The organism is Rhizobium sp. WSM1274, from assembly GCF_025200775.1.
In the GTDB taxonomy this organism is placed as follows: Bacteria; Pseudomonadota; Alphaproteobacteria; order Rhizobiales; family Rhizobiaceae; genus Rhizobium; species Rhizobium leguminosarum_I.
Map to the genome: position 1 here is coordinate 1 of NZ_CP104142.1, position 57,671 is coordinate 57,671.

Sequence of the window (57,671 nt, forward strand, 5' to 3'; positions counted from 1 at the left end):
GTGAGCAAGCCGCTTCGTTCTACTCGATTGGCATCGCAGAAAACCGTGGATGAGACCATTGGTGAGCATGCGTCGCTGCTCAGTTCACAGCTCCAATCGATCAGCGAGGCGATTTTCCCGCCGACTGCAAGCAAGACACTGCGGCGTTTTACCTCCGGTGAAGCAGCCAAGCTCATCGGCATATCCGATTCCACGTTGCGCAAGATGAGCCTCGCCGGCGATGGTCCGCAACCGGAGTTGACCACAAACGGCCGGCGCCTTTACTCCCTGGCTCAGCTCAATGAGCTCCGCGCAAGGCTCGCCTCGACGTCACGTGGACGCGACGCTTACGATTTTCTCCCCCGCCGTGGACCCGACGATCATCTCCAAGTCATCGCGGTCACGAACTTCAAGGGCGGATCGGGCAAGACCACGACGTCCGTCCACCTCGCACAATATCTGGCGCTTCAGGGCTACCGTGTGCTTGCGCTCGACCTTGACCCGCAAGCCAGCCTGTCCGCCCTTCTCGGCATATTGCCCGAAACCCACGTCGGCAGCAATGAAACACTTTATGCGGCAATCCGCTATGACGAAGAGCGGCGTCCGTTGAGCGACGTTGTCCGCCAAACCTACTTCGACGGGCTCGACCTCGTGCCAGGCAACCTGGAGCTCATGGAGTTCGAGCATACGACGCCAAGAGCGCTGACGAATGGCGCGAAAGGCGCCGACGAGATTTTCTTCTTGCGCATTGCACGCGCACTCGATGATGTCGCCGACAATTATGATGTGATCGTCTTCGATTGCCCGCCACAGCTTGGCTATCTGACGCTCAGCGGACTTTGCGCTGCGACCTCGATGGTCGTGACCGTGCACCCTCAGATGCTCGACATCGCGTCGATGAGCCAGTTCCTGCTGATGACCCACGATCTTCTTGGAGTCGTCCGGGATGCCGGAGGCGAGCTTCGCTACGACTTCATCAAGTACCTTTTGACGCGGTTCGAACCTCAGGATGCGCCGCAGACGAAGGTCGCGGCTCTTTTGCGAAACCTCTTCGACGACAGCGTGCTGACGAACCCGATGGTGAAGTCGGCGGCTGTTTCCGACGCGGGTCTGACAAAACAGACGCTCTATGAAATCGGCCGCGAGAACCTGACGCGCTCGACCTACGATCGCGCCATGGAGTCGCTCGACGCTGTCAATTGCGAGATCGAGAACCTGATCCGCGCCGGCTGGGGACGGAGTAAGCGATGATCTGCGGAGCAGACCAGATCCACTTCGGGCCGACAGGTTGCCTAAAGTTGGGAGCTCCCAACTTTCAATCGAGGCGCAAAAGTCGCGCTGGACGCGGGGCAATTCTCACTCGTCTGGGACAGTCGTTCGAAGTGTTGTCAGGAAGAAGTTGGGAGCTCCCAACTTTCACAAAAAGGCCCCTGCCCTCTTCAGGCAACGGAATCGATCGCGAGCGTCGGTATCATCCCCGCCTATTCCAGCGGAGGAATTACACCTCCGCGTCGCCGCGAGCTTGCAGCTTTGCTGCGCTAACCGGTGCGCCCAATGCATCCGGCCGGCATCTGGTCAGCGCAGCTGTAGACTTGGGAGATGGCAAATGAGCAGGAAAGACACCGTCAACTCGCTCTTTATGCGAAAAACCGAACCGCCAGCCGCCGGCGCCTCCGCCAGCAAGAGCCCCGAGCGCGTTCGCTCCGGCGCGATATCGGCGATGGGCACATCCCTCCAGGAAATGAGCGAAGGCGCACGTGCGGCCGCGCGGCTTCAAGAACAGCTCTCTGCGGGGCATGCGGTCATCGAAATTGATCCTGCCATGGTCTCTGACTCCTCCGTCGGAGACCGGATTTCCATCGAGGTCGATCCTGGGTTCGAAGAACTGGTATCCAGCATTGGGCAACACGGGCAGCAGGTGCCGATCCTGGTTCGGCCGGTGACCGGCCGTACAGACTGGTATCAGATCGCATACGGCCGCAGGCGGTTGCGGGCGGCATCAAGGCTGGGCGTGAAGGTGAGGGCGATCGTCCGGAACCTGAGTGACGACGAGCTGGTCATCGCGCAGGGCAAGGAGAACCTCGATCGACAGGACCTGTCATTTATCGAGAAGGCGCTCTTTGCCTTGCGCTTGGAAGAGGCTGGCTACAAGCGGGAAACGATCCTTTCGGCGCTTTCGACCGACAAGGCCGATCTCAGCCGCTACATCTCGATCGCTCGCACTTTGCCACAGTCAATCGTTCAAGCGATCGGACCTGCCCCGAAGGCCGGTCGTTCGAGATGGATGGCACTTGCGGAGACCATGTCGGCCTCAGGCAAGAAGATCGAAGCCTTGATCGCCGAGCCGGCGTTTCTGCAACTTCCATCGGATGAGCGCTTCGCAAAGGCGTTGGCGGTAGCAGCGACACCAAAGAAGAAGGCGAGCGGCGGCGAGCATTGGCGAAATGCAAAAGGGCAGAAGGCAGCGCGCATCGAGCGGATCGGCAAAACGACGCGCATCAGCTTTGATGAGCGAGTGGTTCCCGAGTTCGCAGCTTTTTTGACCGACAAGCTGGAAGCACTGCACGCGGAGTTCGAAGAACTTCGCCGAGACAGGTAACGGCGTCCGATGGGCGGACGTCGTAATGACAGAAACTGAGAAGGAAGAAGAAATCAGGTAAAGAAAAAGGCCCCCGAATGTCCATCCGGAAGCCCATTTCTCTCGTTTAGCACCCAGAGAATCGCACTTCCCGGAATCACTGTCAAGAGTTGTTGGACGCCAATTCGGCGGGACGATGAGCTTTGCCTTTTTGAAAGGTGAAATGACATGCAGTCAGGAAGTGTAACGACGCCCGTCGGGCGGCGGCCGATGACTCTTGCCTTGGTGAAGAGGCAGCTCGAGACCGCAGAAATCAAGTCTGGAAAGACGGCCGACAAATGGAGAATCTTTCGCGACGCGTGCGCGGCGCGCGCAACCCTCGGGGTCCAGGACCGGGCTCTGGCAGTGCTAGATGCGCTGCTGACATTCTATCCGCATGCAGAGTTGTCGGAGCAACGCGGGCTGGTCGTGTTCCCGTCAAATGCACAATTGTCGATCCGTGCCCATGGCATCACGGGCACGACCCTTCGCCGGCACCTCGCTGCGCTCGTCGATGCCGGGCTCATCGTGCGCAAGGACAGCCCCAATGGAAAGCGGTATGCCCACAAGGGCAGCGCCGGAGACATCGAGCAAGCTTTCGGTTTCAGCCTGGCGCCGATGCTTGCCCGCGCGGAAGAACTCGCGCAGATGGCACAAGAGGTCGCAGCCGAGCGTAGGCGGTTTCTTCTGACGAAGGAGGCGCTCTCGATCTGCCGGCGGGATGTCCGCAAGCTGATCTCCGCCGCCGTAGAGGAGGGCGCAGCTGGAGACTGGGCGGCAATCGAGAACCATTTCCTGAGCGTGGTGGCTCAGATCCCGCGTTCACCGACGAGAGCAAACCTGGAGCATGTTCTCACAGAGATGGAGATGCTGCGAGACGAGATCGTCAGCGTGCTGGAAACGCAGATGAAATCTGAAAAAACAGACACCAATGATGTCGGTTTTGAACGCCACATACAGAATTCAAATACCGATTCCAACAATGAACTTGAACCATGCTCTGAACAAGAGCAGGGGGCGAAAACGAGCCAAGCCGGTCGACCGTCGAGGGAGCCGATAAAGGCGTTTCCCTTGGGCATGGTGCTGCAAGCGTGCCCGGATATCGTAGACTACGGGCCGGGAGGCGGTGTCACTGGTTGGCGGGACCTGATGTCGGCGGCGGTCGTCGTTCGATCGACGCTCGGCGTCAGCCCATCGGCCTATCAGGATGCCTGCGAAGTCATGGGCCCTGAAAATGCCGCGGTCGCTATGGCCTGCATCCTCGAAAGGGCAGGGCATATCAATTCGGCCGGCGGCTATTTGCGGGACCTGACGGCAAAAGCGCGACAAGGGGAGTTTTCTCTGGGCCCGATGTTGATGGCGTTGATGCGCCTTAATGGCGGTGTCGGGAGGAAAACGGCGTCATGAGCACGATCGTGGAGGGAAGAGGCGCGGTCGGCAGACGCAGCCAAATTCCTGGCCTCTGCACGCTCGCAACGGGCAGCGGAAGCGTGACGGTGCCCGTGGGATTGCTTCGGCTTGATATTCAGAAGGATCTATCTTTCTTGTCGTCAAATGTGATCACCCGATCAAGGTGCGGCAGAATGAAATGATCAAGGTTAGTCGCTATGGCGACGGGTACCGTGACGTGGTTTAATGCAACAAAGGGTTGGCTTCATCCGATCCGACGACGGCGGTGACGGTATCTTGGTTCACAACCGCGGTGGAGCGGCCTAGGATGCACGGTCTGATGGATGGCCAGAAGATCCTTGCGAACGGGCAAAGGACCGCAGCACCTGCGCTGCCCGGTGAGTGGGCAGCCCGTCTTAAGGCCGAAAGGAGATGAAGATGACTAGGAGCAAGTCATATGCCGAAAGATAAAGACGCTGTTCAATTTCGATCCGCCGGCGACCGATCAGGAAATCCATGATGCCGCATTGCAGTTCGTACGAAAGGTGAGTGGAACGACCAAACCCTCGAAACGCAATGAGACAGCGTTCGAACACGCAATCGTTTCGATCGCGGCATGCGCGCGCGAACTGCTCAATTCGCTCGAGACTTCACATCCGCCGCACAGCCGCGAGGAAGAAGCTGCAAAAGCATGCGCGAAAAACCTGATCAGGTTCGCATGATTCCGTAGGGCGTCACTGAAACGGTTCTGGCTTAGCGAAAGTGAGAAGAGACTCCCCAAAACGCTATGAATGGCGGAAGCTATGAGGGATATCACTTCTGGTTAACGAGGCGTTTACCATATATTCAAAGAGTTATGATCTGCGGAAGACCATTACCTGGTGTCACCGCTTTGGCCGCTTTAGACGGGGTGTAGCGCTGAGGCGTCTCAAGGAGACGTGACCCCTCGACCGTCGGCAAGATTGGCTCGAGCACAGGCATCTTGCTTTCCGCGCTTACCGTCAATTCGGTGATACCGCGTTCTTGCGGCTTTACCGGCCGACAGATCGGCGAGGAGAAACTGAGCGCCCGCTTCAGGAAAGGGTGCCCACCGCGGTTCGAAGCTAATCTCTCGGAGCCATCCGACATGGACTATCCGTGTAAGAACGCGACAAGCGATATCGGCATCTGAACTGCGAAAAAATCGATTGCCGCTCTAATAATCATCACCCACACGGTTATCAGGAAAATTAATGCTGCAATCCTGATTTCTACTGGTTGCATTATTTGCTCCCCCCAGCATATGCGCCCCCCCCGAGACAAAACCTCATTATCCCTCGTGCAAATTCGCTGTGCGCAAGGGATGATGTGCGACCGTAGAGAGTGTGGGCGTCTGCAGCTCCGAAGTTTTGGCTCTCTCAAAACCGATATCGCTTTGACCGATCAAGTCGCCCGGCAAAGCCCTGTTGCTGCGTTCGAGATAATGCCCATCAAGGAAGGAGCGGTAGGCGTCCGCGATACCGTCCTTCAGACCTATCTTAGGCGACCAGCCGAGAGTGCGAAGCTTGTCGACGCTCAAGAGTTTACGTGGCGTGCCATCTGGCTTGGTAAGGTCGCGCGTGATCTTGCCTTCGAAACCTACGACCCTGGAGACGAGGTATCCCAAATCCAGGATGGTAATGTCTTCGCCTGAACCTACGTTCACATGACTTTCGGCGGAATAGGTCTTCATGAGATGGAGGCAGGCGTCGGCGCAGTCGTCAACATGCAGGAATTCGCGCCGCGGCGTGCCAGTTCCCCAGATGCATATCTCTTGCTGCTGGTTGATCTTGGCCTCATGCGCCTTGCGTATGAGCGCCGGCATGACATGGCTCGACCCGAGGTCAAAATTGTCCCCTGGACCATAAAGATTGGTAGGCATGGCCGAGATGAAATCTCTACCGTGCTGTTTGCGATAGGCATGGCAGAGCTTTAATCCGGCAATTTTGGCAATCGCATACCATTCATTCGTGGGTTCAAGCGATCCAGTCAGAAGTGAGTCCTCGACGATCGGCTGATCGGCCAATTTCGGATAGATGCAGGACGAGCCCAGAAACATCAGTTTTTCGACGTGAGCTCTATCGGCTGCGTGGATGACGTTCGCTTGCAGAATCAAGTTGTCGTAAAGGAAGTCGGCCGGATAGGTAGCGTTCGCGAGAATACCGCCGACCCTCGCAGCAGCTAGGAAGACAGCGTCGGGACGATTCTTACTCATCCAGGCCTCAACCTGGTCCTGCCGTCTGAGATCAACCTCGGCGCGAGTGGCCGTCAAAATCTCGCAGCCCTCGGAAGCGAGACGCCGCACAATCGCAGAGCCCACCATGCCGCGGTGGCCCGCGACATAGACCCTTTTTCCGGCAAGGCTGTAGATCACCTCAGGCATGGGCAAAACCTTTGGTTACACCGACCGACGGAACATTTCGTGCCATGACTTTCAGATCCTCGCGAACCATCTCCGTAACCAGCTGATCAAGACTGGTCTCATGTTTCCAGCCAAGCTTCGTGTGCGCCTTCGCCGGATCGCCAATCAGGAGATCAACTTCAGTCGGACGGAAGTAAGCTGGATCGATTTCCACCACACACTGACCGGATATCTTATCGTATCCCTTTTCCTCAACCCCGTTCCCGCGCCAATCAATCGGCATGCCCACCTTGGCGAAGGCCTTGTCAACAAAGGAACGAACCGAGTGCGTTTCGCCGGTCGCAAGCACATAGTCCTCCGGTTGGTCCTGTTGCAGCATCAGCCACATGCCGCGGACATATTCTCGTGCATGTCCCCAGTCGCGCTTGGCATCCAAATTGCCGAGATAGAGCCTTTCCTGCAGCCCAAGATGGATCGCAGCCGCCGCTCGGGTGATTTTGCGCGTAACGAATGTTTCGCCGCGGATCGGGCTTTCATGATTGAACAAAATGCCGTTCGAGGCGTGCATGCCATATGCCTCGCGATAATTGACCACTATCCAGTAGGCATAGAGCTTGGCCACCGCGTAGGGTGATCGAGGGTAGAACGGCGTCGTCTCGCTCTGCGGGACTTCCTGGACTTTGCCGTAGAGTTCTGAGGTGGACGCTTGATAGAAGCGGGTCTTCTTGGTCAGCCCCAGCAGGCGAATTGCTTCAAGCAGCCGAAGGGTGCCGGTTCCATCTGCGTTGGCTGTATATTCCGGCGTTTCGAAAGAGACTTGAACGTGGCTCTGTGCGGCGAGATTGTAGATCTCGTCCGGCTGCGTTTCTTGAACGACACGGATGAGATTCGTCGAATCTGTCATGTCCCCGAAATGCAAAATAAAGCGAGGATTCTCGACATGGGGATCCTCGTATAGATGTTCGATGCGGCTGGTGTTGAAGGATGATGAGCGTCGCTTGAGGCCGTGAACAATATAGCCTTTCTCCAGGAGCAATTCGGCCAAATACGCACCGTCCTGACCAGTTATACCCGTAATTAGCGCGACTTTTCGGTTCTTTGTCATTCCCGCATCCATGATTGCCCTCTAACTCGAATACCAATGCAGAAGCATATTTTCATGTTTAGTGCGTATATTTGCGTAAATGTGAGCTATTATGGTTTATTTAGGAAGTATTTATGATTTTAACTTATAGTATTTCATCAGGGATTTCGAAAACAGCTCCGAGTCACTGAAATTATACAACGCATGCCTTTCCGGATTTACATTGTTGATCGCGACAACAACCTCCGAATTTCGCGAGCTTTTCATTTGCTGCAGGCTGAACTCGACCGCGCGGCGGCTCGTCTTTCCCCACCTGACAACTGCCAGTGTTCTTTCCGCCAGGGCAGTCAAATGTACGGTATCCGTCGAGGCGAGCACCGGCGCGCTGTCGAAGATGACAATCTGGCCGCCCGCGCTCGCCATCTCGATGATTTCTGCCAGGCCGTTCGAACGGGTGCGCCGCTGGAGACTGAATTTTCCAGATGGAATGAAGTCGATACCGCTTGGATGGCGGTAGACGATGTCGCGGAGATCGGCGTGACCATTCAGGAATTCGTTCAGTCCGTATATTAACCCCGACCTGAAAAACGAATTGAGTCTTCCCCGCCGAAGATCGCCATCGACCAGCAGCACCGGAATTGCGGCGGCGGCAAGTTCGATAGCCAGCGATCTCGCGACAAGCGACTTGCCTTCCCCGCTGTGGGCCGAGGTAACGACGATACTGTTCGGTAATTTGCCGCCATTGGACTGTTTGAGTGAAAGCACCACGGTACGGATTGCTTCGTCAAACATCGGGACCGGCATATGTTCGAACATCGTTTTCGAATTTTCCCACCGCGCTAGACGCGGGATAAGTCCAGCCGGGATCGTGCGCGCCATTGCAGCCATTTGGTCGAAACTCCGGACCGTCCGGTCCGACATTTCGATCACGAAAGCAGCCGTTACGGCTCCCGAGATTGCAGCCAGGAGCGCACCCACCAGATAGAAAAGCCGTCCACGTCCCTGTGACGCGATCGGTACTGAAGCCGGCGATAAAACTTCCAATTCCGCCCCCGGCAGCATGGCCTTCGCGGCAAGGTCACGGCGCTGATCCTCAAGTTTGTCGAGTGCCGTTTGTTCCAAGTCGGCGATATGTTGCAGTCGCGTCAATTCCGTCTGCACCATGGCATCGCGTGTGCGTTTTTCGTGAGCTTCAGCCAAGATGGATTGTATTGACTGAGCTTCGTGATCAAGTGCGGCGAGCTTGGCGCGCATCGTTTGGAGATATTGCTTGGTCGCAAGGTTGAGATCGGCACGGGATTCCTTGATCTTCCCACGTAAGTCCACCACGGCCTCGGCATTGCCGTCATATGTCTGAAGAAGGCGGCCGAGATCTTGCTCCTGTGCACGAAGATCGCGTTGCTTTGTGGCAATGTTGTCGGGGACGGCAATATTCTCCGCAGCGACCGAAGCGTTATCCGTTGCTTCCAACGTGGATATCGTCGCCTTGACTTCAAGCCGACTTTCTTCGATTTTCCCTTCACGGCCAGTGACTTCTATGATTGACTTGATCCGTTCATCCTGAGCATCCTCTTTCGAGACGACGTCCATCGATTCTTGGTAGTTGCGAGCAGCGTCACGGGCAATATCCGCGCGAGCCTGCTGTTCGGTGATGCGCTGTCGGATCCATTTTTGCGCTGAATCCAGACGGCCACCGAGATTGTCCTTCCGTTCATCGAGGTAAATGCTGATGATCCGGTTCGGGACCGCGGCCGCGAGTTCAGGATCATTCGACGTGAAGCTGATCTGGATCACGTCACTCTTGTCTTCGTGCCAGACGCCGAGCGCCCTAAAATATTCCGGGATGATGGCGTCGATGTTGTCGCGTACAGGCGAGGTGGGTTTTTCCGTGTCGAACAGGCCGCGCAATATTGCCCGGATCCTGTCAATGAACGAGATCTCGCGCAGCGCTGGATTGAATTCCGGCCGCAGGTTGAACCGCAGTTCGTGGACGACCCGCTCTGCGATGCTTCTGGATAGAAGCCGCTCAGTCTCCGATTTCGCGTCAAGTAGATCACTGTGGCTATCGTCGGCACCAAGTGATGTTGCGAGAGGCTGGTGGATAATTAATCGGGCCCAGGCCTGATAGGCGGGCTTCAACCCAGAGATAATAATCACCGTGGGCGCCATCAGAAGCGCGGTTATCGCGATGATCATGATCGCTCTTCGCCGGATGAGACGGAAGGCGGCTGCCAGATCGAAGTTGTCCGCCTTGGTCTCCACCTGAAAGCGAGGATCGTAGCGCATCTGTGAGATCGGAAGGTTGCGGTCCGGCGGAACAGTGGAAATCGTCATCGTGCGCCAACCATTGCTTGAGGTTTCGCGGAAACGGCTTCGTAAAGTTTCTCGAGCGACCGCATATAGGCCGTCATGCTGAAGTGGTTTAGATAATGTGCGCGCCCCTGGACCGAAAGGCGGATGCAGATCTCTGGATCGGACACCAGCTTCGCCAGGGCTGCAGCCAAGGCATCCTGATCTCCGACTGGGACGAAGAGCCCGGTTTCGCCATCGGTAATGACTTCGTCATGCGCCCCGACACGCGTGGTGACGACGGCGAGGCCGTGGGACAGCCCTTCGAGCACGGCCATTGCCAGACCTTCGGCGTGCGAAGGCAAGACCAGGATATCTGCACGCGCACACAGGGCTCGCGCCTCACCGGCGTCAAGCCAGCCGGGCATCTCTACCAGATTTGAAAGCGCCATGGCGTCAGCCTGACGGCGATAATCCTCGACAGGTCCGTCGCCTGCCAGTACGGCCCGCCACCGGAGTTCTTTCATGACTGGGTGGCTCAGGGCCAACAGAAGCTCCGTGACCCCCTTGCGTTCGCTCAACCGGCCAAGGAATACAATCAACGGGGCCTGACCGACACGAATATTGTGCGCCCCAGGATCGGGGACGCAATTATGGGCAACGACCGTGCGGCGCTCGTCTACGCCCAAAAGTGTCGTCAGCGTCATGCAATCACGCCGGCCGAGCGCCACAACGCGATCGGCATTCTGAAACATCCGACGTATGAGCCGTTGTTGGCGCGGCGAGCGTTTCGCAAAGTCGCCGGCGTAGTCGTAGTCGTGCAGGTGCAATATGTGGCAGCACCCGAACAAACGGGCAGCCTCGCTCAGGATCAGTTTTCGGTAGGTGCTGCCGCGGCCAGCGATATGGAAATGGTGAATGCGGGCTGGCGCGACAAACCGGTCCTTTGCCATCGTCAGGATGGCGCCGAGCAGGCGTGCGGGTGACGTCACCTTAGACCATCGAGCACCTCTGGTATCGGTGACGAAGTGTTTCGTGCCGGTCTCTTTCGCTGTCTCTGTTATATAGCCGACCAGCCTGCCAATGCCGCCGCCGTTCTCGCAGCCGCCCGGAACATAGTGGCGGACGCTAGCCGCGCTCCGTGCTGCCATTCGACTTCTGTCCGTGAGGGCCTCCGTCAGCATGACCCGACCACCTCCCGATAAACGGCCGCGGCCTGGGCGCCGACCCGTTCAGGCGAATTGGGTCCTTTGGCCCATTCGAGCGCATTGGCACCGAAATTGTTTCTAAGCTCGCCGCTGTCTGCCAATGTCCTGATTGCTGCCGCGAGCTCGTTGGCATCTCCGGGAGGGACCACCATTCCCAACCCGTTGGGCTGAACGGTGCCCCGCAACTCGCCGACATCCGTAACGATGACCGGTTTGCCAAATGCGGCGGCAAGGTTGAGCACACCGCTTTGGGATGCTTCCGTATAAGGAAGCACGACGATGTCGGTGTCCAGGAAAAGCTGGGCGACCTCTGCATCCTCGATAAAACGATTGCGAATGTCGTAGCGGCCGGCATCCCCCATGAGCGGCTGGAAGATCAGCGGATCGTCGCCACGGCCTGCGACCGTGATGCGCAGGTTGGGAAGTACGTCCTTGAGCATCGCCTCGGCCCGGACCAGATGTTCGAGGCCCTTATAGGCAAAAATCCGTCCGAAGAGCAGGACGCGTATAGTTCCATCCGCTTCGCGCGGCGTCATCTTCTGTCGCCGGGCGAGCTCCGCATAGCGAAGGATGGAGGGATGCGACAGGACATGGACACAGTCCGCCGATTTTGCATATCGATTAAGGACCAGCCGCTTCAGTCCCTCGCCATGGACGACAAGATGTCCGGATTGCTTCACCATCAATTCGGGGGCCCAGCCGGGCAGCGTACGCGTATCGGAATCGCCGGGATGGATTTCCACGTCATGAATGGTCGTCACAAGCGGGATCGGGCGCCAGAACGGCACGGCGAGGTTCAGCCAAAGTGTAGAATTGCTGAGGAGATGAATGAGGTTCGGCCGTTCCCGCCGGATCAGACGCGTAAGCTGGTACAGAAACCAGGGATTGGAGAGAGAACGGTGTCTCGGCCAGTCCAGAAGGTGCAGATCGACAGCCGGATCGATGGAAGAGGCAAGATGTGCATAGCGCCGGCGCGGTACGGCAAGCACAACGTTCAGGTGTTGGGCAACGCCGCTGGCAAATGAGATGGTATAGTCTTCCAGTTCGGAAACCAGTAGCAGCGCCTTCATTTCGCCGCCTCCGACAAGCCGACGTCCAGACCGAGCCGTGACAGGCCGCGCGCCGAGCGCAAACTATCGCGCGTCCGCCTGAGCAGGTTCGGTTCGCCGGCAAAGAAGAGACCTTCGAGGGCAAGCTTGAACCGGGTGCGTGCATCAGCTCCCTGCAGCTTTGCCGACGCGATGCGATAGGGATAGTGATCCGTCAGATGTAGTCTTGCCGGTAGCTTATGGGCTGAGAGAAACAGGTTCGTTGCTTCGACGGTATGCTGCCAGTGCGTCATCCGCCTCCTTAGCGTGGTCGCATCCTCGGTCGCGCGATACCAGTTGTTATTGTGGATGCGGTAGAATCCAAGCGCATCCGGCATGGCAATGACGTCCCCCAGAAACGGATAGATCCCCACGAGCCAGGCGTCGGCTGATATGCGGAATTGTTCGGGAATGCTGCCCGCAGCATTCCACGCGCTACGTCGTACCGCGATGGCTGACGTCATCGGAAAAGGCCACCAACCCGCCGATCTGGTGAGTAGCGGCGACAAAGCGCCCGAACACAGGCTTCGAGGGATCGGCTTGGAAGTCGGCGTGCCATCGACAAGCGTTGGCTGCAGTCGGTGATAGACGAGCGATGCTTGAGGGTTTGCGCGGAACGCTGCAGCCGTCGCCGACAGCTTGCCCGGCGCCCACCAGTCGTCGGCATCCAGAAAACAGAGGATCTCGCCCATGCTTAATCCCACAGCGGTATTGATCGCATCGGCCTGTCCTGCGTTCTCCTGAAAGATCACCTTCACTCGGCTGTCATACGCTTGCAGAACGGACCGCGATTGGTCGGTGGAGCCGTCATCGACGACGATTATCTCGACGTTGCGCGCGTCTTGGCTCAACACGCTGTCTATCGCCCGCCCAACGAAGCGAGCGTAGTTGTAATTATTGATGAGGACACTGAGGGCCGGCCGCTCCATGACGCGCTCTCAGGCGAGTTGCGGCGATGCACCGCTGTACAGCAGCGCAAAGTTGCTTAGGACGTCGACCTCTACGCAGCCATCGAGGTTCGGAGCCTCGGTGACGGTGATATCCAAAAGACCTTGTCGGCCGAACAGCATCTCGCGCAGAGCCGATAAGATCGCCACGACGAGGAGAGCGCCCGTCGTCTTGCATAGAGAACTAGGATCGTGACGCAGAAACATAGTAATCCTAAACCTTCCAGGCTTCGACTGCAGAGAGAGCCTCTGTCAGAATTGTTGCCTCATTCCAGTGGAACCGCGGCTTACCCACCACGCTTACAAGACACTCATCGCCACGGTAGCGGTGAACGGACATGCGCAACATCTGCTCTTATGGGCAATCGGCGGACATGAAGACCCGCCTTTTGGGTAAATGCCGGCTGAAAGCTTACGCACAACACCGTCTTTGGGTGGAGCGAAGGTGCATTAGGCGTAGCCCGCCCTTCGCTAGGACAGGTTGACTGCGGATGTGGCTGGATGATTGCTTGAGAGCAGTGCAGCACGAAGGCCGACACCTGTTTTTTTGATCTGCGGCGATCAACAATCGCTCGTCTTTTCAAGTCAGTCGGGACGGATAATGAGAGTATATAGCCTCGGAACTGCCAGCGGACCTACTATCAGTTGGCGGGCCATAGAATGCTGGGGCGCCGGTATATCCCTATTCTTTCAGGCAGGCGCCTTTCTGCCCCTCATCCTGTCAGATGCGGACGGAACGCTCAGCGAATCTGCCAAGTCCATACTGCGTCTTCCTTGCTTTCCTGTGTATGCATTTACAATCGTGATCCTGATACGCAATTTTCCGCAATTTCTAACGGCGCTCAGGCGAAATCTGCTTGTTCCCCTGATCCTTGTTTTGCCGTTTTTGTCTACCCTGTGGTCAATAGCACCTCAAACGACCTTGAGGCGCGCAATCGGCCTCTTGTTTTGCGTACTTCTTTCCTACGTTCTGGCGATACGGTTCACGCCAAGGCAGCTGCTGTTCCTGTTATTCGTGACCCTGGGAACCTGCAGCGTCCTCAGTGTGGCTATCTCCTTGGTGTCACCAGCCCTCGCCAGTATGCCGGATGGTGCTATGCGGGGCGTCTTCATTCACAAGAACGTCCTGGGCTGGTATGCGGCTCTGACGATCCTGGTCGCGACGGCCGTGCTGATAGACGGGAGGCTTGGCCTGCGGCGAACCGCGTTCGTCGTATTGGCCGCGGGTATGGTCTGTCTTGCAAGCTCTGGATCAATGACCGCGATCATTGCAACGTCAGTGGCGTATTGCCTGATCGGCTTTTATTCCCTCCTGCAAAGAAGCAGCAGCATTGGCCGCGTCGTCATCGTCCTGTTTTTTATTCAGCTAGCTCTCGGCATTCTGATTTCGCTTCACGAATTCCTGGTTCCGGCCCTTGAAGCGCTCGGCAAGGACGCGACTCTGACCGGTCGGGTGCCATTGTGGGAACTGGTTGATCGCGAAATATCCGATCGTTGGTTTCTTGGTTATGGCTACCAGGCTTTCTGGACAACCGCGAACCCAGAAGCGACGCACATGTGGTTAAAGCTCGGATGGCCGGCGCCCCATGCGCATAATGGATATCGCGATATCTTGTTAAGCTTTGGAATAATGGGAATGATTCCGTTTGTTCTGATGCTTCCCCAGGCAATCCGCCGGGGTGCGGTCCTTCACTGTCACGATACGCAGTACGGGTGGCTCTGGCTTAACGTCCTTACGATCATGATTCTGGTGATGAATCTGACCGAGAGTATTTTTTTCGTTCAGAATGACGCCATCTTCATCCTGTTTACAGCAGCCATCATCATGTTTTCGCTGTACGCGCCCGTCGTTTCGCTCAGCCGTTCGCCACCTTGGCAGGCGCCCTCGCGTGGCCTTGCGAGCGGGTTGCAGATATCATGAGGCGGCATTTTGGACTGATCCTGAGCATTTTGCCTGTCATGCTCTATCCGCAGTCCGGCAATCCGGCTCCAGTCGGGACAGAGATAGATGCGCCTGAGCGCTTGCAGATGCTCGTCAGGGAGGCGACTTGTGCGGAAGCTCCCGCGACTTTCTCAGCCAAGTTGAATGCGACTTCTTTAAGCGACATATTGAGCAGCAGCGCTGGGGCGCGGACGATATTCTACGTTTCTCCCGATGGCGAAGACACCTGGAGTGGCCTCCTTCCGACAGCAAATCAGCAGGGCGGCGACGGTCCTTTCGCCAGCATTGAAAGAGCCCGTGATGCTGCCCGTGAGAAGGGCGGCACCAACACAATCGCGCTGGGTAAAGGCGATTACTACCTTACTCAGCCGATCGTCTTTGACTCCCGCGATACGGGCTTGATGCTCACGGCAAGGTGCAATGAAGCGCCGATTTTGCATGGGGGGCTGCGCGTGCGTAACTGGGCGCAGCAGGCCGATGGTCGCTGGACGGCGCCGCTGAAATTGCCACCGGATGAAGGGGTCGGTGACCTTTTCGTCAATGGGAAACGCCAAACTCGGGCACGATATCCCAATGCTCCCGCTGATGGCGATCCACGCAAGGGATGGTTGTTTGCCGCAAAGTGCGAGCCTGCCATCGACCTGTGGGAAGGAAACACGCGCTTTTGTTTCCATGCCGGCGATCTTCCGGCAATGGCTGATACAAGTGGGCTGGTCGTGGACATCGTCGGGGGGTTTCAACCGGGAAGCCAGTGGGGCAATGACACGCTCCCAGTTGTATCCATCGATGGCGCAGGCCGGACTGTGCATACGAAAGGCACAGGCTATTTCTTTACCGCAGAAGGCAGCCGCTATTTCCTAACCGGAGCCAGGGGCTTGCTCGATGCTCCCGGAGAGTGGTGGTATGACCTTATCGCGGGCCAGCTTCAGTATATCCCTGTCGATCAGTCGTTACCCAATTCCGTCGTCGTTGCTGGCATTCTGCCGACATTCTTCAAATTGGATGGGGCCGATAGGATGGTCATATCAGGGCTCGAGTTTAGAGACGGAGCTCCTGAAGGCAGCGGCAAGTTCTATACGGAAACCAGAGGTTTTGGCGCCATACGGATCGAACACGCTGATGGCGTCAAGATTCTCGGCAACAGCATCGAAAATGTCGGCGTCGGGGTCCATGTGACGGAAAGCAAGGATGCGTTGATTGTCGGCAATGTGGTTGCGGACGTCGCTGGCAACGGGATTTACGTCGGCACAAATTATGGCACGTTCGGCAAGTCGAGCGGCTCCAGGATCCTTTCAAACCATATCCATGACATCGGAAAGGTTTACATTGAAACCGCAGGAATATGGTTCCAGGCGGCTGACAATGTCAGGATCGCCGACAACCTGATCGAAAACACGGCGCAGTTCGGAATCGCCGGCGGTTCGCTATGGGGTTCTAACGACGCCGTCTATAACGCTGTCATCGAGCATAACGAGATCCGTAACGCCAATCAGCAGACCGCAGATGGCGGCGCCATCAAGATGATGGGCGAGCAGGCAGATCCTCTCAACAGCACCATCCGCTCCAATCTGGTGACCGGGACCGGTCATCTTATGAACAGGGTCGATGGGACGTTCTGGCCTCCCGGATATGAGAATACCAGCGAATGGCCGTCCCCTATCAGCTGGGCGATCTATACGGATGGGAAGGCGAGCGGGCTGAGTATCGAGGGAAATACGCTCTCGGGCAATGTCGCGGCGATCGGTATCAACGGCGGTTGGAGCAACCTGGTGGCAGGAAACGTCATCACACACGGATCGGGCGCGGCTTTTCGCGTTGATGACGGTACCGGCAGGGGTTGGCGTCCGCCATGGGCACGCCCTAATCGTATTGAGGAGAATGTTGTATCGGTTGACAGTGACAGCGGCGTTGTAGCGTATGTCAACGCTCCCGACCTTGGGCTTGGATTTGTGCAATTCGCGCGCAACCGCTACAGCGGCAACTTGAACGACAAGAGCTTCAGGGTACATCCGGAGATCATGCGGCCGGGAGAATTTGGCAGTTTAGGAGATCTTCAGAAGGCTGGGGAGGACACCGGAAGCGTAGTCACGCCGCCCGAATAACAAAAGGCGTCGCGACGAGGGTGTTCTGCTGCGATAAAGTCCTCAGCTATGGCGACTTATCCCTTCAATCATGGCATGCACTCGCTGCTGCTAACTGCCGCAGGCAGGAACGGTGACCACATCTGAGTGGCGCCGATTTCAAAGCGAAATTCCAACCCTTGCCCAACTCGCATCCTGCGCGAGGCTTCTGCCGAGCCGTCGGATGATCGATCGCGTCAAGGTGAAGGCCTTTTGAGCCAGGCGAAGTCGCGGCCAGATCCGTTCGAAGATACTGCCAAGCTCAAGCGTTTCACTTGCTCAGCTGTCAGGAATTCCCTGATGACCTTACGACACATAGCCGTTGGAACTTAGATCTTTCCGCAGCTGGTTGGTTCTGTCGGACATCTCTGAACGCTCGCCAGCCGGGGCCTTCATCTCGCTTATTGGGTTGACCATGTCTCTCTCCCCGGCTTTGTTCGCGCTCAAACCTCATCAGCTTTGATCGCACTAGAGTGAATAGCTTCTGCGGCTCCTGCGCGGGTCGAAGCGCCATTTCGCGGCAACGGTCATCAAAAAAGAGCAACAGGGTAAGCTGTAGGGTACATAGACTTACTTCGAATATTGTACGTCATCGTGGCATAAGACGTAAATATGAAATCTCGCCTACGTCCAATAGCTGGAGCTGCAAGTATGGAGGCAATCGGCCTGCCGGGATATTCTGATGATAGTTTCGATCGCGAAAGCGTAGGTCATGGGAAAGCAACCAGCAGGCAGCAGCCAAACTTCAGTTCTTCATCCAAAGGGTTCCTTTGAATGGACGAATGTCCTGGGTGTTCGCGTTTCGGCAGTCAATCTCAAAAGCGCGACTGGATTTATTCAAAAGGCGATCGAAGACGGCAGGAAGGAATATGTTTGCGTTCGCGACGCACACGGCATCGTCCGCTGTCAAGATGATCCCGAGCTTCGGTCGATACATAACCGGGCTTTCCTCGTAACTCCCGACGGCATGCCGCTCGTTTGGGCATTGAAGCGTGCTGGTCATGCCGAAAGCGACAGGGTCTACGGACCGGATCTCATGCTATCCGTTTTCGATGCCGGCAGTTCTAAGGGCTTATGCCACTTCCTTTATGGCGCAACGGCCGAAACGCTCGAACAACTGCAGGCGCGCCTTCTGGCAAAATTTCCGCAAGCACGGATCGTCGGCTCCTATGCGCCGCCCTTTCGCAAACTGTCGACGCAGGAGGAAACGGAGATTGCTGACCGGCTTAATCGGTCGGGCGCCGATGTCATCTGGGTCGGGCTGAGCAGTCCCAAGCAGGAGCTCTGGATGGCGCGCATGCGCGATAGTCTGGAAGCATCGATGCTTATCGGTGTCGGAGCCGCATTCGATTTCCACGCCGGCCTCAAGCGGCAGGCTCCAAGGTTCATTCAAAGAAGCGGCTTCGAATGGGCGTTTCGTCTTTTATGCGAGCCGCGACGGCTATGGCGGCGCTATGCGCTCGTCGTGCCGACCTTCATCTCGCTGACGGCATTCCAGAGACTGGGGCTTCGGAAGTTTCCGATCGAAGACGCGGTTTTTGGATCAAGCGCGCCAAAAGCAGCAGCTGCAAAGGTGTAAAGCCATCATGTCCTTATTTGCGTCGCCAGCAATGACACCGGGCCCGTCGAAGGCAGCCACATCGAATGACATGACGGCGCGGGCGATTCCGGCAGGTTCCGTGCCACCCATAGCAGCTAAGCCCACCGATGCCTTTGTATGGGCAGGACCGAATATGCCCGTCGCACTACGGCGTGGGCTTCCTCGGTTTGCAACCTCGTCCTTCCTGATCGGCGGCGACATCGCAAGCTATTTGATTGCCTATTTTGCACTCCTGTCCTTTCTCCCCAATGGTTCGGACGGCGCGATAGTGGAGCGCACCTTCTCGATCGCAGCGCTTGCTGCGATCGTTCTCTACGCATCGGCCGGCCTCTATCCTGGATATCGGTTACATGACCACGAACACCTACGGCGGCGCACCATAGCTGCCGCCAAGGTGGCTGTCCTGGCGGCATTCGGAGCAATTATCCTGCCCGAGGGGGAACGACTGCTGCTTGCCGTTATTGGGTTCCTCGCTCTCGGGCTGATTGTTCAGCCATTTGTGCATTGGCTGGCGCGAGGCCTGTGCTGGAAACTTGGAATGTGGGGCGAGCGTGCGGTTGTCATAGGGGGGTGCAACCTTACTCCCGCTCTCGTGGCCCATTTCAAGAACCACTGGCAGTATGGCATCAGGCCGGAGCCCTTTTCCCCCGATACTTTGGAGGCATTGCCCGATTGCGTGCCATCCATTGCCGTGATTGCGGGTGACACAGGCTCGCTTGTACCCGACTTGGCGGCGCTGCGTCGGAAGTTTGCCGAAGTCATTTTGCTGTCCGACACGCCGAGCCTCAAGGTAAGCGGATTGCGACCTGCGGACGTCGGCGGAGAGATCGGTATTCGCCTCACCACCGGTGGGAGTTGGGTCAACTCGGATCCGGTTCGCCGAATCCTCGATCTCGCAATCGCCATCCCTGCAATGATCGTGGTCGCGCCATTTATCGCGTTTGCAGCGGCCGCAATCTATGCCATCGATCCAGGTCCCGTCTTTTTCCGGCATACTAGGGAAGGGCGATCCGGCAAGCCGGTGCACGTCCTGAAATTGAGGACGATGTACCAAGATGCAGAACAGCGCCTAGAAGCACTGTTCCGAGACAATCCTACGATGCGCGCCGAGTGGTTGAGCCACTTCAAGCTCAAGGACGATCCGCGCATCCTTCCGGTTATAGGACATATGCTGCGCTCTTCGAGCATCGACGAGCTCCCGCAATTGGCAAACATCATTGCCGGCCAGATGGCCATCGTCGGGCCGCGTCCGTTCCCGGAATATCACCTCCTGGCTATGGACGGCGAATTTCGAAACAAGCGCCGTTCCGTCACGCCGGGGCTCACGGGCCTTTGGCAAATATCCGAACGAAGCAATGCGGATATCGAGCTGCAGCAGCAACTCGACGAGTTCTACATCGACAACCGGTCGCTGTGGTTTGACTGCCAGATTCTCCTCAGCACAATCCCTGCGGTCTTCAAGCGCAGGGGAGCCTACTGACCATCCTCGCTTTCGCGAGGCAACCGTCAACAACGGAGCACACCAAATGCACGGACAAAAGCGAATTATGGTAACCGGCGGTACCGGCTTTCTAGGATCATTCCTATGCGAAAGGCTTTTGCGAGAGGGCAATGACGTCCTCTGCGTGGACAATTACTACACCGGTTCGCGCGACAATGTGCTGCATCTTCTTGACGATCCTCGCTTTGAGGTGCTCCGCCATGACATTACCTTCCCGCTCTATGTGGAGGTCGACGAGATCTACAACCTCGCCTGTCCGGCGTCTCCGGTCCACTATCAGCACGACCCCGTACAGACCGTGAAGACCAATGTGCACGGGGCCATCAATATGCTCGGCTTGGCAAAACGCACCAGGGCGAAGATCTTCCAGGCATCCACGAGCGAAGTTTATGGCGATCCGGCAGTCCACCCTCAGCCCGAGGAATATCGAGGCAGCGTCAATCCCATAGGGCCGCGGGCATGTTATGACGAAGGCAAGCGGTGTGCCGAAACATTGTTCTTCGATTACCATCGTCAATATGGCGTGGAAATCCGCGTAGCCCGCATCTTCAATACTTACGGGCCGCGCATGCAGACCAATGACGGCCGCGTCGTCTCCAATTTCATCGTTCAGGCGCTTCAAAACGAGCCGATCACCATCTTCGGCAACGGCACCCAAACGCGCTCCTTCTGCTATGTAGACGATCTGATTGAGGGCTTCATCCGCCTGATGGGGGCGCCGGCTGGCGTTACGGGTCCGATTAATCTCGGTAACCCGGGAGAATTCCAGGTCCGGGAACTGGCCGAAATGGTCATCGAGATGACGGGATCGAAATCAAGCATCGTTTACAAGCCTCTGCCGATTGACGATCCGACGCAGCGCAAGCCAGACATCAGCCGCGCAAAGCAGGACCTGGGCTGGCAGCCGACAGTGAACCTGCGACAGGGGCTCGAGAAAACGATCGCGTATTTCGAGTGGAAGCTTTCTGGCGGAGTCAAGAGCACGCTTGGTGTCCAGTCCTCGCGAACGGCCTACACCTATCTGCCTAGCCCGGCCGTCGGCCTTCCCGCTCAGGAAGCCGTATCAATCGGGCCGTGAACTGCAACGTCGATCATTGCAAGTCGAAGCTGATGTCTTTCGATGGGATGGTGCCGGGAAACATGAATGTGCATAGCATACGAACAGGAGCCGCCCTTGCGGGTGCAACACAGCGGTTGGGGCCCATCGTCTTTGCGGTCGATGCGGCCTACGCCGTTCCCTTGGCGACCGCTCTTAGATCGGTCGCCGAGAATAACCGAAGCGCATGGCCCTTGAACATCCATGTCGTTCACGAGGGAATAGGCGAAGAAACAAAGCGACTGATCTTTGATTCTCTGCCCGCAAATTCTGCGGTCATCCAGTGGCATCCCATCGCCACATTGTCCTTCGCAAGCGGATTTTCCACTCGCCCCGGCGTTTCGAGGATGACCTTCGCGAGACTCCTTTTGCCGCAGTTCCTTCCGCAGACCTGCAATCGGGCTCTGTATCTGGATGGCGACATCCTGGTCCTGACTGCGCTTGAACAGCTGTGGAATATCGATCTCGGCGAGGCAGTGATCGGCGCCGTGCCGGATTACTGGCTGGACAATGTCATGCGCAACGGACCAGGTGCAACCGGCGGCCCTCGGGTCGAACGTTATTTCAACGCCGGCATTCTCCTTATCGACCTTGAAAAATGGCGAAACGAGCGAATATCGGAACGATCTCTGGACTATCTCGACCGCTTTCCGACGTCGGAATATTCGGATCAGGACGCTCTTAACTTTGCTTGCGACGGAAAGTGGAAGATCCTGGACCGTGCCTGGAATTTTCAGTTCGAACCAACGCAGGCGATCACCCGCATCGCGCTCGACCAGAAGCTCGCGATCGTTCATTTCGTGACCAACGTGAAGCCCTGGAAATCAGGAAGCTTGAGCCCTAACGTCGCCTTTTACGATACGTTTCGGTCCCGGACCCGTTTTGCGCTTAGCCGTTGGGCGCGCGTTCAGAGTGGCCTTAAGCGTGCAGGCTCGCGGCTGCTTGCCCGATCCGCCTTGTTGAGAGCGGCATGGTCCTGCGCGAAATCGGCTATGCGAGCGCATGCATCGACGCCGCGCCAGTGAATCGCGGAGCGAGGAACGCTTAAGAGCGAAACGAAGCCGAGTTCGGGTTCCATGAAATGCTCCGAACGAAACGATTGCCTGCGGAGGAACAAGGTTGCAACGCGTTGATGTCGTCATTCCCTGCTACAACTACGCTCATTTCCTCGAGGAATGCGTTGGTAGTGTTCTTTCACAAGCAGGCGTCGATGTGCGCGTGCTTATTCTGGATGACTGCTCGCCAGACAATACGCCGGAAGTCGGAACGGCCCTGGCATCCAGGGACAAACGGGTCACCTATCGGCGGCACGCGGCAAACAAGGGCCACATCGCCACCTATAATGGGGGAATCGAGTGGGCGGGCGGCGACCTATTCCTGCTTCTCTCTGCGGATGATTATCTCTTGCCTGGCGCGCTAGGGCGCGCTTCCGAGCTGATGCGCAATCATCCGCATGTGGGATTTACGTTCGGGAACGCGCTCATAGCTGAACCGAGTGGCGTCAGTAAGCGCGTCGATCCTCTCGGCGACAATTGTGTGCCTCCTATGCAGGTCCTGTCCGGTCCGCAGTTCATACGGTTGAGTGGAGCAAACAACCTGGTTCCGACACCGACGGCCGTCGTGAGAACGACACTGCAAAAACAGGTCGGCGGCTATCATATGGAACTGCCGCATGCCGGCGATATGGAGATGTGGCTGCGGCTCGCATCACATGCCGGAGTGGGCTACATCAACGAAGACCAGGCAGTATACCGCAGACATGCTTCGAACATGTCGCTACAATACTATGGCCAAAGTATCCTTCCCGACCTCCGGCAACGAAAACAGGCTTTCGATATTCTATTTCGCCAAGGCGCTGAAAGCCTCAGGAAAGATGAGAAATTAAGACGTTTTCTTACCAGGGATCTCGGCAAAGAGGCGCTTCGGCTGGCGGGCATGGCATTTAATAATTTCGATGTTCCCACAGCCGCGGCTATTCAGCGTTTTGCTCTCGAGGTTTCTCCCGAGGTGCGAAATTCATTGCCCTGGATCAAGTTGGTCTGCAAGCAAACAATCGGCCCAAAGTACTGGTGCGCCTTGAATTCTATCGGGCGACGAGTTGCAGGATGAATAGGGAGGTCCGACCCAGGTCATCCGCAAGTACGCAAACGACAGTCGGGTGGTTGAGCGCTCGATCGCTACTCATGCCAAGATCGCGCCAAGATCGCGGGGGACGCGATGGAAGGCCCCCCGGTATCAAAAGACCCGGTGACGCATTCGCGCCACCGGGTGATTTGAGCAAGACATGGTTACAAGATACGAAAAGTTACCCCAACAACGATCAGTACAACACCTTACTCACGCTCATGCCGGAATACTGGTCTGGAACAGGTCGTTGAGCTTGAACACAACTTCCGTCCTATTCGTCGCTTTGACCTTCTTCATAATATTGCGAACGTGCACCTTTACCGTGCTTTCTCGCAGATTGAGCTCATAAGCGATAATTTTGTTCGCCTTTCCGCGTCGGAGCGCCTCCACGACTTCGACCTGACGATCCGTGAATATGCCGGAGAGCGGGCGGGCGGTCGAATTGCTCGAGTCCAGCAAGTGACGCATGGCGAACAGGGCGCTTGCAGGCACAAAAATTCCTCCTGCCACTGACAGCGCGATCAGCTCCATACAGACACTGACGCTGACTGAGGCGGGTATGAACCCTTTGGCTCCGTACTCAAGGGCCCTGACGATTTGGCCGAAATCGTCGCTATCAGCCAATACGATGAGTGGAGTCGATGTAAATTCTGACGCAAGCTTGCGGATTTGCTCCGAAACGGCCGGTTCATCGATCTTTTTGCCGCCGACGTTCAAGAGGATTGCCGAAAGCGGAGGATGTTCGTCGCGCTTCTGCTTCCACTCCTCAATTGATCCAAATGCCAGAATCTCCAAATCCGCCTTTTCGGCAGCCATGCATTGCGCCAAGCATTGCCTATCAAGTTCACGATTATCGAGAATGACAAGCGAATGCGTGTGCCTTGCCGACAGGTGCGCGTTATTTTCTATCTTAAGGGGAAGAGAGATGTTTTCCTGCCTGCGGTCTAGATTCGGTATAAGTGCTGAATTCACAGCTTCACCCTCCCTCTAACACGTTACGCCACTACGGCCCGAGTACCAACCCCTCTCAATACGGGGGTTTATGAAACTCTAAAGTAGGAATCGATTACCACAATTCGACGGGCGTTGCAGTAGCTAATATAGGTTAAGTACTACACAACTTCTATAATTGGATAAGAAAATGAAGATAAGCCTGAGTATAGACTTAGGTCTTACTGGGCCGATTGCTGGATAATCTCGCTTGTTACCCCACCGTTTGGCAATGAACCCCTAAATGCATGGAAACAATCGCTGTCTCCGGCGTAGGCGAGCCGACGAGTGCGAGAGGTACCCGCCACCAATGTTGGACAGGGCCATAAACCAGGACGTAAGTCATCATAAGTAGATACGCCTTTCGGCGGATAAGCTTAAACGATTTGTTTCTTTACTCAGATGAAGAAAACAATTCTCTTTGGAACGGAGAGAAGTATTTGTCCTGGATAACCTTGGACGCAATCGACCTTTGTTTAACTGAAAATCGGGCCTGTTATGAGTAGGGGTTTGCAGGGATGATTGCATCAAACGTCAAGCTGGGTGACGGCAGCGTCATTCACCATCGAGATCTTGTGAATCTCTACGGCTGCACGATCGGAGCAGGAACCCGCATCGGCACCTTCGTCGAGATTCAGAAGAACGTCATCGTCGGAAAAGACTGTAAGATCTCCAGCCATTCCTTCCTCTGCGAGGGCGTGACGCTGGAAGATGGCGTGTTCATAGGCCACGGGGTCATGTTTACGAACGACATGTACCCGCGCGCCGTCAATCCGGATGGCAGCCTACAGACGGAAGCCGACTGGATCCTCATCCCTACACTGGTCAAGCGCCACGCATCGATCGGCAGCAACGCCACCATTCTGCCTGGCGTGACCATCGGAGAGGCTGCCCAGGTCGGCGCCGGAGCGGTTGTAACAAAGGACGTGCCTGATGGCGCCATTGTCGCGGGCGTTCCAGCCAGGGTGATCGGTCGCGTCAATGACGGGCCAGTCGACATGTATGCGTTGGGAGGAATGAAATGATCGGAATCGCTGTTGTCGGGTATGGGTATTGGGGTCCGAATCTGGTTCGCAACATCTCGGAAGCGGCCGGCGCGCACCTCGTTTCAGTTTGTGATCTGAATGTCGAACGGTTGGCGGCTGTTAAAAGCCGGTATCCCGCGGTAACGATCACCGACAAGTTCGAGGAAGTCCTGCGCGATCCACGCGTAGATGCAATCGCCATCGCAACGCCGGTCTCGGCCCATTTCAAGCTCGCAATGCAGGCGATGATGGCCGGAAAGCATGTCTTCGTCGAAAAGCCGATGGCATCGACGACGGAGGAGGCCGCGCGGATGGTCGAGGAAGCCGCGCGCCGACGCCTCGTGCTGGCCGTGGATCATACGTTCGTCCATACCGGCGCCGTCCGCAAGATGCGCGAACTGGTCGAAAGCGGCCTGGGCGACATGTATTATTACGACTCTGTGCGGGTCAATCTGGGGCTCTTCCAGCACGATGTCAGCGTCATCTGGGATCTCGCCGTGCACGACCTCTCCATCCTGGACCATGTCCTGCAGGAAAGGCCGGTGGCTGTTTCTGCGACGGGCATGAGCCATGTACTCGGCGAGCCGGAGAACATCGCCTATCTGACGCTCTTCTTCGAGAGCAAGCTCATTGCCCACATCCACGTCAATTGGCTGGCGCCGGTCAAGGTGCGCCGAACGCTGATCGGCGGCAGCAACAAGATGATCGTCTATGACGATCTGGAGCCCAGCGAAAAGATCAAGGTCTACGACAAGGGCATCACGATGAACCCCAATTCTCAAGCCTACGGCGAGAAGGTGCATCAGATGCTGGTGGGCTACCGCAGCGGCGACATGTGGGCGCCCAAGCTCGACATGACCGAGGCGTTGAAGCGCGAACTGGATCAGTTCGTCGATTGCATCGAGCAAAACTTGCGGCCGATTACGGATGGCCAAGCCGGGCTGCGGGTCGTTCGCATCCTTGAAGCCGCAAGCCGATCGCTCGCCCAGCGCGGTCGTATCATCGAGCTTGAAGAGGCGAGGCGCATTGCATGATCCCGTTCCTGGACCTCAAGGCACAATATCAATCCATCAAGAGCGAAATCGACGCCGCCGTGCTCGGTGTCCTGGCCTCGGGGCAATATATACTGGGCGAGGAGGTCGCTCGCCTCGAGCAGGAATTCGCGGACTATTGCAACGTCACACATGCGATAGCCGTCAACACCGGGACGAGTGCCCTGCATCTGTCGCTTCTCGCGGCAGGCGTCGGCCCCGGCGATGAAGTCATCACCGTGCCATTTACCTTCGTCGCGACCGTATCGGCGATCTGCTACGCAGGTGCACGACCGGTGTTCGTCGATGTCGAGCCGGTGACGCTCACGATGGATCCGGCTCAGCTCGAGGCAAAGATTACACCGCGAACCAAGGCCATTGTTCCCGTCCATCTCTACGGTCAGATGGCCGATATGGACGCGATCAAAGCGATTGCTGACCACTGCCGGATACCGGTCATCGAGGACGCCTGCCAGGCGCACGGAGCGCAATATAAAGGCGCGCGCGCCGGCAGCATCGGCACATCCGGCTGCTTCAGCTTCTACCCCGGCAAAAATCTCGGCGCCTGCGGCGAGGGGGGTATCGTGGTCACGAACAGCGACGATCAGGCCAAGACGATGCGCATGCTGCGCGACTGGGGTCAGGAACAGCGCTATCACCATCTGCTGAAGGGCTTCAACTACCGCATGGATGCCATACAGGGTGCGATCCTGCGCATCAAGCTCCGGCATCTCGAAGCCTGGACCGAAGCGCGGCGCGCCCATGGACGCCGCTACTCGTTGCTGCTTGGCGGTTCGGCGAATCTCAGGACGCCTGTCGAAATCGCCGACCGGCGCCACGTCTATCACGTCTATGCCGTCAGAAGCCGCGATCGCGATCAGCTTCAGCGCGTACTGAGCGAAGAGGGCATTCAGTCCGGGCTGCACTATCCGATCCCGGTTCATCTGCAGAAGGCCCATGCCGACCTTGGTTACAAGGCCGGCGATTTCCCTATATCGGAAGCTGCCGCACGGGAGGTCCTCTCGCTGCCGATCTATCCCGAGATGCCGGCGTGGCACGTCGACCAGGTGGCCGCCGCGCTGGAGAACACCTATGTCAGCTAATCGTGCGGGCGAGGCCCGGATCGTGCAAGCGGTCCATGGCCGTCATGAAAGGCCGGCGGACCCTGCCTACCAGGCCGGGCTGGCCAAAGAACTCAGGCAGTCATACGGGCGCGCTGGCCTGATCGAGCTCTACGGTCGTTTCGCGACCGGTGACGGTGTCATCGATACTCTGATGCGAAAAGCCATCTGGCAAGCCATCACGCGGAGTTGTGGCACAGGATTGCAGGTTGCAGGCGGTGCCGGTTTCAAACATCCCGAGACGTTCGACATCGGCAATGGCGTCTTCATCGGGGCTCAGGCCTATATCCAGGGTCGCTTCGACGGCCGATGCAAGATCGGCGATAATGTCTGGATCGGGCCGATGGCCTATTTCGACGCTCGCGATCTGGTGATCGAGGATTCTGTCGGGTGGGGACCCGGCGCCAAGGTGCTTGGCTCGGCCCACACGGCACTGCCCTTGGATGTGCCGATCATTCGCACGGATCTTGAAATCAAGCCGGTACGAATCTGTGCAGAGGCCGATATCGGAACGAATGCAACCATTCTTCCCGGCGTGACCATCGGGAAGGGGGCGATCGTTGGAGCCGGGGCAGTTGTCGTTTCCGACGTCGAGCCGTTCTCGGTCGCCGCAGGTGTCCCTGCGAAATTCATACGTTGGCGTTCGGATAATGATCCGATGACGAACATGTCGCGTGAGGGAAGATCATGAGAGACAAACGGGTGCTCATTACCGGCGGTGCCGGTCTGATCGGCTCGCATATTGCCGATCTTGTCGCATTGGAAAAACCTCGCGAGATCATTGTCCTCGACAATTTCGTGCGCGGGCGCCGGGACAATCTCAGCTCGGCGATATCAAGCGCGCCTCTAAAGATCATCGACGGAGATATCCGCGACAGAGCGCTTCTGGCAAAAGTCTTCGAAGGCGTCGACATCGTCTTTCATCAGGCCGCGATCCGCATCACGCAATGCGCCGAAGAGCCACGGCTGGCTTTCGATGTCCTTGCGGAGGGCACGTTCAACGTTCTCGAAGCCGCCGTCACGGCGGGCGTATCGAAGGTCGTTGCTGCCTCTTCCGCCTCCGTTCTGGGGCTTGCCGAGAATTTTCCAACGACCGAAGAGCATCATCCGTACAATAACCGGACGATCTACGGCGCGGCGAAAACATTCAACGAGGGGCTGATGCGTAGCTTTGCGGAGATGTACGGCCTGCGCTACGTCGCGCTGCGTTATTTCAACGTCTATGGGCCGCGCATGGACGTTTACGGTGCCTATACGGAAGTTCTGATCCGTTGGATGGAACGCCTGATGGCCGGGATGCCGCCCCTCATCTATGGGGATGGTAGCCAGACGATGGACTTCGTCGATGCACGCGACATCGCCCGCGCAAACATTCTGGCGGCCAAAAGCGATGTCACGGACGAAGTGTTCAACGTCGCGAGCGGCAAGGAAATAAGCCTGCTGGAACTCGCGAAGATGCTGAGCGACATTATGGGTTCCTCACTCGAACCGCAGCACAAAGAGGCCCGCACGGTCAACGGTGTGACCCGTCGCCTTGCCGATATCAGCAAGGCCGAACGGCTCCTCGGCTTCAAGGCGGAGATCTCCATGGAGCAAGGGCTTCGTGATCTCGTCGCCTGGTGGCAAATGCAGACCAATGCAGGGGGGGCGGCTGCATGAGCTCATATCAATCCACAATTCCGGTCGCCAAACCCGTCCTCGGGGAGGAGGAGGCTGAGGCTGCGCGCCGCGTTATTCTGTCGGGATGGGTGACGCAAGGGCCGGAAGTCGCGGCTTTCGAGCGTGAATTCGCCGCCTTTGTGGGCGCCGCGCATGCTTGCGCCATGTCCAATTGCACGACCGCGTTGCATCTGGCCCTGAAGGCGGTCGGCATATCCGCCGGTGATGAAGTCGTCACGGTCAGCCATTCTTTCATCGCGACCGCAAACGCGGTTCGCTACTGCGATGCGGTGCCTGTTTTCGTCGATATTGAAGAAGATGGTTACAACATCGAAGCCAGTCTGATCGAAAGGGCAATCACGCCTCGCACCAAGGCAATTCTTTGCGTGCATCAACTCGGCATGCCTTGCGATCTCCGCGCCATCGTTGAGATCGGCAAGCGCCACCAGATACCGGTCATCGAGGATGCAGCCTGTGCGACGGGAAGCGAAATCCTCTGGGACGGCCGTTGGGAAAAGATCGGCAAAGCGCATGGCGATATTGCCTGCTTCTCCTTCCACCCCAGGAAGGTCGTCACGACAGGCGATGGCGGCATGTTGACGACGGCCAATCCCGAATATGATCGGAAATTCCGGCTCTGGCGCCAGCATGGCATGAGCGTCACCGATGCCGTTCGTCACGGCTCGAAACAGGTCATCTTCGAAGACTATGACGAGTTGGGTTACAATTACCGGATGACCGATCTTCAGGCGGCCGTCGGACGCGAGCAGTTGCGGCGGCTGCCGGAGTTGGTTGCCCAGCGCCGGCTGCTTGCCGAGCAATATTGCGAACGTCTGTCGACGATTGCCGGGCTTTCTCTGCCGGCCGAGCCGCGCTGGGCTCGCAGCAACTGGCAGAGCTTCTGTGTGAGATTATCCGATACGATCGACCAGCGGGCCGTCATGCAGGCCCTGCTCGATCAGGGGATCTCGACCAGGCGCGGGGTGATGAACATTCATCTGGAGAAAGCCTATTCTGGTGAGAGCTCCCACCGCGCTGCCACCAGCCTGATGCGAAGCGTATCTGCGCAACAGCAAACGATAATCCTGCCGCTTTATGCCCAGATGACCGTGTCTGACCTGGACCGGGTCGTGGAGGCCCTTCGCGCAGCCCTTGCGGAAGCGACCGTCGGAGCCGCCAGCGTGCAACGTGCCATGGATGTCGCTGTCGCCTGAACCCGCATTTGCCTGACGTAGCAATTTGCATAGCAAAACAATGCGCGTATCGCGGGATGCGCGCATTGTTTCGTTATGCTGATTTGGTGATCCATCCGCGGATGGGTGCTGGCACGGACTCTGGCGGAAGCAGGTCGATCAGCATGCGCAGCGAATAGAGCCCGCAGAGAGCGACGGCGACGAAGCCAATCACCGTCGCCGGCCATAGCGGCAAAATCGAGAACATCAGGAATACCAGTCCCGATGCGGGCAAGAAAAGCAGGGCGTGTCTGCGATTGGCGGCGGACCAGCGAAAACCGGTCAGCTTCCGCACGATCACATAGATCAGGATGCTGTGCCAGACATAGAGGCCAAAAAACGCCCTGCCGGCTCCTTGCGTACCGAGCAGCGATACGAAGAGCCAGGCAAGCCCCACATGCACGATTGCCGCCGCAACCTCCGTCCAGAAGAAAATCGCCTGGGTACGCTTCGCCACGACGATGAAACCCATCGGCCAGGAAATAATCCGCAGCATCATTCCAAGGCAGATCCAGCGCAGAAGATCGACTGCCCCTTGAAATTCCGCCGAATAGAACAGACTCATCATCAGCGGCGCAAGCGTCAAGGTGCCGAGCAGGCCGGGGCCAGCGAGCAGCATGCTGATTTCCGCCTGTTCATTGACCAGCCGATTGCATTCGGCATTGTTCTCGGCTGCCGCAGTCAGGCGCGGATAAAAATCCGTCCCCATCGCCTGCAGGATGAAGCTGGCATAGAGACCGCCAAGGCCCCAGGCCGCCTGGTATAATCCAGCCGCCATGACGCCGCCCTCCTTCAGCACGATGAGGCGGATGGCATAAGCTGCGCCGAAGGTCAGAAGCCCGCTTGCCATGAAGACGAAGCCGAGCCTGAGCAGTGCCGACACTTCCCGACCGAACTGGCGCGTGGGCATTGGCGAGGGATGCGGGCAGATCCGCCGGCTGTACCACCAGGTCGGAAGGATTGAAGCAGCCGCAATCACCACGAGGGACGGTGCGATCGCCTGCAGGCCGAACAGATAGATCAGCGGGATGCTGACAGCCGTGCCGATAAGCCCGGCAAGCACGTTGATACGGGCAAGATCGGCAATGCCGCGCAGGCCCTGGATCAATGCAGTCTGCCCTGCAGAGACCAGTCGAAAGAAGATTGCCAGCGACAGCAATGCAATCGCACCGGCATGCTGGTAGCCGCCGAAAGTGAAATTTGAGACCGGGAATGCCAACGCGGCGAGAAGGAGCGCACCAAGCAACCCGAGCACCACCGATATGCGTCGCAGCACTGTTGCCGATCGTGCGATCGTTTCTGCGTCCTCGGTGCCAGCAGCTTCGGCAATCTGGCGCACGCCACTGCTGCCCACACCAAGCCCGGCAATCGCCTGCGCGATATCGAGGATCGACCCGTAAAGGCCCATCAGCCCCACGCCTTCCGGCCCAAGCAGAACAGCCATGGCTTTGTTTCTGACAATGCTGAGTGCGACGTTGACGAGCGAAGACCCGCCCATCAACATCGTCGATTTGAGGATCTGGGTGTAGGTCGAACTGCTGGGTGGGGTCATCCTCAAAGTCATCGGAAACCCTGGCCGTTTATCCCGGGCCAGCGTTCAATCGCCCGCCGCGGGCTCGATTGCAGCACATGCATTTTGCGGATCACCGGCTTACCTGACTGACATGCGCCTCTGTCTGAACAGGCAGCGCAGCGGCGTCCTCGGACAGCGCATCGGCGCTGCGAGCCCGCGTTACCCTGACCACGTCGCCCGGCACCAACTCGGTCGTTTCGGCGGCCTGGAATTGATTGACCTGTCCCTTGTCCCGCCGGCTCACAATGAACGTCAGCGGCAGGTCCTCACCACGGTTATTCGCCCTAGCGCCGTTCGACAGTTCTTCGAGAAGCAGTTGTTGCGTGGTGTCGCGCTTCAACTTGAGCTGATCGAGAGTGGCCTTTTCCGCCTGCACCTCTGAAGCCACCTCGCTGCGGCGAGTGTCGGAAAGTCCCTCGAGATTTCGCGTCGTCTCGTTGATCGCCTGGCGGCCCCGCATGATGGCGGTGACCAGGTCGAGCCGGTCGGAGCGATAGGTGGTGAGCAATCGTTCCAGATCCATCTGGCGTGAGGTGATCGTGAGGCCCTTCTGGACCAGCGTCTTCACGCTCGTCAGTTGCTCTTCGACCGATTGGATATTGTCATCCGAGCCTTTTAGCTTTTCTTCCAGCGTGTCGATTTCTGCCGTCAAGAGATTGCGCAATTCGACGAGGGCCACCGACTGCTTGTCCAGCGCGTTTGCACGCGCCTGAAAAATGACCCGCTCCTCCTGGTAGATACTCTCGGCATATTGCTGATCGGTAGCGGGCGGCTGATCGAAGACGATCTCCTTCGAGCCGGCCATCTCCGCTTGCAGCCGCGCGAGCTTCGCCGAACTGCGTAGCAGCGAATGGTCGATTTCTTGCAACTCGCCGGCAAGCTTGATCGTCTCCGATTGCTGCTGTGCCGCAGCCCGCAACGGGCCGCCGCTCATGGCCAGGGATTGCAGGACGCTGAGGCCGGAGTGAAATTTATATTGTCCCGGCGCTGTCACGTCTCCGACGACGTAAATGGACGGATAGTCGAGAACGTCGATCGTCACAGCAGGTGCCTGGGCCAAACCCATCTTTGCCTGAAGGCGCTTGGCAATCTCGTTGGTGAGGCTCGTATTGTCCAGTCCAACCGGCTGCGGCCCCAGAAAGGGCAGGGAGACTTCACCTGCATCTGAAACCGTATATTCGCCGCCAATCGCATCCCATCGCTCAAACTGGCCCTTGGACGGCATCCATTGGACGACCGTCAGGCGGATTTTCGTTTGCGGAGCCAAAGGGGCGCTATCGGCGAGAGCCGGCGACACGGCCCCGGCAAGAAAGACGAGTGCGCTGATGACAAACGTGGCGCGAAAGAACGGGTGAGGGGCACGGTGCGATAGATTCATTACATGTCTCGCCTTCAAAACATCCTTCAACGGACGCTGGTCCAATGCCTTAGGCGCTGTTCAAACGCCGGACGCCAAGCCCGAAACCAGATCGCTAGTGTGCAGTCTGTCGAAGCCTTGAGGAAGGTGGAGGTCGTTTACTTTGCCTAATCACAATTGATGAGGTGGGGAGGATGCTTAAGCCTAAATCGAGCAGAAACACATATCTTCGGCGCGACGCAGAGGCATCGCCTCGGGCGCGCTAGCCTCGAAGAACCGTAATCCCCCGCGGCAGAGCCTTTATGCTCGCATCGCCAATTTTGCCGGACGACGATATTGACCTGCGTCGCCGCCTTTCGTTCGACAACTCGAAGCAGCGCCAGCGGTGCGGCACAAGGCCGTTCTCGTGCCAGATCTTGACGACCGAAGACGCCGCCATCTCAACGGCCTATGCGGCTGCAAGCTTTGCACAGCAAGCGGCAGATCTCCGCGTGTCTCATCGATCACGTGGGCGCGCAACACGGCCGGTTGCCCAAAGGATGCCGCCTGTAGAGCGAAAGGCGTAGCATATACTCTCTCATTTTTCGACTACACTTCAGGGCCGCGTATCGAGCGGTCCTCATAGATTCGATCCTCACAATCTCGCGGAAGGTGCCTGCCATGTATCGCAACGCTCGTCGGTGGATCTCGCGCTCACTCCTGGTGGATTCGTTGATTCCCGCATGGCTGACCGTCGGCGGCAAGGGAAGGCCGCGCAAGCCTGCAGAAAGGCACGAGGACAGTGCTCAACTTGCGGCATCCGTGCAAACTGCGGATGGAAACAAGTATGGTAGCCTTGTCGACAATCCCTACAACAACGCGGCGCTCAACGAGCATGACTCGCAACATAGAGTGAACGTGATCGACGACCCGGACGGTCGGGCCAATATCACCCGCGAATCGCCGGCCTTGCCCGACGCTGTCGCAACAAATCGCGAGATGGGGGTGCGAAGCGGTGATACTGCCGCGTCTGTGTTGCCCGCCCACACGCCTAGTATTGCAGGTTTCGGGCGGAACGCGAACGGAGTTGCGTTCGGGGCCCAATCATCTCTTTATCGCACCTACGCTGGAATGAGCCTCATTGGCGATGATCCTTTGGCTCCGTATATTCCGCAAGGCCCTGCACCAACAGCTTCGGGCCAAGGTTCTGCTGCTGTGACGGGCGAGCGTGCGCACTCCGGCAAGGTCGTCATTCTCGAGTCGACGCCGTCGGCGCAGTCGACCGGGCAGCATGCTGGGGCAAATGCGCTGGCGTTTGGCATGCCCTTTGGTGTGTGCGGGTGCGGCTACTATACGTCCCCCACGCGGATTCTCGATTGGGCCCATGGTGGCGCCTTGCTTCAGCAAGATGGCCAGTTGCCGGGAACCAGGCTGACCGAAGGGCCGGACTACGTGGCGACGATCAAGAAGGCCATCGGCGCCTCGGTCAGCGATCCGCTTCTCGATCGGAACTTGTCCCCGCTCTCGGGCTGGCGCGGGACCGCAACGTGGACGGATTCGACGATCTTGAACGGATCGTTGCCCGGTGGCGGAGAGACCGGAAAGGGCACCACCACGAAGGGTGTCGGCATCCTTTCCGGCTCGGTGACGACGCCGCCTCAACCTTCCGCGCAGCGCTCGCTGACAACGCAAAATCTGGCGGCGGCCGCGGTGACGGCCAGCAACGCGATCGTGCTGGAAAACCAGAAGCAGGGCAATCCGGAGAGCGAGTGGGGTATCGACGGTGCGGGCAGCACCAACATCGAAGGGTTTGCGACCGACATCAGCGTCGACAACGGCAAGACGGTCAGCTTCAAGATAAACACGAATTCCACCAACTACCGGATCGACATCTATCGGCTCGGCTATTATGGCGGCATGGGCGCCCGCAAGGTCGCGACCATGCAGCATACTGGGTTGCAGACGCAGCCCAGTCCGCTGCGTAATGCCACGACCGGCACGGTCGATGCCGGCAACTGGGCCGTCTCCGCATCGTGGACCGTACCCGATGATGCCGTCTCAGGCGTCTATATCGCCAAGCTCGTGCGCCAGGATGGCACTTCCGGCGAAAACCATATCCCCTTCATCGTGCGCGACGACACCAGCCATAGCGACATCGTTTTCCAGACGGCAGACGAGACCTGGCAGGCTTACAACGGCTGGGGTGGCGCAAACCTTTATGGCGGCAACGGCCCGGCGACGGGGCAGGGTGCCGGTCGCGCCTATGCGGTCAGTTACAACAGACCGATCGCGACCCGCGGCGGGGTCGGCACCTATGCCGGCCCACAGGACTATCTGTTCGGCGCCGAATATGCAGGCATCTCCTGGCTGGAACAGAACGGCTATGATGTTTCCTACATGTCGGGTGTCGACGCCGACCGCTATGGCAGCCTGTTGCTCAATCACAAGACATATATCGATGCGGGGCACGACGAATACTGGTCCGGTCAACAGCGGACCAATGTGGAAGCCGCGCGCGATGCCGGCGTCAACCTCATGTTCTGGAGCGGCAACGAGGTCTATTGGCGTACCCGTTGGGGCAATGCGTATAGCGCCGATGGCACGCCCTATCGCACCCTGATCACCTACAAGGAGACCTGGGCCAACAGCGGCATCGATCCTTCCAGTGAATGGACCGGCACCTTCCGCGATCCACGCTTCAGCCCACCCGCTATCGGCGGCGGCAACCCCGAAAACTCACTGACCGGACAGCTGTTCAAGGTCGACGATGTCGGCAGCAATCTCGGCGCGATCACGGTCGGATATGACGACGCCAATCTGCGCTTCTGGCGCAATACGAGCGTCGCCAATCTTCAGCCTGGCCAGACGGCAACGCTCACCAAGAACTATCTTGGTTACGAATGGGACGAAGCGTCCGATAATGGCTTCGATCCGGCTGGTCTCGTCAAGCTGTCATCGACGACGCTTCCGGTCAGCACCTATTTGCTCGATTATGGAAATACGACCGGCGATGCGACCGCGACCCACAATCTGACGCTCTATCGTGCGCCGAGCGGTGCGCTGGTGTTCGGCGCCGGTACGGTCTATTGGACATGGGGCCTGAGCGACAATCATGACAACCAGGCGACTCCGACCGATCCTCGCGTGCAGCAGGCAATGGTCAATCTGCTTGCCGACATGGGCATTCAGCCGGGGACATTGCAATCCGGGCTTACTGCCGGGACAGCTTCGTCAGACCATACTGCACCGACCTCGGTCATCACGGTACCCGCCACGGCGACCGTTGGATCCGCCGTGACGATTACCGGCACCGCTACCGATACGGGAGGCGGGGTTATCGCAGCGGTCGAAGTCTCGACCGACAACGGGGCGAGCTGGCATCCGGCGACGGGCGATGAGAACTGGACTTATACCTGGTCGCCGCAGACCGCGGGCACATACACCATCCGGTCACGCGCAGTCGACGATAACGTCAATCTGGAAACACCCTCCGCGGGACGCACTGTCACCGTCAGCGGGCCGAGTTACACCTCTCTCTTCGGTTCGGCGACGCCAGCGGTCGTCAACACCAACGATACCTCAGCCGTTGAACTCGGCGTCAAATTCCTGACTTCCGTGGCCGGCACGATCACCGGCATTCGTTTCTACAAGGGCGACCTCGATACGGGTACACATACGGGTTCTTTATGGTCGAGCACCGGCACGAAGCTTGCGACCCTCACCTTCACGAACGAGACTGCCAGCGGCTGGCAGACTGCCTATTTTACCAGCCCGGTATCGCTGACCGTTGGACAAACCTACACCGCGTCTTATCACACGAGTAGCGGTCATTATTCCACGACCACTAGCTACTTCACCTCGAACGTGACGAGCGGCCCGCTCACGGCGCCGGCCAGCGGCAACGGCGTGTACACTTATGGGAGCGCCAGCCTGTACCCCACAAGCACCTACCAGTCGACGAATTATTGGGTCGATGTGATGTTTACCACGCCGAGCTCGAACACGACGCCGACGGCAGTTGCCGATACGGGGGATGCGACGGAGAAGGGCGGGGTTGCCAATGGTTCGGGCGGCGTGGTTGCCAGCGGCAACGTGCTGACCAACGACACCGATCCGGACGCCGGTGACACCAAGACCGTCACGGCAGTGGTCTTCGGTGCGACATCAGGAACGCTCGGCTCGGCGCTGAACGGCACCTATGGCAGTCTCGTTCTCAATGCATCTGGCGCCTATAGCTATGCGATCAACGAGAGCAATACCGCCGTCCAGGGACTGCGGCAGTCGACCAATACGCTGAGCGATGTCTTCAGCTATACGATGCGCGATAGCGCCGGCGCGACGGCCACGGCAAACCTGACGGTCACCATCCACGGCGCCAACGATGCGCCGGTGCTCGCCGTCCAGACGACGACCCAGAACGCCACCACCGGCTCCGCCTTCTCCTTCGTGCTGCCGACGACGACCTTTACCGATGTCGACAGCGGCGAGACGCTGACCTACGCGGCAACCGCTGCCGATGGCACGGCACTGCCTTCCTGGCTGAGCTTCAACGCCTCGACGAGGACCTTCTCCGGCACGCCTACGACAGGCGGCACCTACGGTGTCAAGGTGACGGCAACCGATCTCGGCGGCCTTGCCGCCAACGAGACCTTCAACATCGCCGTGTCGGTTCCCGGAAACACGACGCCGACGGCAGTTGCCGATACGGGGGATGCGACGGAGAAGGGCGGGGTTGCCAATGGTTCGGGCGGCGTGGTTGCCAGCGGCAACGTGCTGACCAACGACACCGATCCGGATGCCGGTGACACCAAGACCGTCACGGCAGTGGTCTTCGGTGCGACATCAGGAACGCTCGGCTCGGCGCTGAACGGCACCTATGGCAGTCTCGTTCTCAATGCATCTGGCGCCTATAGCTATGCCATCAACGAGAGCAATACCGCCGTCCAGGGACTGCGGCAGTCGACCAATACGCTGAGCGATGTCTTCAGCTATACGATGCGCGATAGCGCCGGCGCGACGGCCACGGCAAACCTGACGGTCACCATCCACGGCGCCAACGATGCGCCGGTGCTCGCCGTCCAGACGACGACCCAGAACGCCACCACCGGCTCCGCCTTCTCCTTCGTGCTGCCGACGACGACCTTTACCGATGTCGACAGCGGCGAGACGCTGACCTACGCGGCAACCGCTGCCGATGGCACGGCGCTGCCTTCCTGGCTGAGCTTCAACGCCTCGACACGCACATTCTCCGGCACGCCGACGACATCAGGAACCTACGGCGTCAAGGTGACGGCGACCGATCTCGGCGGCCTTGCCGCCAACGAGACCTTCAACATCGCCGTGTCGACGGCGCCGACGACCTATAGCCTGTTCTCCGCCTCCAGCACGCCGGCCCAGACGAACCTCAATGACGGTCAGCAGCTCGAGCTTGGCGTCAAGTTCACGTCGAACGTTGCCGGGGATGTCACGGGAATCAAGTTCTATCGCAGCGCCAACGACAACGGCCAGGACGTCGTCGACCTTTGGACCGCGACGGGCACCAAGCTCGGCACCGCCACCTTCACCACCACCACCGCGAGCGGCTGGCAGACGGTAAACTTCGCAACTCCGGTCACAATCGCCGCCAATACCACCTATGTCGCCTCCTATCACACGACCGGAGCCTATGTGGCGACCAGCAATTTCTTTACAGCTGCTGTCACCAACGGTCCGCTGACGGCACCAGCCACCGGCAACGGGGTCTACCGCTATGGGGGCTCTGCCACCGCCGGCATTTTCCCAAATGCCACTTTCGGTGCTGCCAATTATTGGGCCGATGTGGTCTTCCGTCCCTCGAATGCGAACAACACGACGCCGACGGCAGTTGCCGATACGGGGGATGCGACGGAGAAGGGCGGGGTTGCCAATGGTTCGGGTGGCGTGGTTGCCAGCGGCAACGTGCTGACCAACGACACCGATCCGGATGCCGGTGACACCAAGACCGTCACGGCAGTGGTCTTCGGTGCGACATCAGGAACGCTCGGCTCGGCGCTGAACGGCACCTATGGCAGTCTCGTTCTCAATGCATCTGGCGCCTATAGCTATGCGATCAACGAGAGCAATACCGCCGTCCAGGGACTGCGGCAGTCGACCAATACGCTGAGCGATGTCTTCAGCTATACGATGCGCGATAGCGCCGGCGCGACGGCCACGGCAAACCTGACGGTCACCATCCACGGCGCCAACGATGCGCCGGTGCTCGCCGTCCAGACGACGACCCAGAACGCCACCACCGGCTCCGCCTTCTCCTTCGTGCTGCCGACGACGACCTTTACCGATGTCGACAGCGGCGAGACGCTGGCCTATTCGGCAACCGCTGCCGATGGCACGGCGCTGCCTTCCTGGCTGAGCTTCAACGCCTCGACGAGGACCTTCTCCGGCACGCCTACGACAGGCGGCACCTACGGTGTCAAGGTGACGGCAACCGATCTCGGCGGCCTTGCCGCCAACGAGACCTTCAACATCGCCGTGTCGGTTCCCGGAAACACGACGCCGACGGCAGTTGCCGATACGGGGGATGCGACGGAGAAGGGCGGGGTTGCCAATGGTTCGGGCGGCGTGGTTGCCAGCGGCAACGTGCTGACCAACGACACCGATCCGGATGCCGGTGACACCAAGACCGTCACGGCAGTGGTCTTCGGTGCGACATCAGGAACGCTCGGCTCGGCGCTGAACGGCACCTATGGCAGTCTCGTTCTCAATGCATCTGGCGCCTATAGCTATGCGATCAACGAGAGCAATACCGCCGTCCAGGGACTGCGGCAGTCGACCAATACGCTGAGCGATGTCTTCAGCTATACGATGCGCGATAGGGCCGGCGCGACGGCCACGGCAAACCTGACGGTCACCATCCACGGCGCCAACGATGCGCCGGTGCTCGCCGTCCAGACGACGACCCAGAACGCCACCACCGGCTCCGCCTTCTCCTTCGTGCTGCCGACGACGACCTTTACCGATGTCGACAGCGGCGAGACGCTGACCTACGCGGCAACCGCTGCCGATGGCACGGCACTGCCTTCCTGGCTGAGCTTCAACGCCTCGACGAGGACCTTCTCCGGCACGCCTACGACAGGCGGCACCTACGGTGTCAAGGTGACGGCAACCGATCTCGGCGGCCTTGCCGCCAACGAGACCTTCAACATCGCCGTGTCGACGGCGCCGACGACCTATAGCCTGTTCTCCGCCTCCAGCACGCCGGCCCAGACGAACCTCAATGACGGTCAGCAGCTCGAGCTTGGCGTCAAGTTCACGTCGAACGTTGCCGGGGATGTCACGGGAATCAAGTTCTATCGCAGCGCCAACGACAACGGCCAGGACGTCGTCGACCTTTGGACCGCGACGGGCACCAAGCTCGGCACCGCCACCTTCACCACCACCACCGCGAGCGGCTGGCAGACGGTAAACTTCGCAACTCCGGTCACAATCGCCGCCAATACCACCTATGTCGCCTCCTATCACACGACCGGAGCCTATGTGGCGACCAGCAATTTCTTTACAGCTGCTGTCACCAACGGTCCGCTGACGGCACCAGCCACCGGCAACGGCGTCTTTGCCTATGGCGGCTCCGCTACCACAGGTCTTTTCCCGACCAACAGCTTCAATTCAACCAATTACTACGCCGACGTCGTCTTCCGGCCGCAGCTCGTCGCGTGACGCAAAGTATAAGGTTAGGGATCGGTTCGAATGAGGCTCATACCACGCAAATGCTGGTCGCGGCGAAGGGCGCTTCGACCGCCCGCATTCAAGGAATGCCGATGAACGGGATCGAGCGGCTGCCGGTAACCGTGCTGGCTGGCTTCCTCGGCGCTGGCAAGACGACGCTCCTCAGCCACGTCCTGAATAACCGTCAGGGCCTGCGGGTCGCCGTCATTGTCAACGATATGAGCGAAGTGAACATAGACGCCAGTCTCATTCGAGACGGCGGCTGCAACCTGTCGCACACGACGGAGACATTGATTGAGCTCAGCAATGGCTGCATATGCTGTACCCTGCGCAACGACCTCCTGGCGGAAGTGCGGCGACTGGCTGAAGAGGGGCGATACGATTATCTGTTGATCGAGGGCACCGGCATTGCCGAGCCATGCCCGATCGCGGCAACTTTTTCCTTCCGCGACGAGAATGGTGTTTCGCTCTCTGATTTTGCGAAACTCGACACGATGGTCACCGTGGTCGACGCTGCAAACCTGTTGGCCGACTACAGCAGTGCCGATCTGCTTGCCGACCGCGGCCTGCAGCGCGACGGTGAGGACCGGCGCACACTCATCGACCTGCTGGTGGATCAGATCGAGTTTGCCGATGTTGTCGTGATCAACAAGATCTCGGACGCGGCCGAAGAGATCCGCGCTGATGTCCGCAAGATAGTTGCCGCGCTCAACCCGGATGCGCGCCAAGTGGAGACGGATTTCGGCAAGGTTTCTCTGTCAACCATCCTCAATACAGGCCTCTTCGATGAAGCAAAGGCCGCCGCGCACCCGCTGTGGCACAAAGAACTGTACAGCCCGGGCGACCATGTGCCGGAAACGGAGGAATACGGGGTCTCGAGCTTTGTCTATCGCACCAGGCGTCCCTTCGACCCCATGCTGTTTCGCGCATTCCTGGACGAGCCCTGGCCGGGGGTGATGCGTGCCAAAGGCCACTTCTGGCTTGCCACGCGCCCGCGTCATGTCGGCCTGATGTCGGCTGCCGGGGTGCAACGGCGCTGTGAGCCCATGGGGCTTTGGTGGGCGGCCGTTCCTCGACAAGACTGGCCGAGCCATCAGCAGTTTCGTCAGCAGCTCGAGAGCCGGTGGCACAGCGCCTGGGGCGACCGTCGGCAGGAATTGGTCTTTATCGGCGTGGGCATGGACGAGACAGGTGTGCGGACTGCACTGGACGGATGCCTCGCCAGCGCCGATCCGCGCGACTGGGCCATCCTCGAAGATCCGTTTCCGGCCTGGTAGCACAGGGCTGCGCAGGACAACGCTCGATCCAACCGGCTCGACCAGCCGGGCCGGACCTAAATTCCTTTTCTACCAGCGTCAGCCACTTAGAGCGCCGCGCGCTTTTCAGACGTTAAGGACGCTCCAACACTATGCGCTGGCAGTAGCCATAGGCAGCTTTGGGGCTCCTTGGGCGGTTGCGCTTAGGGTCATCATATCGGCGTATGAGGGTACCACCCATATACCCCGGATTGCTGACGTACGTTCGCGTAGCAAAGGTGCCAGAATGAACCTCTTGCTAGTGCGGTCGAGGGCCGGCCGATGGGAAGGGGGCGCCGCTGATGCGGAGAATTCATGTCAGTAATCGTGAGTACCTGAGTACATTTGGTGGAGCGTTGAGTATCTGTCGAGTATCCTCTGCCTGGAGCGCAGTCCTTGGATCCGCGACCGTCGCATCTTCGACGAGTACCGATGGTTCCCCAAGCTTTGCCAATCAGAGCAGCGCAACCGTCCAATCCTCCTTTACCGGCACGGTCACATCTTCCTTGATATCATCAGGCGACATGCAATCGTCCCCTGCATCGTCAACCGCGATGCCGGCGCCTGCGGCCGATGGCGGCGCGCAGGACACGTCCACGAAGACGGCGTCGGCTGCGACGGTTTTGCAGACACCTTCATCGACATCGCAACGCACCGTGCTTGGTCCGGATCCGTCCGAGGAGGCTGCGACACTGCCTGCCGCTCCCAAGCTTACGGGTGTTACCAGCGACGCCGATACCGGCAGCGCCAAGACGGCGGCGGCGGCCAGCTCTTCCAGCAGTCTCGATACGGCTTCGTTGCGCCTTCAGGCATCGATAGCATCCATCTCGGTGGAGCCGAGCCAGGACGGTTCTGCCGCGACGACTGCGGCCCCGACAGCCCTGGCGGCACCGCTTACGGCGGCCGCGGCTGCGGCGACGCCCAACAAGATAGCGCTCGAAAACCTGAAGCAGGGCAACCCGATCAGCGAGTGGGGCCTCCAGGGCGACGGCGGCGGCACCATCCAGGGCTTCGCTACCGAAATCAGCACGAATATCGGCCAGACCGTCGATTTCAAGATCGCCACCGATTCCACCCATTACCGCATCGATATCTACCGCATGGGCTATTATGGCGGGAACGGCGCGCGCAAGGTCGGCTCCATCGAACAATCGCTGACCACGGCGCAGATCCAGCCGCACCCGATCGTCGATATGTCGCTCGGTCTCATCGACTGCGGCAACTGGTCGGTCTCGGCGAGCTGGCAGATTCCGACGGATGCGGTCTCCGGCGTTTATTTCGCCAAGCTGGTGCGCGAGGACGGCGTCGAAGACGCCAGCATCATTCCTTTCGTCGTGCGCGACGACGCCTCGACCAGCAATATCGTCTTCCAGACGTCGGACACGACATGGCAGGCCTATAATGCCTGGGGCGGCGCCAGCCTCTATTACGGCGAAGTGCCGGTCGATCCCGCAAACATGATCGGCTACCTGCCGCCAAACTGCAGCTGCGGCCTGCAGGCCATCGGCCGGGCTTCGGCGGTCAGCTACAACAGGCCGATCATTACCAATACAAGCCCGATCGGCGGCTCGCACGACTACATCTTCGGCGTCGAATCCTCCGCCATCTCGTGGCTGGAGCAAAACGGCTACGACGTTTCCTATATTTCCGGCGTCGATGCGACGCGCAACGGTGCGCTGCTGCTCAACCACGATGCCTATCTCTCCGTCGGCCATGACGAATACTGGTCTGCCGAACAGCGCGCCAATGTCGAGGCGGCGCGCGATGCCGGCGTCAACCTCGCCTTCTGGAGCGGCAACGAATGCTACTGGAAGGTTCGCTGGCAAAGCAGCATCGACGGCAGCGGCCAGGCCTACCGGACCATGGTCTGCTACAAGGAAACCTGGGGCAAGAGCACGGATCCGAGCAATGTCGGCACCGGCACCTGGCGCGATCCGCGTTATTCCGATCCGGGGCAGCAGCCGGAGAATGCGCTGACAGGCACGATGTTCCAGGTGGACGGCTACCGTCAGGATACGATCTCCATCCCCTATGACTATTCGAACCTGCGCTTCTGGCGCAATACCGACGTGTCGGAGCTGCAGGAGGGCGAGACCTACAGCCTCGTGCAAAACCTGCTCGGCTACGAATGGGATTCCGATGTCGAGAACGGATTCCGTCCGGCTGGACTGATCGACCTGTCGCTCTCCTCGGTCTCGGTGAGCACGTATCTGCGCGACTACGGCGCGACGGTCGGCGATGCAGTGGCGACCCACAGCCTGACCATGTACCGGGCGGCAAGCGGCGCGCTGGTCTTCGGCGCCGGCACAGTCTTCTGGTCCTGGGGGCTGAGTGACGACCATCAGGGCCCGGCCACGTCAACCGATCGCAACGTGCAGCAGGCGATGGTCAACATGTTCGCGGACATGGGCATTCAGCCGACCACGCTTGATGCCAGCCTGATCCTTGCGACACAATCGACCGATACGCTGAAGCCCACCTCGTCGGTCACGTCGCCGATCATCGGTGCAAGCTTTCTCGAAGGGCAACATGTGACGATCACGGGCACGGCGCAGGATTTCGGCGGCGGCATCATTGCCGGCGTGGAGGTCTCGACCGATGGCGGCCAGCACTGGTTCAAGGCCACCGGCCGCGAGAGCTGGAGTTATAACTGGGTCGTCCAGGCGAGCGGAACCTACACGATCACGTCACGGGCCGTCGACGACAGCGTCAATATGGAGGCGCCATCGGCGGGCAAGCAGGTGACTGTCACCCTGCCGGGCACGCAGGGCCTCTGGACGTTGGCGGACAAGCCCGCGGTCGAAACGGCGATCGACCGCGATTCCGTCGAGCTCGGCCTGCGCTTCCAGGCGACGACGGCAGGCTCCGTGGAGGGCATCCGCTTCTACAAGGGCTTCTACAATATCGGCGACCATGTCGTCAGCCTCTGGAGCGCCAACGGAACGCTGCTGGCGACCGGCGTGTCGATCGGCGAGTCGCTCTCCGGTTGGCAGACAGTGATGTTCTCCTCACCGATCCAGATTGCCGCCGGCACGACCTATGTGGCCTCCTATCACAGCAGCGGCTTCTACTCCGCCAGCCAGAATTATTTCGGCAGTCCCTATGCCAGCGGTGCGCTGAAGGCCGTCGATGGCGGCGGTGTCTATGCCTATGGCTCCAATGCCGGCACATTCCCCGGCCAGAGCCTCGGCACCGGCACCAACTACTGGGTCGACGTGGTCTTCGATGCGGGGCCTAACAGCGCGCCGGTTGCGACCGACGATACGGGGCTGACCATCACCCGCAACGACAGCGTCGTCATCTCGATCGCCTCGCTCATCGGAAACGATACGGATCCCAATGGCGATGCGATGACGATTTCGGCCGTCGGCAACGCCGTCAACGGCACGGTGACGCTCAACAAGCAGAACCGCACCGTCATCTTCACGCCGACCAACAATTATTCGGGGTCGGCAAGCTTCACCTATACGCTGTCGGACGGGCGCGGCGGCACGGATCAGGGCAACGTCAGCCTCACCGTAAACCAGGGCCCTGCCGGGGAAACGCTGTTTACATCAAGCGAAGGGCCGACGGGCGCAAGCTTCAACGAAGGTCAGTCGCTGGAACTCGGGATGAGGTTCGTCGCTTCGTCCAGCGGCATGATTACCGGCATCCGCTACTACAAGGCGGCCGGCGATACCGGCGCCCATACCGGCTCCCTGTGGACGGCCGACGGCACGCTGGTCGCGACCGTCAGCTTCGCCGACAGTGGGCCGGTGAACGGCTGGCAGACCGCGACATTCGCCAACTCGGTGCATATCGCGGCCGGCACGACCTATGTCGCCTCCTACAGCACGACAAGCTCCTATGTGGCGACATCAGGCTATTTCACGACAGCCCATACCAACGGCGCGCTGACGGCGCTCGCCGGCAGTAACGGCGTCTTCGGCAATGGCACGAATTTCCCGACCTCCAGCTACCAGTCGTCGAACTACTGGGTGGATGTCGTCTACAACCAGACAAGTAATGCGGTGCCGTTCGCCGCCAATGACAACGGCTACACGACCTATTCCAACACGGCGTTGTCGATTGCCGCAGCCAGCCTGCTTGCAAACGACACCGATGCCGATGGCGACCCGCTCAGCATCACCGGCGTCAATGGTGCGGTTAACGGAACGGTGACCTTCAACAGCCAGACCAAGTCTGTCATTTTCACACCAACGGCGGGTTATACGGGTGCGGCAAGCTTCTCCTATTCGATCTCGGATGGGTATGGCGGAACCGCCTCGGCCATGGTCAGCCTCACTGTCGGCACGCCGGGAGGCACGACGTCGAGTCTGTTCACCGGCGCCGACACCTCGGGCGTTACCGCCGCCAATGACGCCAACTCGGTCGAACTCGGCGTCAAGTTCATCGCTTCCGCCAGCGGCCAGATCACCGGGCTCACCTATTACAGGAGCGCCCAGGATACCGGCACGCATGTCGGCTCGCTCTGGACGGCGAGCGGCCAGGTTCTGGCCCAGGCGACCTTCATCAACGAGACGGCGAGCGGATGGCAGACGGTTTCCTTCACCCAGCCTACCAATGTTACGGCCGGCGCCACCTATGTGGCGAGCTACCATTCGAACGGCTTCTATTCCGCAACGGCGAACTACTTCACGACGGACCATACGAACGGCGCGCTGACGGCACCGTCGAGTGCTGCGAGCGGCGGTAACGGCCTTTATGCCTATGGCTCGGGCAGCCTGTTCCCGACCGCTTCCTACAATGCGAGCAATTACTGGGTCGACGTGCTCTATCAGCAGGGCGGCGCGCAGAATGCGGTTCCGATCGCCGTCAATGACAGCGGCTTGTCGACCACTACCGGCACGCCGATCACCATCCAGGCCTCAGTGCTCCTGGCCAACGACACTGATGCGGATGGCGACCCGCTTGTCATTACCGGCGTCAGCGGCGCGGTCAACGGCTCGGTCGCCTACGATGCCCAGACCCAGACGGTGACCTTCACGCCGACGGCAGGCTATTCGGGACCGGCGAGCTTCAGCTACGCAATTGCAGACGGCAAGGGCGGCGCGGCGTCGGCTCAGGTTGCGCTCACCATCAATGGCGGCCAGACGGCAGGGCCGGAGCAGAACCTCTTTGCCGGCGATGCAACGCCTTCAATCGTCTCCGTCAACGACAACCAGCCGGTCAATCTCGGCATGAAATTCCAGGCCGATACGGCAGGCTGGGTCACCGGCATCCGCTTCTACAAGGGGGCGGACAACACTGGCCCGCACAACGGCTATCTCTGGACCGCCTCGGGCACATTGCTCGGCAGTGTCAGCTTCGGCAACGAAACGGCAAGCGGCTGGCAGACCGCGACGCTCACCCAGCAGGTCGCGGTCGCCGCGGATACGACCTATGTCGTTTCCTACAGCACCAACGGCAATTATTCGGCGACCGGCAACTACTTCAGCACCGATGTGACGAACGGCGACTTGAGGGCGCTCGGCGGCACCAACGGCGTCTATGCCTATGGGTCGAGCGGGTTGTTCCCGAGTGCCAGCTATAACAGCACAAACTACTATGTGGACGTAGCATTCAGGCCGCAGCTCGCGGCGTAAAGAAAGCGAGCGGGGAGTACCGATGACGAGTGCAGACAACAGACTTCCGGTGACGGTCCTTGCCGGTTTTCTCGGCGCCGGCAAGACGACGATCCTCAACCATGTCCTGCGCAACCGCGAGGGGCGCCGGGTTGCCGTCATCGTCAACGACATGAGCGAGGTGAATATCGATGCCGATCTCGTGCGCGACGGGGGAGCAAACCTGTCGCGGACGGACGAGACACTGGTGGAGCTCACCAATGGCTGCATCTGCTGCACATTGCGCGACGATCTCCTGAGCGAAGTGCGCCGCCTCGCCGCTGCCGACCGTTTCGACTATCTGCTGATCGAGGGCACCGGCATTGCCGAGCCGCTGCCGGTCGCAGCGACCTTCTCCTTCCGCGACGAGAGCGGGGCTGCCCTCTGCGACGTCGCGCGGCTCGACACGATGGTTTCCGTCGTCGATGCGGTCAATCTTCTGGCCGATTATGCGAGCGCGGAGTTCCTGAGGGATCGCGGCGAGAGCCGCGACGGAGACGATGAGCGCAAGCTGGTGGAACTGCTCGTCGAGCAGATCGAATTTGCCGATGTCGTGGTCATCAACAAGGCGCAGGACGTGCCGCCTGCAGCGCTTGCCGAGGTTCGCCGCATCGTTGCCGCACTCAACCCCGATGCCCGCGTCATCGAGACCGGCTTCGGCAGGTTGCAGCTCGACGCCATCCTGAATACCGGCCTCTTCAGCGAAGCGAGAGCTGCCCGCCATCCGCTGTGGCACAAGGAACTCTTCGGTTGGGGCGACCATGCGCCGGAGACGGAGGAATACGGCATTTCGAGCTTCGTCTATCGCAGCCGCCGGCCGTTCGATCCCTCCAGGCTGCGGGATTTTCTCGACAGGAAATGGCCGGGCCTCATCCGCGCAAAGGGCCATTTCTGGCTGGCGACAAGGCCCGACGAGATCGGCCTGCTGTCGATCACCGGCACGCAGTGCCGCATCGACACCAAGGGCTTCTGGTGGGCGTCCGTGCCGAAGGCGCAATGGCCGCGTTATCCGCAGTTTCGCCAGCTCATCGACCGGCATTGGGACGAGGTCTGGGGCGACCGCCGCCAGGAACTCGTTTTCATCGGCGCCGGCTTCGACGAAGACGCAATCCGCACTGCGCTCGACGACTGCCTGACCGGTGAGGAGGCGGGCTTCGATCCGCAGACCGCCGCCGGGCTTCAGGACCCGTTTCCGGCTTGGCAGCACGCACATCCAGATAGTTAGAGCATCCTAATGGACGTAGGGTGCCATAAGATGAAGACGTTTTGATTATCAACCGAAGGAGAGAACAATGAGCAACGAACTTTATGCAGATGGCATCGGCGAAATCACCATCACGGGAACGATCGTGCGCATCGACCTGATGTCGCTCTCGGCCACCGATCGTGACGCCAACAACAATCCGAAGCCGGTTTTCCGCCAGCGCATCATCATGCCGGTCGATGCGTTCGCCAACGCGGTCGATCTCATGCAGAAGGCGCTTGGCGGGTTGGTGGAGGCGGGTGCGGTCCGCCGCATGGGCGATATGCCAGCCGCGGCGGCTGCCGATGTCCAATCGGTGCAGGCGGGCGCTTCGAATGCCTCGCCGAACTTCAACTAAAACAAATATGCCTCGGTCTCGTATTGTTTCGGGTGGGCCATGAGTGGTTTTCTGCATACCAACCTGCACTGTCTTGCACTGGTCGCGCGTCATCACGGCGTCGATCTTGCTCCTGAACGATTGCAGCACGATTATGCCGTCGGCAACGATCCTGTTGCCTTGCGGCAGCTGCTGCGCATGGCCAAGGATGCCGGCCTCAGGGCCAGGCATCTGACGCTCGACTGGCGATCCCTGTTCCAACTTGGCGAGGCATTCCCGGTGCTCGCCGAGCTGACGAACGGCAACTGGGTGGTCATCGCCGGCGCTGTCGGGAGCGGAGAGGATGAGAGAATCCGCGTTCTCGACCCGCTGGCATCACGCGCCGAAGTGATGATGCTCAGCGAAGAGCAGTTCGCCAAGGCTTGGCTCGGATCGGTGGTCCTGCTGAAGCGCAACTATCGCATGTCCGATGAGGATCGGCCCTTCGGCTTCCGCTGGTTCGTCCCCGAGATCATCAAGCAGCGCAGCTTCTTCCGCGATGTCGCGCTCGCCGCCTTCGTGCTCTACGGGCTGGGGCTGACGACGCCGATCTTCTTTCAGCTCGTCATCGACAAGGTGCTGGTGCATCAGAGCTATGCGACGCTCACGGTTCTGACAGTGGGCATTGCGATCGCGCTCGTCTTCGACGCGACCTTCACCTTCCTGCGCCGCTATCTGCTGCTCTATGCGACGAACAGGATCGACATCCGCGTCGCGACCCGCACCTTCGGCCATCTGCTCAACCTGCCGATCGCGCTCTTCGAGCAGGCCTCGGCCGGCGTTCTCGTCAAGCATATGCAGCAGACGGGGCGCATCCGCGAATTCCTGACCGGCCGACTGTTTCTCACACTGTTGGACGGCGTTTCGCTCCTGGTCTTCGTGCCGATCCTGCTTCTCTACAGCGTCAAGCTAACGCTTGTCGTGCTCGGTTTTGCCGCCCTCGTCGGGCTCGTGGTGATGATGCTCGTTGGGCCGTTCCAGCGCCGGTTGCAGGCGCTCTACCAGGCCGAAGGCGACCGGCAGGCGTTGCTGGTGGAAACCGTGCACGGCATGCGCACCGTCAAATCGCTGGCGCTGGAGCCGCGCCAACGCAAGGTGTGGGACGATTATTCGGCCCAGTCGATCTCCGTGCGTTTCCGGGTCGACAAGATCTCGACCATCGCCCAGGCGATGACCGGACTGCTGGAGAAGCTGATGAGCGTCGCGATCATCGGCCTCGGCGCGCTCGATGTTTTCAGCGGCGCGATGACGATCGGCGCGCTGGTCGCCTTCAACATGCTCGCCGGCCGGGTCTCGGGACCGCTGGTGCAGATCGTCACCATGGTGCACGAATATCAGGAAGTCGCGCTCTCCGTGCGCATGCTCGGCGAGATCATGAACCAGCGGCCGGAGCAGGCGGGCCGCGGGCGAGGTGTTCGGCCGCATCTGCAGGGCCGCATCGAATTCGACAGGGTCAGCTTCCGCTACGGCCCGGATAGCGCACCGGCGCTCGACAATGTCTCCTTCGCCATCCCGGCGGGCTGCCTCTTCGGCGTGGTTGGCAAGAGCGGCTCGGGCAAGACGACGATCACAAGGCTCATCCAGGGGCTCTATCAGAGCCAAGAAGGCCTCGTGCGCATGGATGGCTATGACAGCCGCGAAATCGACCTCGTGCATCTGAGAACGAGCATCGGCGTCGTGTTGCAGGATAGTTTCCTGTTTCGCGGCTCGGTGCGCGAGAATATTGCCGCCGCCAAGCCCGATGCCAGCATCGAGGAGATCATGGAAGTCGCCCGCATCGCCGGCGCCGAGGAGTTCATCGAGCGCCTGCCGCGCGGCTTTGACACGATGCTGGAGGAAAACGCTTCCAACCTGTCAGGCGGCCAGAAGCAGCGGCTTGCCATTGCCCGCGCGCTGATCACCGATCCGAAGCTGTTGATCTTCGACGAGGCAACGAGCGCGCTCGACCCCGACAGTGAGGCGATCATCCGCGAGAATCTGAGCCGCATCGCCGCCGGCCGCACCGTCATCATCGTCTCGCACCGGCTTTCGACGCTTGTCGATGCCGATGCCATTCTCGTCATCGAGCGTGGCAAGGTCGCCGATATCGGCCGGCACGATCAGCTTGTATCGCGCTGCATGACCTATCGCCACCTGTGGGCCCAGCAGATGAGGCAGGTCGCATGAATGCGCACAGCAGAAAACCCAGCGAGAACCTGCCGGTCCCTTCAGGCGAAGGCCCTTCAGACAAGGCGCCCTCAGGCAAGGCGCCCTCAGATAAGGGAAGGGAACTGACCGCCCGCCTGCCGCTGCCGCCGGCCATCGCAGAATTCCAATCCGATGCGGTCGAGCTCGAAGAACGCGCGCCGCCCAGAGTTGCGCGCATGACGCTCTATTGCGTGACGGCGCTGATTGCTGCGGCAATCATCTGGGCCTCGGTCTCGTCAATCGACGAGGTGGTGATCGCGCCGGGCAAGCTCGTCACCACCCAGCCGACCATCGTCGTCCAGCCGCTCGAAACCTCGATCATCCGCACGATCGAGGTGAAGGCCGGTGAAGTGGTGCATGCCGGCCAGACGCTCGCGACCCTCGACGCTACTTTCAGCCAGGCCGATGTCGACCAGCAGCGGGCGAAATTCTCCGCGCTCGATGCCCAGGTGCGGCGCATCGAGGCCGAGCTTGCCGGCGACGACTACACGAAGATGGCGGGAGATACGCCCGACCAGATGCTGCAGGCGCAGCTCTTCGGCCAGCGACGGGCCTTCTACGTGGCGCAGTTGCAGAATTTCGAGCAGCAGATAGCCGGCCAGTCGGCCGCTCTTCTGGCGAGCAAGAACCAGGAGGCCGTGCTCAACGACAGGCGTGATGGGCTGTCGCAGATCGAGGCTGCGCGGGAGCGGCTCTATAACAAGCAGAGCGGCTCGCTGATCACGCTGCTCGGCTCGCGCGACGCCCGCCTCGACGTCGAGTCCGATCTGACGGCCGTTCGCGGCCGGGCCGACGAGGCCGCGCACGCCTATGCCAAGCTGACGGCCGACCGGCAGGCCTTCATCGAGGATTTCCGCCGGGCGGCGATGGAGCAACTGGTGGAACTGCGCGGCCAGCGTGACATGGCGGACGAGGAACTGAAGAAGATGGCACTGCGCCGCAACATGGTCGCGCTGACGGCGCCGGCCGATTCCGTTGTGCTCGACCTGGCGCAGCGCTCGGTCGGGTCGGTGGTGCGGGAGGCGGAGCCGGTGGTCACACTCGTGCCCATCAACGTGCCGCTGGAAGCGGAAGTCTCGATCAACACACGCGATATCGGCCGGGTGGCGGTCGGCAAGGAAGCCCGTATCAAGCTCGATGCCTATCCATTCCAGAAATACGGAACCGCGACAGGCGAGGTGAGGACCATCAGCCAGGACACCTTCCTCACGGGCCAGCAGGAGGCCCCGACCAACCAGCCGGCCGCTCCCTTCTTCAAGGCGCGGATCCTGCTCGCCGATACCCGGCTGAATGCCACAGATGTGCCGGTGCGGCTGCTTCCCGGCATGACTGTGACCACGGAAATCAAGGTCGGCAACCGTACGGTGATCTCCTATTTCCTGTATCCGCTACTGCGTGGCCTCGACAACGCAATACGCGAACCGTAGGACGTGATAGATCAGTTCGCCCCGCACGAGATCCCGAGCGAGGTTCAAGGCAGATATTTCGCGTCCCATAGCTGCGGCCAGCCCGCATGTTCGTGAAAGGCGGATTTGCCCGGATTTCGGCGGCTCGCACTCAACGAACCGTCGAGCTTTCGCTCAGCGGCAAGCCGTCGTTCGGCGTTAACTTCGATCGATTGGAATGAGTGTCGCAATGATTCACGACGTCTGCATCATAGGCGGCGGCATAGTTGGCCTTGCTACCGCCATGGCCGTTCTGGAAAAGCGCCCCGGCGCAAGCGCCGTTCTCCTTGAAAAGGAGCCTGGCTTGGCCGTCCACCAGACGGGGCATAACAGCGGCGTCATCCACGCGGGAATCTACTATGCGCCAGGCAGCTTGAAAGCGCGCCTCTGTCGGGAGGGGGCCGATGCCATCAAGGCGTTCTGCAGGAAGAAGGCTGTACCCTATGAACAATGCGGAAAACTGGTGGTTGCCACCAACGAGCTTGAACATCGCCGCCTGAAGGACCTGGCCGAACGGGCAAGGATCAACAGCATCGATATCGAATGGCTTGATCGGAATACGCTGAAACAGCGGGAGCCCATGGTCGAAGGCGTCGCGGCAATTTTCGTTCGGGCGACGGGTATCGTCGACTACAAGGCTGTGTGCGTCGCCATGGGCGCTCATCTGACCGCTCAGGGCGTGGAAATCGAATTGAATACGCAGGTTTCCGCGATCCGCGAAACCTCTGATCTCGTGGAGATTGCAGCCGGTGAGCGCCAATGGCGGGCCAGACAGCTGATCGCGTGCGCCGGCCTGCAGTCCGACCGCATCGCCAAACTTGCGGGCCTCAAGATCGATCATCAGATCATACCGTTCAGAGGCGAATATTTCCGTCTGCCGCCGTCGCGGAATGGGCTGGTCAGGCACCTGATCTATCCGGTGCCCGATCCGTCGCTTCCATTCCTTGGCATTCATGTCACCAAGATGATCGATGGCAGTCTTACCGTCGGACCCAATGCGGTTCTGGGAATGGCGCGCGAGGGGTATCCGAAATTCAGCATAAACGTCCGGGATCTCAGCGAGTGTCTCTCGTTTCCGGGTCTATGGCGGCTACTCTGGAAGAACGCAGGGGGCGCCGTGAACGAATTCAGGGACTCGCTGTGGCGGAAAAACTATCTGGAAGCGTGCCGCAAATACTGCCCATCGTTGACACTTGAAGACCTTCAGCCGATGGAAGCGGGCATCCGAGCCCAGGCCGTGATGCGGGACGGGCGCCTCGAGCATGACTTCCTGTTCCTAAGGACGGGTCGCATGCTGCACGTCTGCAATGCGCCGTCGCCCGCGGCCACGTCGTCGATCCCGATCGGCCGGGATATTGCCGACAGGTGCTTTTCCGCCGGCTAGACGAGGCCGTGAGGGAAACCCGATGACGTTCAAGACAAGATTTCTCGAAGCCGCAATGAACGATGCCGGTCAAGGTTGCCCTGAGCGGTAGAGCATCCCTCCCTATGACAAGAACTATTGGCGCTTCCTTCCCTCGACGGCGTTCCTTACAACCTTGCCTGTTCTCCCCGCCCTGGAAATGAGGTTTTCATGAGCACGCTTACCCGCTTCTCCGTTCAGCCGCTCTCGACCATGACCCGCCGTCTTGCCGATGTCGCTTCCGCTCGTCGCGAACCAGACCTGGTCATCCAGGGCGCGCGCCTCTTGTCCACCTATTCGGAGCGCTTTCTCGACGGGCGGGAAGTCTGGATTTCGGGGGGCCGCATTGCCGCCGTCAAGCCGGCCGGCAGCTACAGGGGCGCAAGCGCTAAACTCTACGACGCCAGGGGCGGCATCATCGCGCCCGGTCTGGTCGATCCGCATATCCATATCGAATCCTCGATGGTGACGGCCTGCGCCTATGCCGAAGCGGCGCTCCTCAACGGCACGACGACGATCTTTTGCGACAGCCACGAGATCGGCAACGTGATGGACGTCGCCGGCGTCGAGGCCATGCTCGAGGACGCACGGCAGGCGCCGCTGTCGATCTTCCTGACCGTACCGAGCACCGTGCCGGCGACGACGCCGGATTTGGAGACAGCCGGCGGCGACCTGACGCCGGACAAGATCGCCGCCCTGTTCGACAAATGGCCGGAAGCCGTGGCTCTCGGTGAGAAGATGGATTTCGTCCCCGTTGCGATGGGCGACGAGCGCAGCCATGCGATCCTGGCTGCGGCGCTCGAGCGCGGCAGGCCGGTATCGGGCCACGTCTACGGACGAGAGTTCGTTGCCGCCTATGCCGCATCCGGCGTTACCGACACGCACGAAGCCATAGACCGCGACATTGCCGACGACCTGCTGGAAGCCGGCGTGTGGATCTTCCTGCGCGGCGGCCCGCCGACGACACCCTGGCATTCGCTGCCGCAAGCGATCAAGACGATCACCGAGCTCGGCGCTTCCCACAAGCGCGTTGCCGTCTGCACCGACGACCGTGATGCGGAAGATCTGCTCGCCTTCGGCCTGGACTGGGTAACGCGCGAAGCCGTGAAATACGGCATGAGGCCGGAACAGGCCTGGGCGATGGGTTCGCTGCACGGCGCAGCCCGGTTCGGCATGGAAGGCGAAATCGGCGGTCTGGGCGGCGGACGCCGCGCCGACCTGGTGCTTCTCAGCGACGATCTTGCGCCGGTCAGCACCTGGTATGGTGGCGAACTCGTCGTCGACGGCAAGAAGATCACGTCTATCCTCGATGAAGCCCTGTCGAAACCATACCGTTATCCGGATGCCGCCTTCCACACGGTCAGGCTGCCAAAGAACCTCAAACTGACGCCGGACCTGCCGACGGAGACGGTCGTCGCCCATACGATCAAGACGGAGCTGCCTGGCATCACCCTCGGCCATGTCACCGTCACGCTGGAGCCGGCCAATGACTGGCAGGCGCATTTCGACAAGCACGATCTCTGCTTCGTGACAGTGGTGGAGCGCCACGGCAAGTCTGCCGGCAATGTCGCCCACGGACTGCTCAACGGCTTCGGCCTCAGACAAGGCGCGGTCGCATCGTCGGTCGGCCATGACAGCCATAACATCATCGTCGCCGGCACCAATGCAGCGGACATGCAGGTGGCGCTCGATGCGATCGCGGAAAGGCAGGGTGGCGTCTGTGTCGTCATGGATGGCAAGGTGACGGCCATGGTGGCGCTGCCGATCGCCGGGCTTTTGTCGGACAAGCGCGTGCACCAGGTCGCCGACGAGGTAAAGGCCTTGAAGCTCGAATGGGAAAAGGCAGGCTGCACCATCGCCTATATGGGCTTCAATCTCATCCCGCTCTCGGTCATCCCGGAAATCCGGATAACCGACAAGGGCCTGGTGCTCGTGCCGGAAATGGTCATCTCGCCACTCTTCGAAAAGGTCTGACCGGCAAAAAACAGTCGGCGTGTGCGGCGAGGATGCCAACATATAATAGCGTTTGCGCCAAAGGCAGCATCGGCAGACGTTACTCGGCCTGCACCCTTTGATCCTTCGGCAGCAAAATCGTCATCGCCGCCGCGATGGCGGCCGTAACTGCAACGGCGAGATAGATGCCGCTGAAACTCTGGGTCGTTGTCTTGATCACGCCGCCAAAGAAGTTCCCAGTAGTGCCGCCGATGCCTTGGAACACGGTGCAGATGCCTAGGACGGTCACCGCAAGGCGTGGCGTGGCGCGATGTGAAACGTAGGCCGGCAGCAGGCCATAGATCGGATAAAAGCCGAGCGAAAAGAAGATGCCTGACAGGATCGAGAGTTGCATCGAGGGATCGAGGACGACGAGGGCGCCGGCGGCGAGGAAGCTTGAGTAACAGGCGAGCATGGCATAGCGCGATCCGAGGCGCGACGATATTGTGCCAATGGCGAAGCCTGCGCTGATCCCCACCACCCCGATCGTTGCCCAGAGCCATGAGGCAAAGCCGACGGAATAGCCGAGTTCCTCGCGCAGGAACGGCGACAGATAGGTGAGATAGGGATAGGGCATCAGGCCGTTGATGAAGCCGAGTGCGAAGATCAGCACCACCCATGGCATGATGGAGCGCAGGCTTGCTGAAGCGCCGGCAGTTGACGCGAGCGTTTCGTGACTTGCCCCGCTATCGAAGAGGCCGGCCCGGCCGAAGAGGATGTGGGTGACAATGGCCAGTGTGATCGTGGCCGCGCCTGTGAGATACCACACCGTCTGCCAGTGACCGCTTCCCGCGTATGCCGCCACGAGTGCGCTGTTGATGAGGACACCAAAGGCCGGGGCGCTGGAGATCAGGCTCATGGCAAAGCCGCGTTGTTCTGCTCTCACCACCCGCGAGGCGAGGTTAATCATCGGCACGAAGGTCGATGCGCCGGTCGCGCCGGCGACCATCAGCAGGCCGGCAACAACATAGAGATTGTCGATGATGGGGATGCCCGACAGGCAAAGCCCACAGAGCGACACGGACGCCACCACTGTCCGTGCGGCACCGATGCGATGGACGAGCCAGGTACCGACCACTGCGAATGCCACCGT

At 59.6% G+C, this 57,671-nt stretch carries 37 protein-coding genes (1 of these 37 running past the window's edge); 26 read left to right on the plus strand and 11 right to left on the minus strand.

The window, feature by feature from the left end; genetic code table 11:
* The first annotated feature begins 27 nt into the window (after positions 1 to 27).
* From repA to N2600_RS33310, 4 genes are all read left to right on the plus strand, one after another.
* Entirely contained in the window at positions 28 to 1,230 is a 1,203-nt protein-coding gene (gene repA / locus N2600_RS33290) for a plasmid partitioning protein RepA (RefSeq protein ID WP_260299938.1), read from the plus strand.
* Between the two features lie 355 nt (positions 1,231 to 1,585).
* Entirely contained in the window at positions 1,586 to 2,578 is a 993-nt protein-coding gene (repB, locus tag N2600_RS33295) for a plasmid partitioning protein RepB (RefSeq protein WP_260299939.1), read from the plus strand.
* 207 nt (positions 2,579 to 2,785) lie between these two features.
* The gene (gene repC, locus N2600_RS33300) at positions 2,786 to 4,003 is read left to right on the plus strand and encodes a plasmid replication protein RepC (RefSeq protein ID WP_260299890.1); all 1,218 of its coding nucleotides are present in this window, start codon (positions 2,786 to 2,788) and stop codon (positions 4,001 to 4,003) included.
* Between the two features lie 437 nt (positions 4,004 to 4,440).
* Entirely contained in the window at positions 4,441 to 4,707 is a 267-nt protein-coding gene (locus N2600_RS33310) for a DUF2277 domain-containing protein (RefSeq protein ID WP_260299940.1), read from the plus strand.
* Positions 4,708 to 5,294: 587 nt separating this feature from the next.
* Here N2600_RS33310 and fcl read toward each other — a convergent pair.
* The 7 genes from fcl to N2600_RS33345 all read right to left on the minus strand — a co-directional run bounded on the left by fcl (position 5,295) and on the right by N2600_RS33345 (position 13,188).
* Complete coding sequence (gene fcl / locus N2600_RS33315; protein WP_260299891.1) at positions 5,295 to 6,386, minus strand: GDP-L-fucose synthase; 1,092 nt, start codon at positions 6,384 to 6,386, stop codon at positions 5,295 to 5,297.
* Entirely contained in the window at positions 6,379 to 7,482 is a 1,104-nt protein-coding gene (gene gmd / locus N2600_RS33320) for a GDP-mannose 4,6-dehydratase (protein WP_260299892.1), read from the minus strand. Before gmd ends, fcl begins: the two co-directional genes overlap by 8 nt.
* A gap of 99 nt (positions 7,483 to 7,581) precedes the next feature.
* Positions 7,582 to 9,783, minus strand: a complete 2,202-nt coding sequence (locus N2600_RS33325; RefSeq protein ID WP_260299893.1) for a GumC family protein — start codon at positions 9,781 to 9,783, stop codon at positions 7,582 to 7,584.
* Entirely contained in the window at positions 9,780 to 10,922 is a 1,143-nt protein-coding gene (locus tag N2600_RS33330) for a glycosyltransferase family 4 protein (protein ID WP_260299894.1), read from the minus strand. The genes N2600_RS33325 and N2600_RS33330 overlap by 4 nt, the downstream gene beginning before the upstream one ends.
* Positions 10,916 to 12,016, minus strand: a complete 1,101-nt coding sequence (locus N2600_RS33335) for a glycosyltransferase family 4 protein (RefSeq protein ID WP_017969304.1) — start codon at positions 12,014 to 12,016, stop codon at positions 10,916 to 10,918. Before N2600_RS33335 ends, N2600_RS33330 begins: the two co-directional genes overlap by 7 nt.
* Positions 12,013 to 12,963, minus strand: a complete 951-nt coding sequence (locus tag N2600_RS33340; protein ID WP_260299895.1) for a glycosyltransferase family 2 protein — start codon at positions 12,961 to 12,963, stop codon at positions 12,013 to 12,015. The genes N2600_RS33335 and N2600_RS33340 overlap by 4 nt, the downstream gene beginning before the upstream one ends.
* Positions 12,964 to 12,972: 9 nt before the next feature.
* Positions 12,973 to 13,188: a hypothetical protein gene (locus N2600_RS33345; protein WP_162116592.1), complete on the minus strand. Its 216-nt coding sequence runs from the start codon at positions 13,186 to 13,188 to the stop codon at positions 12,973 to 12,975.
* 394 nt (positions 13,189 to 13,582) lie between these two features.
* Between N2600_RS33345 and N2600_RS33350 the strand changes: the two genes are divergently transcribed.
* From N2600_RS33350 to N2600_RS33380, 7 genes are all read left to right on the plus strand, one after another.
* Positions 13,583 to 14,902 carry an O-antigen ligase family protein gene (locus N2600_RS33350; RefSeq protein ID WP_260299896.1) on the plus strand — a complete coding sequence of 440 codons (1,320 nt, stop codon included), beginning with the start codon at positions 13,583 to 13,585 and terminating at the stop codon, positions 14,900 to 14,902.
* Complete coding sequence (locus N2600_RS33355; protein ID WP_260299897.1) at positions 14,899 to 17,025, plus strand: right-handed parallel beta-helix repeat-containing protein; 2,127 nt, start codon at positions 14,899 to 14,901, stop codon at positions 17,023 to 17,025. The genes N2600_RS33350 and N2600_RS33355 overlap by 4 nt, the downstream gene beginning before the upstream one ends.
* 730 nt (positions 17,026 to 17,755) lie before the next feature.
* Entirely contained in the window at positions 17,756 to 18,622 is an 867-nt protein-coding gene (locus N2600_RS33360; protein WP_017969298.1) for a WecB/TagA/CpsF family glycosyltransferase, read from the plus strand.
* Between the two features lie 7 nt (positions 18,623 to 18,629).
* Entirely contained in the window at positions 18,630 to 20,123 is a 1,494-nt protein-coding gene (locus N2600_RS33365) for a sugar transferase (protein ID WP_170257026.1), read from the plus strand.
* A gap of 46 nt (positions 20,124 to 20,169) precedes the next feature.
* Positions 20,170 to 21,222, plus strand: coding sequence for a UDP-glucuronic acid decarboxylase family protein (locus N2600_RS33370; RefSeq protein ID WP_222281260.1), 1,053 nt, complete (start codon positions 20,170 to 20,172; stop codon positions 21,220 to 21,222).
* Between the two features lie 62 nt (positions 21,223 to 21,284).
* Positions 21,285 to 22,265 (plus strand): glycosyltransferase family 8 protein, encoded by a 981-nt coding sequence (locus N2600_RS33375; protein WP_260299898.1) that lies wholly within the window; start codon positions 21,285 to 21,287, stop codon positions 22,263 to 22,265.
* 94 nt (positions 22,266 to 22,359) lie between these two features.
* Positions 22,360 to 23,349, plus strand: coding sequence for a glycosyltransferase family 2 protein (locus N2600_RS33380; RefSeq protein ID WP_170257014.1), 990 nt, complete (start codon positions 22,360 to 22,362; stop codon positions 23,347 to 23,349).
* 234 nt (positions 23,350 to 23,583) lie between these two features.
* On the opposite strand, the gene N2600_RS33385 is transcribed toward N2600_RS33380, so the two are convergent.
* On the minus strand, positions 23,584 to 24,339 hold the full coding sequence (locus N2600_RS33385) for a LuxR C-terminal-related transcriptional regulator (protein ID WP_017969293.1): 756 nt from the start codon (positions 24,337 to 24,339) through the stop codon (positions 23,584 to 23,586).
* Between the two features lie 536 nt (positions 24,340 to 24,875).
* Between N2600_RS33385 and N2600_RS33390 the strand changes: the two genes are divergently transcribed.
* From N2600_RS33390 to N2600_RS33415, 6 genes are read left to right on the plus strand one after another with little or no spacing between them, the layout of a single operon-like run.
* On the plus strand, positions 24,876 to 25,382 hold the full coding sequence (locus N2600_RS33390; RefSeq protein ID WP_017969292.1) for an acyltransferase: 507 nt from the start codon (positions 24,876 to 24,878) through the stop codon (positions 25,380 to 25,382).
* On the plus strand, positions 25,379 to 26,416 hold the full coding sequence (locus N2600_RS33395) for a Gfo/Idh/MocA family protein (protein WP_162116584.1): 1,038 nt from the start codon (positions 25,379 to 25,381) through the stop codon (positions 26,414 to 26,416). Before N2600_RS33390 ends, N2600_RS33395 begins: the two co-directional genes overlap by 4 nt.
* The gene (locus N2600_RS33400; RefSeq protein ID WP_260299899.1) at positions 26,413 to 27,516 is read left to right on the plus strand and encodes a DegT/DnrJ/EryC1/StrS family aminotransferase; all 1,104 of its coding nucleotides are present in this window, start codon (positions 26,413 to 26,415) and stop codon (positions 27,514 to 27,516) included. The genes N2600_RS33395 and N2600_RS33400 overlap by 4 nt, the downstream gene beginning before the upstream one ends.
* Positions 27,506 to 28,225 carry an acyltransferase gene (locus N2600_RS33405; RefSeq protein WP_260299900.1) on the plus strand — a complete coding sequence of 240 codons (720 nt, stop codon included), beginning with the start codon at positions 27,506 to 27,508 and terminating at the stop codon, positions 28,223 to 28,225. Before N2600_RS33400 ends, N2600_RS33405 begins: the two co-directional genes overlap by 11 nt.
* Entirely contained in the window at positions 28,222 to 29,193 is a 972-nt protein-coding gene (locus N2600_RS33410; RefSeq protein WP_130698480.1) for an NAD-dependent epimerase/dehydratase family protein, read from the plus strand. The genes N2600_RS33405 and N2600_RS33410 overlap by 4 nt, the downstream gene beginning before the upstream one ends.
* Complete coding sequence (locus N2600_RS33415) at positions 29,190 to 30,407, plus strand: DegT/DnrJ/EryC1/StrS family aminotransferase (protein ID WP_170260155.1); 1,218 nt, start codon at positions 29,190 to 29,192, stop codon at positions 30,405 to 30,407. The genes N2600_RS33410 and N2600_RS33415 overlap by 4 nt, the downstream gene beginning before the upstream one ends.
* Positions 30,408 to 30,480: 73 nt before the next feature.
* On the opposite strand, the gene N2600_RS33420 is transcribed toward N2600_RS33415, so the two are convergent.
* Complete coding sequence (locus N2600_RS33420) at positions 30,481 to 31,989, minus strand: O-antigen translocase (RefSeq protein WP_260299901.1); 1,509 nt, start codon at positions 31,987 to 31,989, stop codon at positions 30,481 to 30,483.
* Positions 31,990 to 32,068: 79 nt separating this feature from the next.
* Positions 32,069 to 33,376 (minus strand): exopolysaccharide biosynthesis protein, encoded by a 1,308-nt coding sequence (locus tag N2600_RS33425; RefSeq protein WP_170257028.1) that lies wholly within the window; start codon positions 33,374 to 33,376, stop codon positions 32,069 to 32,071.
* A gap of 639 nt (positions 33,377 to 34,015) precedes the next feature.
* Here N2600_RS33425 and N2600_RS33430 point away from each other — a divergent pair.
* The 9 genes from N2600_RS33430 to N2600_RS33475 all read left to right on the plus strand — a co-directional run bounded on the left by N2600_RS33430 (position 34,016) and on the right by N2600_RS33475 (position 56,560).
* Positions 34,016 to 41,026, plus strand: a complete 7,011-nt coding sequence (locus tag N2600_RS33430; RefSeq protein ID WP_311319315.1) for a DUF4082 domain-containing protein — start codon at positions 34,016 to 34,018, stop codon at positions 41,024 to 41,026.
* 101 nt (positions 41,027 to 41,127) lie between these two features.
* Entirely contained in the window at positions 41,128 to 42,312 is a 1,185-nt protein-coding gene (locus tag N2600_RS33440; RefSeq protein ID WP_170260299.1) for a GTP-binding protein, read from the plus strand.
* A 320-nt stretch (positions 42,313 to 42,632) separates the two neighbouring features.
* On the plus strand, positions 42,633 to 47,915 hold the full coding sequence (locus N2600_RS33445; RefSeq protein WP_260299902.1) for a DUF4082 domain-containing protein: 5,283 nt from the start codon (positions 42,633 to 42,635) through the stop codon (positions 47,913 to 47,915).
* A 22-nt stretch (positions 47,916 to 47,937) separates the two neighbouring features.
* The gene (locus N2600_RS33450; RefSeq protein WP_260299903.1) at positions 47,938 to 49,158 is read left to right on the plus strand and encodes a GTP-binding protein; all 1,221 of its coding nucleotides are present in this window, start codon (positions 47,938 to 47,940) and stop codon (positions 49,156 to 49,158) included.
* A gap of 67 nt (positions 49,159 to 49,225) precedes the next feature.
* The gene (locus tag N2600_RS33455; RefSeq protein ID WP_260299904.1) at positions 49,226 to 49,534 is read left to right on the plus strand and encodes a hypothetical protein; all 309 of its coding nucleotides are present in this window, start codon (positions 49,226 to 49,228) and stop codon (positions 49,532 to 49,534) included.
* A 39-nt stretch (positions 49,535 to 49,573) separates the two neighbouring features.
* Entirely contained in the window at positions 49,574 to 51,718 is a 2,145-nt protein-coding gene (locus N2600_RS33460) for a peptidase domain-containing ABC transporter (RefSeq protein WP_170260295.1), read from the plus strand.
* Positions 51,715 to 53,166: an HlyD family type I secretion periplasmic adaptor subunit gene (locus N2600_RS33465; RefSeq protein WP_260299905.1), complete on the plus strand. Its 1,452-nt coding sequence runs from the start codon at positions 51,715 to 51,717 to the stop codon at positions 53,164 to 53,166. The genes N2600_RS33460 and N2600_RS33465 overlap by 4 nt, the downstream gene beginning before the upstream one ends.
* A 196-nt stretch (positions 53,167 to 53,362) precedes the next feature.
* On the plus strand, positions 53,363 to 54,568 hold the full coding sequence (lhgO, locus tag N2600_RS33470) for an L-2-hydroxyglutarate oxidase (protein ID WP_260299906.1): 1,206 nt from the start codon (positions 53,363 to 53,365) through the stop codon (positions 54,566 to 54,568).
* Positions 54,569 to 54,757: 189 nt separating this feature from the next.
* Positions 54,758 to 56,560: an adenine deaminase gene (locus tag N2600_RS33475; protein ID WP_260299907.1), complete on the plus strand. Its 1,803-nt coding sequence runs from the start codon at positions 54,758 to 54,760 to the stop codon at positions 56,558 to 56,560.
* Between the two features lie 79 nt (positions 56,561 to 56,639).
* On the opposite strand, the gene N2600_RS33480 is transcribed toward N2600_RS33475, so the two are convergent.
* A protein-coding gene (locus tag N2600_RS33480) for an MFS transporter (RefSeq protein ID WP_260299908.1) crosses the window boundary here: on the minus strand, positions 56,640 to 57,671 show its 3' portion. 174 nt of this gene lie beyond the right edge of the window; the window shows 1,032 of its 1,206 coding nt (coding positions 175-1,206); the start codon falls outside the window, past its right edge; its stop codon occupies positions 56,640 to 56,642.

Coding starts and splice junctions, on each gene's coding strand:
- N2600_RS33375 (WP_260299898.1), top strand. CDS start 21,285: ATGAATGTGCATAGCATACGAACAGGAGCCGCCCTTGCGGGTGCAACA.
- N2600_RS33440 (WP_170260299.1), top strand. CDS start 41,128: ATGAACGGGATCGAGCGGCTGCCGGTAACCGTGCTGGCTGGCTTCCTC.
- N2600_RS33425 (WP_170257028.1), bottom strand. CDS start 33,376: ATGAATCTATCGCACCGTGCCCCTCACCCGTTCTTTCGCGCCACGTTT.
- N2600_RS33325 (WP_260299893.1), bottom strand. CDS start 9,783: ATGACGATTTCCACTGTTCCGCCGGACCGCAACCTTCCGATCTCACAG.
- N2600_RS33360 (WP_017969298.1), top strand. CDS start 17,756: ATGGGAAAGCAACCAGCAGGCAGCAGCCAAACTTCAGTTCTTCATCCA.
- repB (WP_260299939.1), top strand. CDS start 1,586: ATGAGCAGGAAAGACACCGTCAACTCGCTCTTTATGCGAAAAACCGAA.
- N2600_RS33475 (WP_260299907.1), top strand. CDS start 54,758: ATGAGCACGCTTACCCGCTTCTCCGTTCAGCCGCTCTCGACCATGACC.
- N2600_RS33410 (WP_130698480.1), top strand. CDS start 28,222: ATGAGAGACAAACGGGTGCTCATTACCGGCGGTGCCGGTCTGATCGGC.
- repC (WP_260299890.1), top strand. CDS start 2,786: ATGCAGTCAGGAAGTGTAACGACGCCCGTCGGGCGGCGGCCGATGACT.
- N2600_RS33405 (WP_260299900.1), top strand. CDS start 27,506: ATGTCAGCTAATCGTGCGGGCGAGGCCCGGATCGTGCAAGCGGTCCAT.
- N2600_RS33355 (WP_260299897.1), top strand. CDS start 14,899: ATGAGGCGGCATTTTGGACTGATCCTGAGCATTTTGCCTGTCATGCTC.
- N2600_RS33420 (WP_260299901.1), bottom strand. CDS start 31,989: ATGACTTTGAGGATGACCCCACCCAGCAGTTCGACCTACACCCAGATC.
- N2600_RS33330 (WP_260299894.1), bottom strand. CDS start 10,922: ATGCTGACGGAGGCCCTCACGGACAGAAGTCGAATGGCAGCACGGAGC.
- N2600_RS33350 (WP_260299896.1), top strand. CDS start 13,583: ATGAGAGTATATAGCCTCGGAACTGCCAGCGGACCTACTATCAGTTGG.
- N2600_RS33455 (WP_260299904.1), top strand. CDS start 49,226: ATGAGCAACGAACTTTATGCAGATGGCATCGGCGAAATCACCATCACG.
- N2600_RS33340 (WP_260299895.1), bottom strand. CDS start 12,963: ATGGAGCGGCCGGCCCTCAGTGTCCTCATCAATAATTACAACTACGCT.
- gmd (WP_260299892.1), bottom strand. CDS start 7,482: ATGGATGCGGGAATGACAAAGAACCGAAAAGTCGCGCTAATTACGGGT.
- N2600_RS33460 (WP_170260295.1), top strand. CDS start 49,574: ATGAGTGGTTTTCTGCATACCAACCTGCACTGTCTTGCACTGGTCGCG.
- N2600_RS33395 (WP_162116584.1), top strand. CDS start 25,379: ATGATCGGAATCGCTGTTGTCGGGTATGGGTATTGGGGTCCGAATCTG.
- fcl (WP_260299891.1), bottom strand. CDS start 6,386: ATGCCTGAGGTGATCTACAGCCTTGCCGGAAAAAGGGTCTATGTCGCG.
- N2600_RS33390 (WP_017969292.1), top strand. CDS start 24,876: ATGATTGCATCAAACGTCAAGCTGGGTGACGGCAGCGTCATTCACCAT.
- N2600_RS33335 (WP_017969304.1), bottom strand. CDS start 12,016: ATGAAGGCGCTGCTACTGGTTTCCGAACTGGAAGACTATACCATCTCA.
- N2600_RS33445 (WP_260299902.1), top strand. CDS start 42,633: ATGCGGAGAATTCATGTCAGTAATCGTGAGTACCTGAGTACATTTGGT.
- N2600_RS33450 (WP_260299903.1), top strand. CDS start 47,938: ATGACGAGTGCAGACAACAGACTTCCGGTGACGGTCCTTGCCGGTTTT.
- N2600_RS33465 (WP_260299905.1), top strand. CDS start 51,715: ATGAATGCGCACAGCAGAAAACCCAGCGAGAACCTGCCGGTCCCTTCA.
- N2600_RS33400 (WP_260299899.1), top strand. CDS start 26,413: ATGATCCCGTTCCTGGACCTCAAGGCACAATATCAATCCATCAAGAGC.
- N2600_RS33430 (WP_311319315.1), top strand. CDS start 34,016: ATGTATCGCAACGCTCGTCGGTGGATCTCGCGCTCACTCCTGGTGGAT.
- N2600_RS33415 (WP_170260155.1), top strand. CDS start 29,190: ATGAGCTCATATCAATCCACAATTCCGGTCGCCAAACCCGTCCTCGGG.
- lhgO (WP_260299906.1), top strand. CDS start 53,363: ATGAGTGTCGCAATGATTCACGACGTCTGCATCATAGGCGGCGGCATA.
- N2600_RS33345 (WP_162116592.1), bottom strand. CDS start 13,188: ATGTTTCTGCGTCACGATCCTAGTTCTCTATGCAAGACGACGGGCGCT.
- N2600_RS33365 (WP_170257026.1), top strand. CDS start 18,630: ATGTCCTTATTTGCGTCGCCAGCAATGACACCGGGCCCGTCGAAGGCA.
- N2600_RS33370 (WP_222281260.1), top strand. CDS start 20,170: ATGCACGGACAAAAGCGAATTATGGTAACCGGCGGTACCGGCTTTCTA.